Source organism: Candidatus Firestonebacteria bacterium RIFOXYD2_FULL_39_29, assembly GCA_001778375.1.
Classification (GTDB): Bacteria; Oederibacteriota; D2-FULL-39-29; order D2-FULL-39-29; family D2-FULL-39-29; genus D2-FULL-39-29.
In genome coordinates, this window is sequence record MFGV01000084.1 from 1 (window position 1) to 57671 (window position 57671).

Annotated in this window: 52 protein-coding genes, 1 tRNA gene and 1 other annotated feature (1 of these 54 running past the window's edge); of the genes, 4 read left to right on the top strand and 49 right to left on the bottom strand. The window is 39.9% G+C overall.

What is annotated here, in order from left to right; genetic code table 11:
* Positions 1–156: 156 nt before the first annotated feature.
* The 46 genes from A2536_07940 to A2536_08165 all read right to left on the bottom strand — a co-directional run bounded on the left by A2536_07940 (position 157) and on the right by A2536_08165 (position 51301).
* Positions 157–786 (bottom strand): dephospho-CoA kinase, encoded by a 630-nt coding sequence (locus tag A2536_07940; GenBank protein OGF44635.1) that lies wholly within the window; start codon positions 784–786, stop codon positions 157–159.
* Positions 749–3310 carry a DNA polymerase I gene (locus A2536_07945; protein ID OGF44636.1) on the bottom strand — a complete coding sequence of 854 codons (2562 nt, stop codon included), beginning with the start codon at positions 3308–3310 and terminating at the stop codon, positions 749–751. The genes A2536_07940 and A2536_07945 overlap by 38 nt, the downstream gene beginning before the upstream one ends.
* 22 nt (positions 3311–3332) lie before the next feature.
* A complete protein-coding gene (locus A2536_07950; protein OGF44637.1) occupies positions 3333–3785 on the bottom strand; it encodes a hypothetical protein in 453 nt (150 codons plus the stop codon).
* A gap of 201 nt (positions 3786–3986) precedes the next feature.
* Complete coding sequence (locus A2536_07955; protein OGF44638.1) at positions 3987–5522, bottom strand: hypothetical protein; 1536 nt, start codon at positions 5520–5522, stop codon at positions 3987–3989.
* Positions 5523–5739: 217 nt separating this feature from the next.
* On the bottom strand, positions 5740–6363 hold the full coding sequence (locus tag A2536_07960; GenBank protein ID OGF44639.1) for a hypothetical protein: 624 nt from the start codon (positions 6361–6363) through the stop codon (positions 5740–5742).
* 71 nt (positions 6364–6434) lie between these two features.
* Positions 6435–8261, bottom strand: a complete 1827-nt coding sequence (locus A2536_07965) for a hypothetical protein (GenBank protein ID OGF44640.1) — start codon at positions 8259–8261, stop codon at positions 6435–6437.
* Between the two features lie 123 nt (positions 8262–8384).
* Positions 8385–9119, bottom strand: a complete 735-nt coding sequence (locus A2536_07970) for a cobalamin 5'-phosphate synthase (GenBank protein ID OGF44641.1) — start codon at positions 9117–9119, stop codon at positions 8385–8387.
* Positions 9116–9661, bottom strand: a complete 546-nt coding sequence (locus tag A2536_07975) for a bifunctional adenosylcobinamide kinase/adenosylcobinamide-phosphate guanylyltransferase (protein ID OGF44642.1) — start codon at positions 9659–9661, stop codon at positions 9116–9118. Before A2536_07975 ends, A2536_07970 begins: the two co-directional genes overlap by 4 nt.
* 169 nt (positions 9662–9830) lie before the next feature.
* Positions 9831–10874, bottom strand: a complete 1044-nt coding sequence (locus A2536_07980; GenBank protein OGF44643.1) for a nicotinate-nucleotide--dimethylbenzimidazole phosphoribosyltransferase — start codon at positions 10872–10874, stop codon at positions 9831–9833.
* Between the two features lie 140 nt (positions 10875–11014).
* A complete protein-coding gene (locus tag A2536_07985; GenBank protein OGF44644.1) occupies positions 11015–11548 on the bottom strand; it encodes a hypothetical protein in 534 nt (177 codons plus the stop codon).
* Positions 11545–12297, bottom strand: coding sequence for a hypothetical protein (locus tag A2536_07990; GenBank protein ID OGF44645.1), 753 nt, complete (start codon positions 12295–12297; stop codon positions 11545–11547). Before A2536_07990 ends, A2536_07985 begins: the two co-directional genes overlap by 4 nt.
* Positions 12294–13316 (bottom strand): hypothetical protein, encoded by a 1023-nt coding sequence (locus A2536_07995; GenBank protein ID OGF44693.1) that lies wholly within the window; start codon positions 13314–13316, stop codon positions 12294–12296. Before A2536_07995 ends, A2536_07990 begins: the two co-directional genes overlap by 4 nt.
* A 76-nt stretch (positions 13317–13392) precedes the next feature.
* Positions 13393–14223 (bottom strand): hypothetical protein, encoded by an 831-nt coding sequence (locus tag A2536_08000; GenBank protein OGF44646.1) that lies wholly within the window; start codon positions 14221–14223, stop codon positions 13393–13395.
* 248 nt (positions 14224–14471) lie between these two features.
* Positions 14472–14598, bottom strand: a binding site (cobalamin riboswitch).
* A 206-nt stretch (positions 14599–14804) separates the two neighbouring features.
* Positions 14805–15566 (bottom strand): hypothetical protein, encoded by a 762-nt coding sequence (locus tag A2536_08005; GenBank protein ID OGF44647.1) that lies wholly within the window; start codon positions 15564–15566, stop codon positions 14805–14807.
* A gap of 227 nt (positions 15567–15793) precedes the next feature.
* On the bottom strand, positions 15794–17230 hold the full coding sequence (locus A2536_08010; protein OGF44648.1) for a glutamate--tRNA ligase: 1437 nt from the start codon (positions 17228–17230) through the stop codon (positions 15794–15796).
* A 4-nt stretch (positions 17231–17234) separates the two neighbouring features.
* A complete protein-coding gene (locus tag A2536_08015) occupies positions 17235–17669 on the bottom strand; it encodes a hypothetical protein (protein OGF44649.1) in 435 nt (144 codons plus the stop codon).
* Positions 17666–18166 (bottom strand): 2-C-methyl-D-erythritol 2,4-cyclodiphosphate synthase, encoded by a 501-nt coding sequence (locus tag A2536_08020; GenBank protein ID OGF44650.1) that lies wholly within the window; start codon positions 18164–18166, stop codon positions 17666–17668. The genes A2536_08015 and A2536_08020 overlap by 4 nt, the downstream gene beginning before the upstream one ends.
* Positions 18167–18315: 149 nt before the next feature.
* Complete coding sequence (locus A2536_08025) at positions 18316–18996, bottom strand: hypothetical protein (GenBank protein OGF44651.1); 681 nt, start codon at positions 18994–18996, stop codon at positions 18316–18318.
* A gap of 6 nt (positions 18997–19002) precedes the next feature.
* A complete protein-coding gene (locus A2536_08030; GenBank protein OGF44652.1) occupies positions 19003–19890 on the bottom strand; it encodes a hypothetical protein in 888 nt (295 codons plus the stop codon).
* Between the two features lie 163 nt (positions 19891–20053).
* A complete protein-coding gene (locus tag A2536_08035; protein OGF44653.1) occupies positions 20054–21244 on the bottom strand; it encodes an aspartate aminotransferase in 1191 nt (396 codons plus the stop codon).
* Positions 21245–21389: 145 nt separating this feature from the next.
* Positions 21390–22670, bottom strand: coding sequence for a hypothetical protein (locus tag A2536_08040; protein ID OGF44654.1), 1281 nt, complete (start codon positions 22668–22670; stop codon positions 21390–21392).
* Between the two features lie 197 nt (positions 22671–22867).
* Complete coding sequence (locus A2536_08045) at positions 22868–23347, bottom strand: hypothetical protein (protein ID OGF44655.1); 480 nt, start codon at positions 23345–23347, stop codon at positions 22868–22870.
* A 465-nt stretch (positions 23348–23812) separates the two neighbouring features.
* The gene (locus A2536_08050; GenBank protein OGF44656.1) at positions 23813–25696 is read right to left on the bottom strand and encodes a molecular chaperone DnaK; all 1884 of its coding nucleotides are present in this window, start codon (positions 25694–25696) and stop codon (positions 23813–23815) included.
* 66 nt (positions 25697–25762) lie between these two features.
* Positions 25763–27412, bottom strand: a complete 1650-nt coding sequence (locus A2536_08055) for a chaperonin GroL (protein OGF44657.1) — start codon at positions 27410–27412, stop codon at positions 25763–25765.
* Positions 27413–27516: 104 nt separating this feature from the next.
* Positions 27517–27807 (bottom strand): co-chaperone GroES, encoded by a 291-nt coding sequence (locus A2536_08060; GenBank protein ID OGF44658.1) that lies wholly within the window; start codon positions 27805–27807, stop codon positions 27517–27519.
* 559 nt (positions 27808–28366) lie between these two features.
* Entirely contained in the window at positions 28367–28930 is a 564-nt protein-coding gene (locus tag A2536_08065; GenBank protein OGF44659.1) for a hypothetical protein, read from the bottom strand.
* Positions 28899–29420: a hypothetical protein gene (locus tag A2536_08070; GenBank protein OGF44660.1), complete on the bottom strand. Its 522-nt coding sequence runs from the start codon at positions 29418–29420 to the stop codon at positions 28899–28901. The genes A2536_08065 and A2536_08070 overlap by 32 nt, the downstream gene beginning before the upstream one ends.
* Positions 29383–29577, bottom strand: a complete 195-nt coding sequence (locus tag A2536_08075; protein ID OGF44661.1) for a hypothetical protein — start codon at positions 29575–29577, stop codon at positions 29383–29385. The genes A2536_08070 and A2536_08075 overlap by 38 nt, the downstream gene beginning before the upstream one ends.
* 601 nt (positions 29578–30178) lie before the next feature.
* A complete protein-coding gene (locus A2536_08080) occupies positions 30179–31801 on the bottom strand; it encodes a hypothetical protein (GenBank protein ID OGF44662.1) in 1623 nt (540 codons plus the stop codon).
* A gap of 28 nt (positions 31802–31829) precedes the next feature.
* Positions 31830–32531 carry a hypothetical protein gene (locus A2536_08085; GenBank protein OGF44663.1) on the bottom strand — a complete coding sequence of 234 codons (702 nt, stop codon included), beginning with the start codon at positions 32529–32531 and terminating at the stop codon, positions 31830–31832.
* Entirely contained in the window at positions 32528–33688 is a 1161-nt protein-coding gene (locus A2536_08090) for an oxidoreductase (GenBank protein ID OGF44664.1), read from the bottom strand. Before A2536_08090 ends, A2536_08085 begins: the two co-directional genes overlap by 4 nt.
* A gap of 192 nt (positions 33689–33880) precedes the next feature.
* Complete coding sequence (locus A2536_08095; protein ID OGF44665.1) at positions 33881–35581, bottom strand: hypothetical protein; 1701 nt, start codon at positions 35579–35581, stop codon at positions 33881–33883.
* 61 nt (positions 35582–35642) lie between these two features.
* Complete coding sequence (locus A2536_08100; protein OGF44666.1) at positions 35643–36881, bottom strand: hypothetical protein; 1239 nt, start codon at positions 36879–36881, stop codon at positions 35643–35645.
* The gene (locus A2536_08105; GenBank protein ID OGF44667.1) at positions 36881–38107 is read right to left on the bottom strand and encodes a hypothetical protein; all 1227 of its coding nucleotides are present in this window, start codon (positions 38105–38107) and stop codon (positions 36881–36883) included. Before A2536_08105 ends, A2536_08100 begins: the two co-directional genes overlap by 1 nt.
* Before the next feature lie 250 nt (positions 38108–38357).
* Positions 38358–38708, bottom strand: coding sequence for a hypothetical protein (locus tag A2536_08110; GenBank protein ID OGF44668.1), 351 nt, complete (start codon positions 38706–38708; stop codon positions 38358–38360).
* 137 nt (positions 38709–38845) lie between these two features.
* The gene (locus A2536_08115) at positions 38846–40261 is read right to left on the bottom strand and encodes a glutamate synthase (NADPH), homotetrameric (protein OGF44669.1); all 1416 of its coding nucleotides are present in this window, start codon (positions 40259–40261) and stop codon (positions 38846–38848) included.
* Position 40262: 1 nt separating this feature from the next.
* Positions 40263–41102 carry a ferredoxin-NADP reductase gene (locus A2536_08120; protein OGF44670.1) on the bottom strand — a complete coding sequence of 280 codons (840 nt, stop codon included), beginning with the start codon at positions 41100–41102 and terminating at the stop codon, positions 40263–40265.
* Positions 41103–41336: 234 nt separating this feature from the next.
* On the bottom strand, positions 41337–42329 hold the full coding sequence (locus A2536_08125; GenBank protein OGF44671.1) for a hypothetical protein: 993 nt from the start codon (positions 42327–42329) through the stop codon (positions 41337–41339).
* Positions 42326–43207 (bottom strand): hypothetical protein, encoded by an 882-nt coding sequence (locus A2536_08130; GenBank protein ID OGF44672.1) that lies wholly within the window; start codon positions 43205–43207, stop codon positions 42326–42328. The genes A2536_08125 and A2536_08130 overlap by 4 nt, the downstream gene beginning before the upstream one ends.
* Positions 43208–43226: 19 nt before the next feature.
* A complete protein-coding gene (locus tag A2536_08135) occupies positions 43227–45281 on the bottom strand; it encodes a hypothetical protein (protein OGF44673.1) in 2055 nt (684 codons plus the stop codon).
* A gap of 58 nt (positions 45282–45339) precedes the next feature.
* Positions 45340–46086, bottom strand: coding sequence for a hypothetical protein (locus A2536_08140; protein ID OGF44674.1), 747 nt, complete (start codon positions 46084–46086; stop codon positions 45340–45342).
* 214 nt (positions 46087–46300) lie between these two features.
* Positions 46301–46376, bottom strand: a tRNA-Ala gene (locus A2536_08145).
* A gap of 434 nt (positions 46377–46810) precedes the next feature.
* Positions 46811–48664 (bottom strand): hypothetical protein, encoded by a 1854-nt coding sequence (locus A2536_08150; protein ID OGF44675.1) that lies wholly within the window; start codon positions 48662–48664, stop codon positions 46811–46813.
* Positions 48646–49440 (bottom strand): hypothetical protein, encoded by a 795-nt coding sequence (locus A2536_08155; GenBank protein ID OGF44676.1) that lies wholly within the window; start codon positions 49438–49440, stop codon positions 48646–48648. The genes A2536_08150 and A2536_08155 overlap by 19 nt, the downstream gene beginning before the upstream one ends.
* Positions 49434–50210 (bottom strand): acyl-[acyl-carrier-protein]--UDP-N-acetylglucosamine O-acyltransferase, encoded by a 777-nt coding sequence (locus A2536_08160; protein ID OGF44677.1) that lies wholly within the window; start codon positions 50208–50210, stop codon positions 49434–49436. The genes A2536_08155 and A2536_08160 overlap by 7 nt, the downstream gene beginning before the upstream one ends.
* Positions 50207–51301, bottom strand: a complete 1095-nt coding sequence (locus A2536_08165) for an alanine racemase (protein OGF44678.1) — start codon at positions 51299–51301, stop codon at positions 50207–50209. The genes A2536_08160 and A2536_08165 overlap by 4 nt, the downstream gene beginning before the upstream one ends.
* Positions 51302–51523: 222 nt before the next feature.
* Between A2536_08165 and A2536_08170 the strand changes: the two genes are divergently transcribed.
* Entirely contained in the window at positions 51524–52693 is a 1170-nt protein-coding gene (locus A2536_08170) for an AAA family ATPase (protein ID OGF44679.1), read from the top strand.
* Between the two features lie 7 nt (positions 52694–52700).
* Here A2536_08170 and A2536_08175 read toward each other — a convergent pair whose 3' ends face one another.
* The 3 genes from A2536_08175 to A2536_08185 all read right to left on the bottom strand — a co-directional run bounded on the left by A2536_08175 (position 52701) and on the right by A2536_08185 (position 55355).
* Positions 52701–54017: a hypothetical protein gene (locus A2536_08175; GenBank protein ID OGF44680.1), complete on the bottom strand. Its 1317-nt coding sequence runs from the start codon at positions 54015–54017 to the stop codon at positions 52701–52703.
* Positions 54017–54538, bottom strand: coding sequence for a hypothetical protein (locus A2536_08180; GenBank protein ID OGF44681.1), 522 nt, complete (start codon positions 54536–54538; stop codon positions 54017–54019). The genes A2536_08175 and A2536_08180 overlap by 1 nt, the downstream gene beginning before the upstream one ends.
* 112 nt (positions 54539–54650) lie before the next feature.
* Positions 54651–55355: a hypothetical protein gene (locus tag A2536_08185; GenBank protein OGF44682.1), complete on the bottom strand. Its 705-nt coding sequence runs from the start codon at positions 55353–55355 to the stop codon at positions 54651–54653.
* Positions 55356–55480: 125 nt separating this feature from the next.
* On the opposite strand from A2536_08185, the gene A2536_08190 reads away from it, so the two are divergent.
* The 3 genes in view from A2536_08190 to A2536_08200 are tightly spaced (at most 24 nt apart) and all read left to right on the top strand, a layout consistent with a single transcriptional unit that may run on beyond the window.
* The gene (locus A2536_08190) at positions 55481–56485 is read left to right on the top strand and encodes a hypothetical protein (protein OGF44683.1); all 1005 of its coding nucleotides are present in this window, start codon (positions 55481–55483) and stop codon (positions 56483–56485) included.
* A complete protein-coding gene (locus A2536_08195) occupies positions 56478–56945 on the top strand; it encodes a hypothetical protein (protein OGF44684.1) in 468 nt (155 codons plus the stop codon). The genes A2536_08190 and A2536_08195 overlap by 8 nt, the downstream gene beginning before the upstream one ends.
* Before the next feature lie 24 nt (positions 56946–56969).
* Positions 56970–57671 carry the 5' portion of a hypothetical protein gene (locus A2536_08200; GenBank protein OGF44685.1) on the top strand. It continues 6 nt past the right edge of the window, so the window shows 702 of its 708 coding nt (coding positions 1–702); the start codon lies at positions 56970–56972; its stop codon lies beyond the right edge, outside the window.

Here is a 57671-nt window from a genome sequence, read left to right on the forward strand (position 1 = left end):
AAATGTTTAAGTTCGGTTAAAAAACCGCTTCTTGGTTCCAGTTGTCAAAGAACGGTGTTTCTAGAAATAATTGCGACACAGTCTGAATTACGAATGACAAAGGACAATACAAAGAGGTATATTAAATATTTTTACTACATTATATTGTAATTTACCTTATAGTTCTTTTATCACGGCAGCTAATTCTTTAACTGACTTTTTTAACTCTTTTAAGCTGCCGTCATTATAGATAACAATATCGGCTTTTTTTATTTTTGTTTTTAAAGGGAGTTGGCTTTTTATTCTTCGAAGAGTGTCAGCCCTGGTGTGCCCGCTGTTTACAAATCTTTTTATCTGATTTTTTTTTGATGAGACAACCGCGACAATAACATCCGCCATTTTCTGCATTCCGGCTTCAAATAATAAAGGCGCTTCAAAAAGAACAATCCGGGATTTTTTCTTAAACGTTTCAACATTTTTTTTCATCGCAGAAATGATCTCCGGATGTGTTATATTTTGCAGCTGTTTTCGCCTTAAGGGATTATTAAATATTATCGCTGCCAGAATTTTTCTGTCTATTGTGCCGTTTTTTGAAAGAATGCGATTACCAAACTTCTTTATAATATTTTTATATGCAGGCATTCCGGGTTTAACTATGCGGCGAGCTATTTCATCCGCACTGGTAAAATATTTAAAATCTTTTCTCAGGAGTGAAACCACAGTGCTTTTTCCGGTTGCAACTCCTCCGGTTATACCGATAACTATATTTTTACTTGCACTCACACCAGTTATCCCCCGAGCTAACATCAACTTTGACAGGTACTTTTAGCTTAACAACATTTTCCATAGTTTCTTTTACAAGTATTTTCAGGCTTTCCACATCTTTTTCAGGACATTCAAGAATAAGCTCATCATGTACCTGAAGCAAAAGGCGTCCTTTGAAATCTTCTTTCTTCATTATACAATATAGTTTAACCATTGCAAGTTTAATAATGTCTGAAGCCGAACCTTGTATCGGGGCGTTTATAGCGACTCTTTCCGCAAATTCCCTCGTGTTCTTATTACTACTATCAATATCAGGAATATACCTTTTTCTTCCAAGCAGGGTCTCAACAAAACCGGATTTTCGGGCTTTTTCCTTGGAATCCTTAATAAACTTCTCAACCCCCGTATAATTTTTGAGATAGCTGTCTATATATTTCTGCGCTTCCGTCCGGCTTATTTTTAATTGTTTTGCAAGACCAAACGCCGAGATTCCGTATATTATGCCAAAATTAACGGTTTTAGCAATGCGCCTTTCGTCGCCTGTCACCGCTGCTTTTTCCATATTAAATATTTCGGAGGCAGTCCGGCTGTGAACGTCCTCATCTTTTTTAAAAGCATCTAAGAGGTTCGCATCCCCGGAGAAATGCGCGAGAATTCTTAGTTCAATCTGCGAGTAATCCGCAGAGATTATTTTCCATCCTTTTTCTGAAGCTATAAACGCTCTTCTGATTTCTTTCCCGATTTCCGTTCTGACCGGAATATTTTGTATATTTGGATTTAAACTTGACAATCTTCCGGTTGCCGTACCTGTCTGATCAAAAGAAGTATGAATTTTATTTTCTTTATCCGCCAGCAGCGGCAGAGCATCAATATAGGTGTTTTTAAGTTTTGTTAATTGCCGGTATTCCAGTAAAAACGCAGGCAGGGGGGATTTTCCTGAAAGTTCTTCCAGTACTTCAACATCCGTAGAAGCCCCGGTCTTTGTCTTTTTTATAACCGGAAGTTTAAGTTTTTCAAACAATATTTTTCCAAGCTGCTGCGGCGAATTGATATTAAACTCCCCGCCTGCCAGCTCGTAGATATTTTTAACCAGACCTTCCAGTTTTTTTTCTATTTCAACGGACAGTTTTTTTAAGTAGGGAAGATCCAGCTTAATACCGGCTTTTTCCATAGAAGCAAGGACCGGAACCAGGGGCATTTCTATATTTTCAAATAAGGGGAGAAGATTTTGCCCGGCCAGCTCTTTTTTAAGTATTTCTTGCAGAGCAAGAAGAAAACAGATCTCCTCGTTTTCAGCGGGATTCTTGGACAAATATCTGAATATTATTTCCGCGGGAGTATAGCTTCCCCGGTCGGGATTCAAAAGATACGCAGCCAGCAGGCAGTCAAAAACCTCTTTTACCGGTATTTCACCGTTATACTCTCTAAGAAAATTCTTATAATCAAAGAAGGTCAACGATATATTATTATCCGAAAAAATCCCTTCTGTTGACGTTTTATCAAAATCCAGTACGGACCCGCTTTTGTCGGCATAAGAAAAATATATTTTTCCGGCCTTCAGTCTTACGGCTGCTTTTTTGTGAGTTATTATATTATTAAAAAGCTCTTTTATCTCTTCTTTGTTTTTCAACTCTGAAATATTTGATTTTTCTTTTACTTCTTCTGAAAAAAGATCTATTTCCACGGCCGGGGCAGAGACATATTTGAGTTTTCTGAATTCTTCCCTTAACGAGGTAAATTCCAGCTCCCCCAGTTTAGAAATAACCGCGTTAACATCCGGATCTTTCACTAAAAGATCTTCTATTTTTATCTCAAGCGGCGGCTCTATAAGCGTCGCCAGCTGCCGGCTAAAATAAGCTGATTCCCTGCCTTTTAGCAGTTTTTCCCTTAATTTATCACTCTTTACTTTTTCAATATTGGCATAAATATCATCGAGACCTTTAAATTCTTTAAGCAGTTCTGAAGCCGTCTTTTCTCCAATACCGTCAACTCCGGGTATATTGTCGCTTGCATCCCCAAGAAGCGCCAGAAAATCAATCATTTGGAGCGGTGTTATTCCGTATTTTTCTTTTACTTTTTCAGAATCATATATATAATCATCTTTATGGGCGCTCATTATTTGAATATTATCGTTAACAAGCTGGAGAAGGTCTTTATCTCCGGTTAAAATTGTAACGCTAAGCCCCGACTTTTCCCCTTTTTTTGCAAGATAAGTTATTATATCATCAGCCTCATAACCTTGAAGTTCAAAAGACGGCATATTAAAACTCTTTATCAAATCTTTTGTTACGGGCATCTGAATAATTAATTCTTCCGGAGGCGGCTCTCTGTGTGCTTTATAATCCTTAAAAGCCAGGTGCCTGAAGGTAGGGCCTTTGGTATCAAAAGCAAAGGCAAGGTAATCCGGTTTATATACTTTAATTATTCTAAATAAAAGACGCGCAAACCCGAACACTGCATTGGTTGGCGCGCCTTTTCTGGTTCTTAAATTTTTTATAGCATAGTAACTGCGATACAGGTACGAATTACCGTCTATTAAAAACAGCTTTTTCTTTTTCTCTGTCATCTGACAATCCCGCTTTTAGGGTTCAACCGCCGCTTTTTGTTTGACAGGTAAAACAATATTTTGCCTGAGGCAATACTCCCAGACGGTCCTTGTTAATCTTTTTATTGCAGGATTCGCAGGCTCCAAATTTTCCAAGACTTATTTTCTCGAGGGCATAGTCAATTTCTTCAATCTGTCTCTTTTCGGTATCGCTCAAATTATGTAAAAATTCCGTATCATAGGTGTCGCTGGCCAGGTCCACAGAATCTTTAACCTCATTAAAATCTATTTTTTTACTGTCATCAAGATTTTTATTAAGCTCCTCTATAAATTCTTTTTTCTGAGAAAGGAGGAGATTTTTATATATTTTCAGATCTTTTGCCGGAATTTTTACAATTTTTACTGCTTTTGCAGGTTTTACCGCGGCAATTTTTTTTAATTTTACAGCTTTTACTTTCTTCGGCTTTAATGCCGTTTTATTCTTCTTCTTCTTCATTTGATATCTCCTCAAAATGACAATCTTCGAAATAAATACACTTTTTGCAGCAGCCATCAAGCAATGTTCCGGCTTCGCTGCAGTTTTCATAGTACGGACATTCATCGCAGCAAAATAGCAAGTTTGTGATCCTCCCTTCTTGATAAATATTTCAGCTCGTTTCAGCCAAATTAAATCCAAGACCTCTGACTTACAAAATGACTATCCTTTGTACCCTATTATCTTGCTAACTTCAAGTATATTATTCATTAATTCCGGCTCATGTTTGGTCTCGTGAACAACCTTAATAAAATTGAGATTTTTATCATCCTGTCCGTTAATGATGGTCCCCATTTCTTTTAAAAACATAAGGTAGTCGTAAACTTCTTTTGTAATTCTTTCGCCGGGAGCCAGGAGAGGAATCCCCGGAGGATAAGGACAAACAACTTCAGCGCTTATCATGCCGATAGACTCTTTAAAATGCACCTTTTTTGTAATAGAGAAGGAAGCTTCACGAGGTGTTAAGACTACCTCGGAGACAATATTCGGAAACTGTACACTTCTGATGGCATCTACAACTTTTTCATTTTTAACATAATTCTTTTTAATATCTTTAAGGGCATAGTTAAGCTTGTATATATCATTTTTAGTGTTTCCCAGGGTAATTATCGCAAGCAAACTTGTCGGGGTGGCAAACTCCACCTGAATATTGAATTTCTTATTAAGGAGTTTTTGTACCTGATAGCCTGTATCCCCCACTCCGGTTGCGTCAATATTTAGTTTTGTGACATCAATACCAAAAATGCCTTCACGGCCTATAGCCTCGCGGCCAAAACACCCTATTCCCTGAGCTTTTATCCCTTTTCTTGCTTCTTCCGCCAGCGCAATGACTTTTGAAAGAATCTCCCTTCCCTGTGTCGCCATCTGCATCCTTGCAACATCGAGCGATGCCATCAAAATATATGAAGGTGAAGTAGTGTGTAAGAGCTGGAGTATTCTTTTTAATTTCATAAGGTCGACACTTTTTCGCGCAAAAAGCATTGAAGCCTGCGTCATTCCTGAAATAATTTTATGACTGCTCTGGACACAGATATCAGCACCCGCTTCCATAGCAGAAGTCGGAAGGTCAGGGTGAAATTTAAGATGCGGACCGTGAGCCTCATCCACCATAATAATTTTTTTGTGATTATGCGCAATTCTTACAATCTCTCTTATATCTGTTGTTATACCGTTGTAAGTAGGATTTGTTACCAGTATTGCTTTTACATCAGGGTGCAGGTGTACTTTTTCCATAACTTCTTCGGGAGTAATATTGGTAATAACGCCCAGTTCCTTATCAAACTTGGGATAAATATAAATCGGAATGGCACCGCTTAGTATTACCCCGGCTATTACGGATTTGTGGGCGTTCCTCGGGATTATTATTTTATCTCCCGGCATACAGGCAGAAAGGATCATCGCTTGATTCCCTATGGTCGTGCCGTTTACCAGTAAAAAAGAGAAGTCCGCACCGTAAGCTTCCGCCGCAAGTTTCTGAGCTTCCTTGATTACAGTCTTAGGATCCTGCAGAGAATCCACTTCTTCAAGAAGGGTAAGGTCAATATCGAATATCTTTGCTCCGACAAAATCTCTGAATTTTTTTGGTATACCGTCCCCATGCTTATGCCCCGGCGTATGAAAAGATATTTTCTTTTGCTTTGCATAGTTAACAACAGCGTCAAACAACGGTGTCTTTAACTGCCTCTCATAAAAGTCCATTCCTGCTCCCGCCCCGGATAGAGGCAACAAAAACTATTTTCTTAAGAATTCAAACCGCCTGATTTCATATCAGCAATTCATTATATTTTTCACGTCAAGCATTAACTTTGTAGTAAAGTATATCACTTTTCAGAAGAATGTCAATACTTTTTGAAGACAGGAAAATTACTGCAGTTACAGGAGGCGCATGTCTTTAGTCCGTATTAGACAGATAATATTATTTTCTTACTTCGAATTTTAGAGGAAGACGGAAGGTTACTGCTTTTCCCATTTTTCCGGGCAATGGCCTGAAAGGTGACGCAGCTTTTACGGTACGAACTGCTTCATTATCCAGGGCATCGTCGCCCGACGAATAAAGTACATTTATTTTATTTAATATTCCATTATCTTCTATGGTTATCTCAAGCAGGGTTTTTCCCTCGCTGCCTTCTTCCAGGGCTTTCTTCGGATATCTTTTTAATCTTTCTATTCTCTCCTTAAAAGCAGAGAACCAAGCAGCAGTCTCCGGATCCGTATCGGAGAACCCGCTGCCGTCTCCTGTTTCGGCAGTTCCGGTCTGTGAAGGGCCTGAACTTTCTCTTTTTTCAAAAGCAGTATTGCCAACCGTTTCTACGGGGGCTTTTAATTCCTCATTTACAGTTTGTATCTCCGCTTTAATAATGGGGACTGTTTCCAATGCCTTTGTTTTCACTTTATTAACAGGGATATAGATTTTTCCCTGATAATAGCTGACTTCAATAATACGGCCAGTACTCTCCTTCTCTTTTTTTGAGGGAGAAAGCGAAAGCGCCGCAAACAGAAGCGCATGCAAACCTATGGAAATCGCTAAAAATATTTTCATTTACTAGAAAAAGACTCCTCAAATGTAAACCTAGAACCAAGGACCCAGGGCCCAGAACCTGCTCTTTACCGTTAGAACGTCAGTTTCACCCCCGCATTTAACGTTCTTCCCGGAAGCGGGTAGCTTTCTCTAAGTTCATAAACAGTATTCAAAATATTTTTCGCCGAGAAAATAAGCGTCACCTCTTTTATAATCATAAGGTCTAATTTCGCATTTAAGGTAATAAAACTCGGGAGTGTTGTGACGGTACTTGCCTGTCTGACATCATAATATTCCGCATCTATTTTTAATTTCTGGCCAAGTAATTCATAGGCAACTCCAAGATTAGCTTTATTTTTTGGCCTGTATAAAAGTTCCAGATTTGTAATTTTATTTAAAGCCACCAGCCAGGTATGTCCGGCAAACACATTGAGATTTTCAGCACATTTAATTTTAAGTTCTGATTCCACACCGTAGGTCTCTGCTTCTCCTACATTCGAGGGGGTCCAATCAAAAGAAGTCATATAGGTAGGATCTATAGGCGCCCAGTCTATAAGATCCTTTATCTGATTATTAAAATATGTAGTAGTTAAAATAGCAGACCTTCCGAACTCAAGATTTAAACCCGCTTCAAAAGAATTAGTTTTCTGCGGCAGTAACAAAGGATTCCCCGGCCCGCCCATAGCAGAAGTCGAATACAGTTCGGAAAAAGTCGGAGCTCTGAAAGAAGTGCCATAGGAGGTTCTTATCTGCACCCCGTCTTCAATATTATATACAAGCGCAAGCATTGGATTAAATGAATCACCATAAATAGAATGACTGTCATAGCGCGCAGAAGCAGTAAATATCCAGGAACCGAGAAGATCGATTATATCCTGCGCAAAGCATGATTTTGTTGTGGCATTGTGGTCTCCCATCCAATTTTGTTCATTCACACTATAATTGCCGCTTAAACCGATCGTAAATATATTAATTCCGCCAAAATCGTAAGTATAGGTTGTTTCGGTAAAAAAGTTTCTTTCTTCGCTCAAGGTAAAAATACCCGGCTGGAAAAAATTCAAAATACTTTTGCTCCCGTTTATTTTTACCCTAATATCGGAATCTTCGGTTAGAGGCAGGCGATAATCCACCCCGGCATTCAACCTTTCCATTTGCTGGCGGTCTAAGGGGGTCAACCAGAGCAAGGAACCGGGAGCACCGCTGTCGCTCTTGTAAGCCGTAAGGAGGGTTTTTAACGTATGATTTTTTGCAAAATCATATGAAAGTGAAAGACTCAGGTCATTGCTTAAAACATCACTATTCACCCTCTGACCGTTGGTAGCAAGATGCGAGCCTGAAAGATTCAAAGAAAGACCGCCCAGGTTATCTGAATATGAAGCCCTGAGGTCTTTAGTTGCAAACGAACCGTAAAAAGTTGAGATCTCCAGTGACCGTTTTTCTACACGGCTTTTAGTTATAATATTTATAACTCCGCCCGCCGCGTCCGCTCCGTAAAGCGAAGAGGCCGGACCCTTCAACACTTCAATTCTTTCTATGTTATCAAGAGGCAGCGAGGAAAAATCAACAAGGCCCTGATATGAAGAGTTTAACCTTACACCGTTTATAAGCACCAGAGTTCCTTCAGAGCCGATTCCACGGATCATAACGCTTTGCGTCTGTCCAATTGCTCCGACTTTTCCCGAGTCAACACCGGGAATCTCAGAAACTGCCAGACCTGCATTCTTATCCCCGCCGTTTGCAACTTTTGAATCATCAACTATAGCAAGCGAGCCGGGAGATTCCCTAAGCGCTTTTTCCACTCTGGAACCGGTAACAACAATATCATCCAGCTGGAAAAACTCTTTTTCAGGTTTAACCGTGCCACTATCTTCCGCAAAAGCAGATACAGCAAGTACCAGTACGAGCAATAACTTTTTCATATTAAAATCCTCCTATTTAATTACAATGACTATTGACTAATTACTAATGACTATTTAATGAGGATTATTATATATGCTGTTTACAGCTTCCTTAAATAGTCATTAGTCACTAGTACTTAGTCATTAATATTTTAATTTTATTGCAAAAATTAACAAGGCTGCAACTTCCGTCACTTCCACCGTGAAACCGAAAATATCTCCTGTAACGCCGCCAAGCTTATTTTTAAAGTATTTCATGATAATCAGCGCCGCTGCTGCCGCGCAGACAAAAGCAACAAGACCCCGCAGGCCGAAAAACACTGAAAGAAGCAGGGCAAATGCAGTTATTATTATGAACTGCGTGTTTGTAATGTTTTGACAGTATACCTTCCCCATTCCGTACTTTTTAGCATAGGGAGAATATTTCATTAATATTGTCATGGAATATCTTCCCAAAACAGGGAAAAGTAATAATGCTGGATAAACATTGTAAAAGGAAAGTTTTATTATAATAATTACTTTTAGAAGTAAAATAAAGGCTGCCCAGGCTGCCCCTTTTGCGCCGGTTGCGCTGTCTTCCATTATCCTGAAAATATCTTTTTTTGTTCTTCCGCCGTATAAACCGTCTACCGTATCCGTAAACCCGTCAAGGTGCAGGGCTCCGGTTAAAAGCAGATATACACCGATAACAAGGACCGAAGGAAGCAAAAATACAAATATTTTGCTGAAAACAAAATATGATAAGGCCAGCAAAGCTCCTATTATAAGTCCGACAAGAGGATAATAGGTAACCGATCCCGGGAGTTCATTTTGTTTTATATTTTTTATTTTAAACGGAATATTTGTCAGGAACTGTAAAGCAATAAGAAAACTTTTCACTTCTTTACCTCCAGAGGGATCCCTGATACCAGAAAAAACACCTTTGCTGCACGTTCTGCAAAAATACGGTTAACCCGGCCCTGAATATCCCTGAAATCCCGGCCCAGCTTATTATCCGGGACCAGTCCCATACCTACTTCATTTGAGACTGCGATAACTTCCGCTTTTGCACCGGCGCAATACTTTGCAATTTCTTCCGCCGACGTCAATATCTCTTTTTCTTTTTCCCCTTTCATCATCCTATTCGACACCCAGAGAGTCAGACAATCAATAAGAATAACCCTGTTTTTTTTATCCCCGCTTTTTACAGACTTTAAAAGATCAAGAGGTTCTTCCACAGTGCACCAGCCTTCCCCCCGCTGTTTTTTATGCCTCTTTATCCTTTTTTTCATCTCCTCATCCAACCCTTGCATGGTAGCAATATACACCCTGTCTTTTGCACTCTTTACAGCCAATTCCTCCGCAAAAGAAGATTTCCCGCTCCGCGCACCACCGGTGATGAAGGTTAAGCTACTTACTTGGGGCATACTCTTTGTTTCCATGCAAAAGCTCCTGTACTGCCATGAAATTACTAATGACTATTGACTAATGACAATTTAATGAATACGGCAAAGTACCGCCGTAGCATTTAATAAAACAATATATTTATGTAGGCGGAAAGCTTTTTTCCGCCATCCTAAAATAGTCACTAGTCATTAGTACTTAGTCATTCTATTTATTACTCACTCCTGCACTTTCAAACGTTGCCATTTCATTCAGGATCTTCACCGCCGCTTCAATAATACTCATAGAAAGCGCCGCGCCGGTACCTTCTCCGAGCCGGAGCTCAAGGTTTAATATCGGCTTAAGCTTTAAATGCTCCAGAGCAAATTTATGTCCGTTTTCTACGGAATTATGAGAGGCAATTATATATTCACCGGCTTTCGGTTCTATACCCACTGCGATAAGTGCGGCCGCTGTTGAAATAAAGCCGTCAATCACCACCGGTACTTTTCTCATGGCTCCGCCGAGTATCACTCCTGCAAGCCCGCCTATTTCAAATCCCCCGACCTTAGAAAGAACATCTATCGCATCCCTACGGTCCGGCTTATTAACCGCTATTCCCTTTTCGATCAGCGCTATCTTATTTGCCAAACCTTTATCATCAATTCCTGTTCCCCGGCCTGTCACTTCTTTCACTGCTTTCCCCGTATATATGGAAGTAATCGCCGCGCTAGGGGAGGTATTTCCAATTCCCATATCCCCAGTACCGATAATATCCAATTCTTTCTCTATAAAGACAACATCAATACCTGCTTCTATACTTTTAAGAGCGTCTTCCCTAGTCATCGCAGGACCTGACGTAAAACTTTTTGTTCCCATACCGATTTTCTTATCAACCAACCCTTTTATTCCTTTAAAATCATAATTAACACCCATATCTACAATGATAACCTTCGCTCCAACATGCCTGGCAATAACATTTATTCCCGCCCCGCCGTTTAAAAAGTTAAGCACCATTTGCGGGGTTACTTCCATAGGATAGGCTGACACTCCTTCCCTCGCAATCCCATGATCTCCTGCCATAGTAAATATAACTTTATTATTTAATACCGGATTCTTCTTTCCGCTTATAGCTACAACTGTTTTCGCAATCTCCTCAAGCCGCCCCAGACTACTGAGAGGTTTTGTAAGAAAATCCAACCGTTTTTGCGTAGCTGACAGCAGGTTCTTGTCTGTACCGGATATCTTTAGTTCATGTTTACCTATTTTCATTTATACTCCTTTAAAATAATTACAAAGTACGAATTACAAACTACAATATATGGTGTTATATACATATTTATTAAATATTGCGGGAGCTTTTCCCGCATTCATAAAATTGTCAATTGTCATTCGTCAATCGTAATTTTTTTTTAGTACTCTATTCCTTTCCTTGCCGACACCCCTTTATCATACGGGTGCTTTATTGCTTTCATTTCTGTTACCATATCGGCGGTTTTTATTATTATTTTTGAGGCATTTCTTCCGGTCAAAACCAGTTCCGTTGTTTTTGATTTGTTTTTTATTAAATTCAACAGCTCTTTTTCGCTTATTAATCCTCCAAAAACACAATTACTTATTTCATCCAGGATAACCAGATCGTATTTCCCGTTCTGACTTGCATCTATTGCTGCATCGAACAGAAGTTCCGCATTCATTTTAAGTTCTGTCAAAGAAATATTTTTATCGAACATCGGATGCGTTTGGTCATTTCTGAATATTTTAACATTCTTAAATTTCTTAGAAAGCACAAGCTCTCCGGTTTTATTTCCGTTTGCTTTTAAGAATTGAAAGATTGCGATCTTAAAACCATTCCCGGCCGCCCTAAGCGCCAGACCGAAAGCCGCAGTGGTTTTTCCTTTCCCTTCCCCAGTATATATTTGAACCAGCCCCTTTTTTAATTTCATAGCAACACATTCCCCTTTATCAGATTTACGTTAACGCCATAGACATCTTTTATTATTTTTCTCGTAACTACTTTTTTTGCCGTTCCTTCCGTATAGATCCTCCCCTTTTTTAAAAGTACCAGCTTTTTGCAGTATTTCGAAGCAAGATTAATATCATGAGAAATCATAATTACCGTTATTTTTACATTTTCATTCAACTTTTTTACAAGTTCAAGAATATCATACTGATGATTGATATCCAGATGACTTGTCGGTTCATCCAGTAAAAGGACTTTCGGCATTTGCGCTAAGGCGCGGGCAATAAAAACCCTCTGCCTTTCCCCGCTGCTTAATTCATCAATGTTCCTGTCTTTAAAGCGTGAAATATCCGCAAGCTTCATCGCGGAATTAACAATATCAACATCCTCTTTCCCTTCCCAGGAAAACCTTTTAATGTACGGAGAGCGCCCCATCATCACAATTTCAAATACCGTAAACGGAAATATAATTGTTTCATCCTGCGGGACCATAGCAATATTTTTGGCAACAAACCCGGTATCCAGTTTAAATATATCCTGACCTTTGAAAAACACATTCCCTGCTCCGGGTTTTAACCCTCTGCAAAGCATTTTAAGAAGTGTTGTTTTACCCGAACCGTTAGGCCCTATTATCCCGATAAAATCAGCTTCTTCAACAGAGAGATTGATATTATTCAACACCTGCTTTTCCCCGTAGCCGAACGTTATGTTTTTTGCTTCAAGTATTTTCACTTTTTCCTCTTTAAAAGATACAAAAATAACGGACCGCCTAAGATCGCGGTAACCACTCCTGTAGGTATTTCTGACGGTGCTATTACGCTCCTGCAAAGCGTATCCGAGAGAATTAAAAATATTCCACCGAGGAGTGCAGAGACCGGTATAAGAATACGGTGATCCGGCCCGACGATCATCCTTGCTATATGAGGAATTATCAGACCTACAAAACCAATCAGGCCGCTTACGGATACGGCAAGAGCCGTGAGCATAGAAGTCAGAACAAAGAGCATTTTTTTTACTTTTTCGGTTTTTACTCCAAGAAAAACCGCAGTTTCTTCTCCAACAGCAATAATATTCAGATCATTGCTGAACATGTAGATGACAAACATTAAAAGCAAGGCGACCGGGGTAATATAAGGAAGCAGATCATAGTTCGTATTATTTAAAGTACCCATCATCCAAACCACCACTTCTGCAAGTCCTTTATTTGAAACTGTGATAATAAGCATTATAAGAGCAGAAAAAGAAAAGTTAATAATAACCCCTGAAAGAAGTAATGTGTGTAAAGAGATCTTCCCTTTATTCCGGGCCAGACCATACACTAAGAACATTGATAAAAGCGCACCTGCAAACGCGGCAAAAGGGACTACAGGAACTCCAAAGAAGAAAAACGGCAAACTTGAAAGTATTATAATAGCAGCTCCAAGCGCCGCACCGCTTGAAACCCCTAGAAGATAAGGATCCGCAAGCGGATTTTTAAGAAGACCCTGAAATACCGCGCCTGAGACCGAAAGTGAAGCACCGACTAAAAGAGCCAGCAAAACCCTGGGTATCCTGACTTTAAAAAGTATATCAGAGATAGTTTCATCCCAGGTAACAGGAATATACCCGCTGACTGCCGGTATTTTAGAAAGCATTATCTTAATTGCCGCACCCGGCTCAATAAAAACACCGCCTATAAATATCCCAAGGAAAACACTCGAAATTAAAAGTATTATTCCAAGCAGTATGTAAGTTTTAAATCTATTTTTCATTTTACCTTTTGAAAACGATTCCACTTCCGCCAGTTATATAGGGCGGATCTCTCGAAGAGATTGCAACTACAAATCATCAAATATATTGCTCCAATAGTTTTTTTGTTATCTCTCGTGTTTTCTGCACTTCTCTCCGTCTTTGTTTTTCCGTTATTGCGATATCCTTCATGTGCGGTTTAAGTTCAAGTGTGGCCACGCAGCCTTTCGCAAGCTTCTTTGAATCTTTCAATATTTTAAAAACCTCAGCATAATCCATATTTCCTCTCCCTAAAGGGAGGTGCGAATCTTCTTCGCCGTTGTTGTCATGGACATGCAGCTCGACAACGGAAAGCGGCAGCGAGTTGATATACTCGGAAATATTTTCTTTATCAATAAGTCCTTTTTTTACCGCAATATTCATATGCCCGAGGTCTAAAAGAATCCCGAGCCGCTTTGACTTTATCGCTTTACTTATTTTTTGAAAATCAGAGATCTTTGAATTAACTGTCCAGTTTTCAATACCTACTTTAACTCTTGAGATATTCTTTAGAGTAAATTTGAGCGCCTTTATCGTATTATTCGCATTATAAACCACATCATGCCTTTCCCCAACTTCATCAAAAGCAGGGTCAAAACAGATATTTAAAACATGTTTTTCCATTTTGTTTCTTTTTATAAAACCTTTAATGTTATCCAGTCTGGTTTTCAGATCTTTTAAAAACCTTTTTTTTTTCATGGAGAAGAACGCCAGATGAAAAGTAACAACTAATTTATTTTTCTTTATCGCCTCCGCAACGGCTTTTTCACTTGCATCTTCAAAGGAACTACCTAAAAAACTAATGGACGTAAATCCCATTCCGGCTAAATGGTCAATTGTATTAATAATGGACTTTTTTCGTATGTTCCAGATAGCGATACCAATCTTCATTGAGTCAATTTTCCTTTCTTAAAATAATTTTGTCATTGCGAAACCTGCCTTTTGGTTGAAGCAATCTCGTTTTTTTATAGATTGCTTCGTCGTAAAAACTCCTCCTCGCAATGACAGAGCCCCAAATAAAAATGCACCTGCTTGTATTTTCACATACAAGCGAGGTGCACCCGTTCTAACTTGGCCCGCTAATTAAAAAACCGTTTATCCTTTGTTCCTCGAAGGAGACGGTGATTCATTTTACGGTAAGGTTTTCTGGCTCGAAGGTCCAACCTACTCTTCCGCCTTCCCGTCCGCCGGAGGCGAGACAGTGGCTCTGGAATTTCGTTCCTTCTTACAGCACCGGGAGTGCGCCGGATTCACACCGGCTTCCCTACACCGCAAAACAACTACGCTTGTATTCTAGCCAACATAATATTTTTTGTCAATACAATTTTATAATTTTATAAATAAAGCAAGCGCAAACTGTAGTTGCCTGATTTATCAGGCGCTCGATTAATCGAGCAACTACAATATATATTGTTACTATAAATATTTTCGGCTTTTGGCACATCCACATAAGCCTGAGGGATGTTCATATTTTATAGAACCATCAATACAATAGTTCCCATTATAAGCAAATATATGGAAAAATAATGGAGTTTTTGTTTTTGGATGATATTTACGAGGAGCTTTGTGCAGAAGAAGCCGGTTATCGCGGCAACTAAAAGGCCTGTCAGGTAGACGGATATATCAATATTGACCATATCTGCTTTTGTTAGATGCCTTGTTTCTATTACTGCGGCTCCCAAAACAGCAGGAATGGAAAGGAGAAAGGAGAACTCAGCCGCAAACTTCCTGTCAAGCTTTGCAAATAGACCTGCTGATATAGTGGAACCGGATCTGGAAATTCCCGGGATTATCGCGATACCCTGGATAAGCCCGACAAATAAAGCATTAAGCCAGGTCATTTCTTTTTCTGTTTTATTGCCGGTTTTTACCCTTCCTGCAAATAATAATATTATTGCAGTGCCAATAAGCGCCGCTCCGACTAGTTTTACATCGGTGAACATTTTTTCAAAAACATCTTTAAATGCAACACCTATGACACCGGTTACCGCTGTGGCAGTAAGGACCAGCATCAGCAGTTTTATATTTTTAAATATCTCAACTATCCGTTTTCTAAAATATATCACAACCGCAAGGGCCGTACCCAGGTGAAGCGTCACATCAAACAGTATTCCCGGCTGGGAGAAGTTCTTAAATAAACTTTGTATCACAACAAGATGCCCCGAGGAGCTCACAGGGAGAAACTCTGTGAGACCCTGAACTATTCCGAGAATGATGGATTCAAGCAGTGTCATATTAACTCCAATAACTAAGATTTAAGCACTAAATTCTAAACAATCACTAAGACTTAAATTCTAATCACTAAACTAAACCGTTGTAAGATATTTATTTTTTTGTTGACAATATGTTTCAATGATTTTGTTTATCTCGCTATGGAAACGAATGTTTTCATCTATATATATTTCTAATCGAGAAAAGCTCTGCTTAAAATTTAGTGCTTAAATCTTAGTAATTCACAATCTTAAAATATTTTAAGATTGGCCTCCATTCTCTTAATGCATTCTGCTGAGCCCAGGGCGGGGAGGACATTTGCAAGCTCTTCACCGTGTTCTGCGCCGGTAATGGCGATACGGATGGGCATAAACAGGTCTTTGCCTTTTACTCCTGCTTTTTTTCCGGCTTCGGCAATGAGCGCTTTACAGTTTTCCTTGGTTATCTCCGTTGCTTTCAAAACTTCAATGAAGGCATTAATAGTCGCAGCGGCATTATTTATTCCGCTCCAAACGTTTACGGCAACCTGATCAACGGCTTTTGCTTCAGTAAAAACGGAAGCAAGCTCGGGGATCATATTAAAGGATTTAACACCCGTCTTTATTTTAAGGAGAACATCTTTCTTCCACTCTTCGCTCTTCTCGATCTTTGCAAGATACGGGAGAGCATGTTTCAGGTAAACTTCTTCCGGCAGTTTCATAATATATTCGTGGTTCATCCAGACAAGTTTCTTCTCGTCAAAAATAGAACCGGAATGTCCGACATCTTTAATATCAAAACTCTTAAATATCTCTTCTTTTGTTTTTATCTCCACGCCGTCTTTCGGATACCAACCAAGAAGGGACATGTAGTTAAACATTGCTTCAGGCAAAAATCCTTTGTCGCGGTAAGCAAGAAGAGATGTTTCCCCGTGCCTTTTTGAAAGCTTGCTCCTGTCAGCGCCGAGGATCATGGAAAGATGCGCAAACTCCGGCAACGGAAATCCAAAAGCCTCATAGAGCAATACCTGGCGGGGTGTATTTGAAAGATGGTCTTCACCTCTGATAACATGCGTGATTTTCATAAGATTATCATCAATAACGACAGCAAAGTTATATATAGGTACTCCGTCCGAACGGGCAATAACAAAATCCCCTATCTCTTTCGTGTTAAACTCCACAGGCCCTCTTACCAGGTCATCAAACTTTACGATAACATTTTCAGCTACTTTAAACCTTACAACAAACCTTTCTTTCTTCGCAAGTTTTGCCTGTATTTCCTGTTCTGAAAGTTTTGTACATTTCCCGCTGTATTTATAAGGCATACCCGCCTTAACGGACTTTTGTCTCTCAACTTCCACTTCTTCAGGAGAACAGAAGCAATAATAAGCCTTTTTCTCCTTTAAAAGCTTGTCTAAATACTCATTATATATAGAAAGCCGCTTCATCTGGGTATACGGCCCAAACTCCCCTTTTTCGTTATCAATTCCAAAATATCCTTCATCCCAATCCAACCCCAGCCACTTGAGCGACTCGACTATGACTTTCACCGCTTCAGGCGTAGACCTCTCCTGATCAGTATCCTCTATCCTGAGAATAAACACCCCTTCGGTCTTTTTAGCAAAAAGATAATTAAAAAGCGCCGTCCTGGCATTCCCTATATGCATGTACCCCGTCGGAGACGGAGCAAAACGTACTCTGTTTGTCATTGGTTTATCCTTTTAAAATCTTCTTTAGTTTCTTCTTTATATCTTCAACTTGTTTCTCCGTCAGCTTTCCTTTTCTTACTTTTTCCGGAATCTGCCAAATGGGGAGTTTTTTGTATTTATCATTCTTATATCTCGGTATTACGTGCCAGTGGATATGATGCGTGATGTTGCCGAGGTTCTCATAGTTAAACCTTTCAGGTTTGAAGGCTTTGTCTATTGCAGCCGTCACCCGCATCATATCTTCGTACAAACATTTTTGAACCTTCATCGGGAGTTTATGTGTATGTTCTTTGTGACTTTTTGTAAAGAGAATACAATATCCTTTAAAATACTGCCCTTCTGCCAAAATTACGTAGGACTCTTTTAATTCTGCAATTATCGGACAGGGTACTTTCTTCTTATATTTTACGATAGCTTTGCAAAAAAAGCATTTCTTCATTTCTTAAACATCCATTTTCTTTTTCTGGTTAGATTTACTATTGCGTGGGCTTGCATCGCTTTTTGGGTGCCGATATCTCCGAGCCCTTTGGCAGTGGTGGCTTTTATAGAGACTTGTTCCGGTTCAATAGAAAGCATTTTAGCTATATTTTCTTTCATTTCCCCAATGTACTGGGAAAGCTTTGGCTGCTCTGTCATTATTACAGTATCAATATTTATAATTTTATAATCTTTTTTTAATTTGTTTCCGACATGCTGTAATAGAATCAAACTGGAAGCGTCTTTATTTTCCGGCCGGTCCACGCCGAATATGAGACCAATATCACCTTCATCCGCCGCGCCAAGCAAAGCATCAATTATTGCGTGACATAAAATATCCGCATCGGAATGCCCGTCCAGTCCGAGATGAAACGGAATATGCACTCCGCCGAGAATAAGATTTCTACCGTGTTTTAGTTTGTGAATATCAATGCCAAGACCTACGAGATTTGTGGACATAATAACTCCTTATAAATAATGACTATTGACTATTTATTGTTGGCGGAGAGAAAACTTCCGCCTTCATAATATTGATATTTTTAAAATATTGCGGCGGCACTTTGCCGCATTCATTAAATAGTCATTAGTCACTAGTCATTAGTACTTTCTTAGAAATAGCCCCTTAAAAGCAGCAGTATTATTTCCCCGTTAAATCCCGCAATTACCGGGACTAAAAGATTATCATCCAGCTTTTTCACTGCCGTTTCTACAACCGTGGCGGTGACTGCCATGACAGCAATAATAAGCCACATAGGGTCTCCCGCGGGAAGCCACCAACAAGTGTCCCACCACATTCTCCCGTTAACCGGCAGACGTAGAACCATAAAACCTATCAAAAAATCAACGGCTAATTCCGCTAAAAATCCTTCCCATGCTTTTCCTTTTATATAAGGAAGGGGAGTCTTTCCAAATTTGGTCCCTACTAACGCAGCTGTCAAGTCTCCAAAAGTGACCATAAGAATACCGGCTGCAGCAATACGAAGATCAAAAATAGCCAGGGAAATAATAGACCCGAGCAAAAAGTATATTTCCGCGCCCATATGATGTTTTTCTTTGTCTCTTCTGTACTCCCAGAGTTTTCTAAGGAACGGAATTTTTGCGCCCACCTCTACTCTTGCATACTCAAGCTCGAAAAGAATTATCAACATGAAGGAAAGAAAGAGCAGGGCAACTTTATGATTGACCTCTTTTGAGACAAGGACATAGGCAATGAGGAAAATTACCGAAAAAAGGTGGATGGACTTTCTTATTACTTCCTTCTTAAAACTCCATTTTTTTTCTTTTTTCATGACCAATCAGGCAACACTTACCGCATTTCTGCCGGCATGTTTAGACTTATACAGCGCTTTATCCGCTTTTACAATAAGGCCCCTGCCGTCAATAATGGATTTATCCCAGCCGGCCACGCCGATAGAGAGCGTAACCCTGATGATCTGTCCCTGATAATGGAACTTAGTCTGCGCAACAAACTGCCTCAGGCGGTCTCCCAGCCTCTTTGCGCTTTCAACATCGGAAATGGGGGCTATTATGGAAAACTCATCCCCGCCGTAACGTCCGATAACATTGATCTTTCTTGTGTTTTTCCTGATAAGTTCAGAAACTTTTACCAGGATATAATCCCCTGCATCGTGGCCGAAAGTATCGTTAATTTTTTTAAAGTGATCCACGTCCACCATTAAAAGCGCAAGAAGTCCGCTGTACTTTTTAACTCTTTCCACTTCACGGTCCAGGAAGGTTTTAAAATACTTTTGCGTAAAAACATGAGTAAGCCCGTCTCTGGAAACTTCCAGCTTAAGCTGCTGTGTTTTTAACTGGGCTTCCGCCAGGTCTTTTTGTACTTCCCTTATTATATCTCCATAAGTAATAATGCCGACCAGCCGTTTATTTTCTATTATCGGAAGGCGCCTTATCCGCTTTGCCGCCATAAACTGCATCGCATCGCGGGTTTCCATCTTGGGAGACATGGTAAAAACAGGCGCAATCATTATATCCGCCGCTTTTTTTTGCCCAAGCAAATTACACCCGTACTGGCCGATGAAACTCACGATATCTCTTTCCGTGATGATCCCGAGCACCGTTTTATCTTTAACAATAACAACGGAGCCGATCTTATTCTTTTCCATAAGACGGCAGATCTCTTGTATTGATATATTTACCGGCGCAGTAATAACCGACCGGGACATGATGTTAAGTATTTTCAAATTAACCCTCACAAAATAATAATTTATCCGTCCGCTGTAAGCGAGACGAGATCTCTCCAAAACTTTATTTTGGAGGACAGTGTACAGTTTACAGTTTAAATATATTACGTGAGCAACGTGATAACGTGTAACGTTCTAACGTATTCTATTTTTGTTCTATCGCTTTCTTCATCCTTGCAACGCCATTATTAATATTGTCAAGACTGCTGACATAAGAAAGGCGGATATACTCGTCGGTTTCACCTTCATTCTTCGGGCCAAAATATGTACGCGCAAGCACGGCAACTCCGGCTTTATCCAGAAGGAACGCCTGAAGAGCTTTTGAGTCCTTCAAACCGAGATTTTTACAGGCCTCGGTAACATTCGGGAATGCGTAGAAAGCTCCTTTGGGCATCTGGCATTTAAAACCTTTTATATCGTTCAGAAGTTTTACGATAAGATCGCGTCTCTTTTTGAATTCCACCACCATTTTAGCCGCTTCGCCCTGGTCACCAAGAAGCGCTTCCACACCGGCATGCTGTACAAAGGCGTTGGTGCAGGAGTTAGCATTGGTCTCCAGCTTTGCTATAAGCGGGGCGAGTTCTTTAGGCATAAGGCCATAACCAAGACGCCAGCCGGTCATAGCGTAGGTTTTGGAGAAACCATCCACCACTATGGTCCTTTCTTTCATTCCCGGAAGAGAGGCTATGGAGACAAATTTGTCATCATACAGGATCTTGCCGTAGACTTCATCGGTGAGTATCCAAATGTTATATTCTCTAGCAAGCTTCGCTATTTCCTCAAGATCATTTTTGGAAAGCACTCCGCCTGTCGGATTCTGCGGTGAGTTAAGCACTATCATTTTTGTTTTTTTATTTACCAATTTCTTTAAAACATTCACATCAAAGGAAAACCCGTTCTTCTCCCATAGCGGAAGAGCAATTGATTTTGCCCCTACAAAGTTAGCCACTGATTCATATATAGGATAACCCGGATTCGGATATATAACCTCATCTCCTTCGTCAACAAGCGCCATTATAGCGTTAAAAAGTATAGGTTTTGCGCCCGGGGAGACTACTACTTCATCAGCATCGTATTCCATACCGCGAAACTCCCCGGAAATCTTAGCTATCGCCTGCCGGAGAGGCAGTATACCGTTGCTCGTCGTATAATGTGTCTGATTATTGTTAAGAGCCTTAATACAAGCCTGCTTAATATTCATAGGTGTATCAAAATCCGGTTCCCCAAGTCCAAAGGTAATGATATCCTTACCTTCTAATCTTAATTTCCCGACTAATGCCGCAACTTCAAATGCTGTCTCTGTCCCAAGCCTGCTCATTCTTTTTGCTAACTGCATATTATCCTCCAATTTGCCCGCTATATACGGGTTTTTTGTAATTTTAACAATTTAGCCCTATTTTACAGTAAAAATAGCTGTATTTCAAGACCCGATATTCACTAAGGAAGGCAGAGATTCTGAATCAGAAAAGGGAAATGAAAAATCAGTTAACCTCTTCCCCTTCAACAAATACTTTCTTTACCGTACATTTAAAATCTACACCGGGTTTTTTGATGTCCATGACAACGATATCCGCGCTTTTTCCTTTTTCTAAAGTACCCAGCTCTTTATCAAAACCGTACAATCTGGCGGGATTTAAAGACAAAAGCTTACTAACTTCCAATATTGATTTTTCGAGTGAAGCAGGCTTTTCAAAAAGCGAGCCCGTCAAATAGCCGGAAATATTTTTCATATAAATATTAAGAAAATTCTGAAAAGCTTTATCCGTTGTCAACACGCTTCCAAAGAGCGTGCTAATGGATCCTTTTAGCCTGAGAACATCTTTTCCGACTTCGCAGATTTTTCCGCCCATTTCAAATTCTTTAATACCGCAGGCACTGCCGGCCGGAAACATCGCATCCGTAACCCCTATTACCCCGGAATTAAAGTTTTTAAGAAAGGCTACGATCCACCTCGGGTTTACATGGTAATAATCACAGATAATTTCTATATAAATTTTATTCCTCAGGAAAAAAGCGGCATCAAGGATACCGCCGCCCTTAAAATTTTGGCTCATCGGACCGTTTCCAAAATGAATGAGAACTTTTACACCGGCCTCATAAGCGAGCATGAACTCTTCATAGGAAGCCCCGCTGTGTCCGACACCGGCAACAACATTGTTCTTTACAAGATGCTTTATTAGTTTTATTGCAGAAGATCCCCATTCCGGAGCTACAAGCACCCGTTTAATTGTTCCTCCGGAGATTTTCATGAGACGGTCAAAAAGTCTAACATCAGGTTCTTTTAAATATTTCAAGCTTTGTGCGCCGGCATACAGAGGATCTTTAATAAATACACCTTCTATATCAGCACCAAGAAGCTTTGCCCCTCCGGCATAAGTATTAACGTAAAGACCGGCATATTTCAAATATTTACTGATGTTTTCTTCGCTGTTTGTTCCGGTGCTTAATATCATGGAAGTTGTTCCATGTTTTGCATGTGTTTTTAATATTGTTTCTATCCCTTTCGCATAATTCTCTTCATTTCTTATAAATGCCTTTTTCTTAATATCAAACCGCCCGCTAGAAGAATCATACCCCCCTCCCCCGTGAATATGCGTATCAAAAAACCCCGGGAGTACATAAGCTCCTTTTGCATCTTCTATGTAGTCAGCTTTCAGCTTACCCGAAACTATTTTAGATATTTTCCCGTTATCAATAAGTAAAGAACCTTTCTTAATCCCGGCTGGAGTTACTATTTTTCCGTTAATTATTGCAGTTTGCATTTTAACACTCCGTGTAGTTAGTTCATAAAGTTTATAAGGTTTTTAAAGTTTGTAAAGTTATTTTTAAAGGTAGCATTATATACTTTTTTACTCTCTGAGCCTCAGCTTCTTCGGCCTTTTGTCATCCGGCTTCTGGCCTCAGTCCTCAATTCTCTTTCGCTCTTACCGAGCCTCTGCGCATCTGAGCATCCGCGCCTCTAACGGTCTTTATTCTCCAGCTCCATTACCAGATGAACCTGTTTGGCGGCTTCGTCAAATCCGAGTTTTTTATAAAGTTGATAGGCATTAGGATTATCTTCAAGTACTTCTATTCGGGCAAGTTTCATACCGTTCGTTTTAAAAACTTTAAGCGCATGTTTTAATAACCGGGTGCCAAATCCGGCTCCCTGATGCTCAGGGTGAATTGCCAGAGCATGAACCTTTCCCACTGAAAATCTTTTTTCCATGGAGGTAATTATAAACCCGGTTATTTTTCCTTCAAGGTCCATTACATACGCACCTGAAGGATAATTTTCAACATCTCTCATAATATCAACCGCTTTCCGTTCCCACCAGTCAAACCCGATAATTTTCCCGAATTTATCTTCTATACGTTTATCAATGGACCCTATAGCGAAAGAATCGCGGAGAATCTCGACAAGTGTAACATATTCTTCTTTTTTACAAACACGTATCATAAAAGGATTTTACCAGAACTTGACATTTGATTCAATTACTTACTTTGACCCGAAATCCGAAGAGAAAGCATGTCGTTATTGACTTACATAATATTAAAGTTCAGAAGGATTTCGGGTTCGATTCCGCTTCCGCCAATGATATAGGGCGGATCTTTCGAAGAGACTACAAAACTACTGGATTTCACTGATTATACAATAAACTAGAGGCTTTATTAAGTTCTAATTCGAATCGTTCTACTTCGTTTTTGGGATTTGATTTTTTAGTTAAACAAATTGCAGCGCCGCTTCAATTGCATTATTTTATAAGCACTTATCAGCAGTCAAATCACTTAAAACAAAAGCGCTTTGAGATTTTACCCCCAAAGCGCTCTTTTTGATCTACAATCTTACAATCTGTGTCATCTCTTTTAAATCTCTTCTAAAGATCCGCCCTATATTATTGGCGGATGTGTCATCAGAAGAAGTTTACTTCTTCTCGTCTTCGACCTTAAAGTCGGCATCCACTACGTTGTCGCCTTCTTTCTTTTTTCCGGCGTCGGCTCCCGCTCCTGCATTTGGATCCTGCGGTCCCGCACCGGGCGCTCCCTGCTGTTGCTGTTGCTGCGCCTGCTGGTAGATGGCTTCACCAAGTTTCTGGGAGACCTTCTTTAAATTTTCCAGCCCGGCTTTTATGCCTTCCGTATCATTCGCTTCCACTTTTTTCTTAAGCTCAGCGATCGCGTCGGTAATAGCGGTTTTCGTGGCTTCATCCACTTTTGCCGCATGTTCCGCAAACGTTTTCTCCGTCTGATAAATCAAAGAGTCAGCTTCATTCTTTACCTGTATCTCTTCCGCCTTCTTCTTATCATCCGTTGCGAACTGTTCCGCCTGCTTTACCATTTTTTCTATTTCTTCTTTTGAAAGTTTGGTCGGCGCGGTTATCTTCATAGACTGCTCTTTGCCGGTACCAAGATCTTTTGCCGAGACATGAATGATGCCGTTTGCATCTATATCAAACGCCACCTCAATCTGAGGCATACCTCTCGGAGCCGGAGCAATACCTACAAGCTGAAAACGCCCGAGCGTTGTATTATCCGCCGACATTGCTCGTTCACCCTGAAGTACATGTATCTCTACACTCGGCTGATTGTCCGCCGCAGTAGAAAATATCTGACTCTTTTTCGTGGGTATCGTTGTATTCCTTTCTATAAGCTTTGTAAATACTCCGCCCAGAGTTTCAATACCGAGAGATAACGGAGTTACATCCAGAAGAAGCACATCTTTAATGTCTCCGGTAAGGACTGCACCCTGAACTCCGGCGCCCATAGCTACACACTCCATCGGATCCACTCCGCGCTCAACCACTTTACCTATTACTTCTTCCACAAACTTCTGAACGATCGGCATTCTGGTAGGACCGCCGACCATAATTACTTTATTTATATCTTTAGCAGTCAGCTTTCCGTCTGAAAGCGCCTGCTCTACCGGCTTTCTGCAGCGATCGATAGTCGGACGCACCAGGTCTTCAAGCTTTGCCCTGGTCATTTTCATGACCAGATGTTTCGGACCTGAAGCATTCGCAGAAATAAACGGCAGATTAACATCCGTCTCAAGGGTTGTGGAGAGCTCTATCTTTGCTTTCTCCGCCGCCTCGCGAAGGCGCTGTACTGCCATCTTGTCTTTCTTTAAATCAATACCTTCTACTCTCTGAAATTCACCGGCTATATAGTCGATGATAGAATTGTCCATGTCGGTACCGCCAAGCAGCGTGTCGCCGCTAGTGGAAATTACTTCAAAGACGCCTTCCGCCATATGCATAATCGTGACATCTAATGTTCCGCCGCCAAGGTCAAACACCAGGATCTTTTGTTCTTTTCCTGCTTTGTCAAGCCCGTAGGAAAGACAAGCCGCCGTCGGCTCATTTATTATCCTGACCACTTCCAGACCTGCGATAGTACCCGCGTCTTTTGTTGCCTGTCTCTGGTTGTCGTTAAAATACGCCGGAACGGTAATGACTGCTTTTTCTACTTTCTCGCCTAAAAACGCTTCTGCATCTGCTTTAATTTTTTGAAGAATATAAGCCGAAATTTGCTGGGGCGTATATTCCTTGCCGTAAATTTTTACTTTGTAATCTGAACCCATCTTTCTTTTGATGGCAATCACAGTACCTTCAGTATTGGAGACCGCCTGACGTCTTGCCGGTTCTCCTACGAGTTTCTGCCCGTCTTTCGTAAAAGCCACATAAGAAGGGAATGCTTTTCCTCCTATGGAAGTGCCTTCCGCAGAAGGAATAATCGTAGGTTTTCCGCCTATCATTGCGGCTGCTGCCGAGTTACTCGTACCTAAATCTATTCCTATTATTTTAGCCATATTTTTATCCGCCTCTAGAACTTTAGGGCAAGCTTTGAATTAAAACTTGCCCCAAGCCTAATTATTTTAGTACATTCCTCCGCCCATGCCACCCATTCCGCCCATACCACCGCCGCCCGGCATCGGTGCTTCACTTTTTTCTTCCGGAATATCGGTAATGAGTGTTTCAGTCGTCAGAAGAAGTCCCACAACGCTTGCTGCGTTCTGAAGAGCAGTCCTTGTGACTTTTGTCGGATCAATAATCCCGCCCTTGACCAGATCTTCATATTCACCGGTCAAAGCATTAAAACCGTAATTGACATCTTTTTCTTTCTTGATCTTGTCTACTACTACAGACGGTTCTTCTCCGGCATTGTATACGATCTGTCTTACCGGTTCTTCAAGCGCCCTTCTTAATATATTAACGCCCACCATTTCATCTTCTTTAAGCTTTATGGAATCCAGAGCTTTAAGAGCACGAAGGAGCGCAACACCGCCGCCGGGAACAATACCTTCTTCCACCGCCGCGCGAGTCGCATGAAGAGCATCTTCAAATATCGATTTTCTTGCTTTCATTTCAGGTTCAGTCGCAGCGCCCACATTGATTACCGCAACACCACCCGCAATCTTGGCAAGACGTTCCTGAAGTTTTTCTTTGTCATAATCGCTCTTGGTTTCACCTATCTGATTTCTTATCTGGCTGATCCTGCCTTGAATATCTTTCTTATTTCCGGCACCTTCAATTATCGTAGTGTTATCTTTATCAATCGAGACTCTTTTTGCTCTGCCAAGATCGGCAATATCAATACTTTCCAGCTTTACACCGAGCTCTTCGGCAATCATTTTGCCGCCGGTAAGTATCGCTATATCCTCAAGCATTGCTTTTCTTCTGTCTCCAAAGCCCGGGGCTTTTACAGCGCATATTGCTAAAGTGCCTCTGATCTTATTGACTACTATAGTCGCAAGCGCTTCGCCTTCAACTTCTTCGGCGATTATGATAAGCGGTTTGCCTTTCTGCACGACCTTTTCAAGTATAGGAAGAAGATCTTTCATTGCGGATATTTTTTTCTCATGAATTAAAATATACGGATCTTCGAGAACGGCTTCCATTCTGTCCGCATTGGTTACAAAGTAAGGAGAGAGGTAGCCTTGATCAAACTGCATACCTTCGACCAGGTCTACTGTGGTCTCCGTGCCTTTTGCTTCTTCAATCGTTATGACACCGTCTTTTCCGACTTTGTCCATTGCGTCTGCTATAAGATCGCCGACTTTCTGGTCATTGTGAGCGGAAACCGCGCCAACCTGCGCTATTTCTTTTTTATCTTTTACGTCTTTGCTGAATTTTTTAAGTTCGGCAACAACTGCTTCGACGCCCCTGTCAAGCCCTCTTTTAATTGCTATCGGGTTTGCGCCTGCGGTTACATTCTTTAAACCTTCCCTGAAAATTGCGTAGGCAAGTACTGTCGCTGTAGTTGTGCCGTCACCCGCTACATCGGAAGTTTTTGATGCAACTTCTTTTAGTAACTGCGCGCCCATATTTTCAAAGGGTTCAGGAAGTTCAATTTCCTTCGCCACCGTTACACCGTCGTTAGTAACAGTCGGAGCTCCAAATTTTTTGTCTATTACAACATTTCTTCCCCTCGGTCCCATCGTTACCTTTACCGCATTGGCAACCGCTTCCACGCCCTTAAGAAGGGACTTTCTTGCGTCTTCTGAAAAACTTAACTGCTTAGCCATATTACATTTCCTCCATTGTCAATTTTGACTTATTTTTGTTATTTTGTTTTTCTCTTTCAGATTTCTTCGAATTTCGAGTTTAGAATTTCGAATTTGCACTTCTGTTATTTTTCGATTATTGCGAGAACATCTTCTTCTCTCATAATGAGATGCTTGTCCCCGTCAATGGTGATTTCGTTGCCTGCGTATTTCGCAAACATTACAGTATCACCTTTTTTCACGGAAAGAGGTTTCTTCGTTCCGTTTTCCAGAATCTTACCGGCTCCGACTGCTATTACTTTTCCTTCTTCCGGTTTTTCCTTCGCTGAATCAGGGATTATTATCCCGCCTTTCTTTGTCTCTCCGCCTTCAAGCGGCTTTACCAAAATCCTGTCTTCCAATGGCTTTATATTCATACTACCTTGCACCTCCTATAGAATTTATGCCCTTTTAAAGGCATTTTTTTGTATTTTTCAGAGATTTTACAACTAGCTACACCCCTAATATAAGCAATTTTCGTGCCAACCTTTAATAACAAACAAAAAAGCATTGAAATACCTTGATTTTTATGAGTTATTACCTTTTAGAAGGAAGTTATCAACACCTTTATCAACAGCTAAAAATGTTTCATATTGGTACATGCGCAGAGGATAAGGGAAATACAGTAAATCAATGTGTCCCATAATAGAGCATGTCAATTAGCGGTGACTGTCACCCCAAATACTTTGTTATATAAAGGCATTTGAGTGTGTCAGCTGTGAATTGGTAACCAGTCATCTAAAAAATTATAATTGTATTACACCTTACTCGGTTGTATAATTATATTTATGAAACCAATTAAATTTTTCCTGATTCTGGTTTTTCTTTCTTTTTCTTCTTCCCTCTTTTCCGGGTTTTCTATGGATTGAGTGGAGACGACTGTTTTGCACCAAAAGGGACAGTCCCTAAGGGACTGTCCCTTTTATGGACAGGTACTTACTTTTTTCTCATTATATTTAGTTCATTGTTATATTCTGTTCTTGTCAAATACTCCTTCCATTGTCTTTTAGAAATTTCCGTATATTTAAAGAAGTCATCAGATATTATTATATTATTTTCCTGTTTTAAATGTCCCCTGGCGCTTGACCATTTCCAATCATCAGATTTTTTGACTAACCCGGCTCTAACAGGATTTCGCTCAACATATCTAACTGCAATTGCAAGATGTTTACTGTCTAATGATTTAGAAAAATATCTATCGCCCCAGACATGCCCGCTCTTCCCATACTTTCTATTAAAATAAAAGCCATATGTGCCATTGACACCTCGAAACGACATAGAAAGTGATCTGTCATTTCTTGGAATAACTATAAGATGCACGTGATTTTTCATCAAACAATAAGCAAGGATGCTCATCTCATATCTTAACGCCATATCTTTAAGCAACTCAAGATAATATTCCCTATCATTATTATCATTAAATATTGTTTGTTTGCAGTTACCCCTTTGACAGATATGATACGGCATATTAACATCGACTAAACGTGCTGTTCTTGGCATAGTTTTCACCCCTTAAGTGAATTTTAAGAATAATAACATTTATTTTCATAGTTGTCAACTGCAGAAAAAAGGGACAGTCCCTAAGGGACTGTCCCTTTCTTTTAAATTTGGTTAGTTCTTCGCGGGCGATGTTTACCCAGCGGGTGATTCTTGTGAGGTCGTTTTGAATGGTATGCAGGTCTTTCATTATTATTTCCAAAGGGAGTTTGCCGGCGGTGTTAAGAGTGGTTTTAATATCTTCCCTTACGGCTTTTTCATTGAATTGCACGGCAATCTGGGAGGGATTTGGTTTTCTTGAAAAAACATATTTATTTCCGAGCGTAGCCGCCATCAGTTCCTGATCCGCCCAGGGAGAAACGGAAACTCTTCTGATATTCGGCATCACTTTCAATATATTATCTATCCCTAAATGAAGACCCTCACAGCAGCCGTAACAAACCAGTCCGAACTTTTCAGCTATGGGAGCCTGATACTTCAGGATAAAATTCATTGAACATATCCGGCCCGCCTGAGCCGACATAATCATCTTCATTCGCGAGAGAAAGAAGCCCTTCCTTTTCAAACCAGCTCTGGAAATGCAGATGCTCTTCCATGAAGAATTTCATTATGCGGTGGACATTTTCCGGCTGGTCGTACATATATAGCATAAGATTTTCCAGCCCGATCAGTTTAATAACTTCCTGGGTCAGCCCCGAAGACCACCAGTACTTTCCGCGTATCCGTACGGGAAGAAGGTCTCCGAATATGGATTTAGCTCTCTCGATTTTTTTAAATGTACCGTCACGGTCAACTGAAAGAGTGCGGAATTTTAATTTTGGAATATCTTTATCAAGGTCCTTGATCGGCGGTACCTAGACAAAACTCCCCCGTTTTTAACTTTCCACGGGATATTAAAATACGGTTCAAAAGGCAGGTCATCCTTAATATTTTCCATCTGAAAGATACTCATCCTTAGATCCGACTCCCAATTACGAAGCTCGCTGTCTTCGCACTGCAGAGATGATTCCGGAACAAGTTCGCTCCAGGAGCCCTCAGGATACACAAGTACAACAGGTCTTATAGGCTTTAAGGCTTTTGCAGAGTTTCTTTTTCTCAATATTTTCCGGCTTCTCGCAGAGTTCTCTTTTCATTGCCGCAAGTGTTCTTAATATTTCTTTTTCTTTGTTTGTCATAATTACTCCAATCATTTAAATATTATCTTTGTAATACCTCTTTATTTTGACACTTAAAAAGGATAATCGCAACTGTTTATTTACTTTTTTCTGCCGGGTAATCCTGCTGAAGTATTTTATTAATTATATCAGGTTTATAATAAATATCTCTATATTTTTCGGGACCAAAAAGGTCCATTCCTACCCGCCAAGCAATCAATTTTTCTCCATTCTCCGAGCAATTGTAATAACCTTCAGGAGTAAATGATACCCATTCAAAGCCTTTGCCAAATGTCGTTAATAGTAATTTATCTGTTACCAGATCGCGTATTTCACTTGTATCTCCACCTGTATATAATGAAAGGTATTTTGGGGCAAAACCTAATATTTTGGCTAATGTAAGATTATATTTATCTTCCGGCTGTATTAGCTTTCTTGAATTTATTTCCCAAATCAAACTAAAACGATGTGGACCTGAACCCTGTCCAGGATGGTGTGAACCTACGCCAAAATATTTATTATCAGAGCTGAAGAATTGCGTATAACCATCACACATCTCATCACTTTTAAGATTACAAATTATTTTATCATTTGCAAATTCATATATAGAAATAGACACACCAGACGAATGATTCCCTATGGCATAATACTTACCATTTGAACTAAAGCTTAGATCATAATCATAATGGATAATTTCTAGAGGTATTTTAATGGCGCGAACCAACACTCCGGTATCTATTTCTCGCACTTCTGTTGTATTGTTGCCAATATACAAGGCAACATACATCTCATTATTACTAATATCAGCATAATAACCATTAAATGTTTGAATTATTTTTCCGGTACTTATTTCAAAAACCTTAGCTTTTCCGCCTTCGTTTTCTAAAATCAAATACTTTCCGCTTGGACTTAACTCTGTCCTTAAAATATTACTTTCCTTCTCGGTAAATTCAAACATTTTTTTGCTATTGTCAGTTCTCCAAATATTTACCTTTCTTGAACTATTCATCACAATAAATTTGCCATCCGAACTATAAGTTGAATTACACATGTATTCGTACTTTTCGATATTTTTACATAATTCTCCGCTATCTATATCCCAAATTTCAACTGCTTCTCTCACACTTCCGGTAGCAAGATATTTACCATCCGGGCTGATGCTCATAGAGTATATCTCGCTTCTTTTGTCATATCCTTTTAAACTTTTAATTACTTTGCCACTATCTACATTTAATATATTTACTTCATTAACATTTGCTACAGCAATGTACTTATTGTCCTTTCCAATTTTAAGTGACGAAGTACTTCCCCCAGGTAAATAATCAACTGTTGCATAATTTTGACTGATTGACTCAATGACTCTTTTGCATTCTTCGTTTTCTCTTAATTGCTTTTTACTTTTTAGATCCCAAATACCACCCCCAACAATATACTTCATATCCGGAGTAAATCTTACTGAATAAACAAGACTGAACGGTTCAAGATCAGCCTTGAAAGAATGCCACAATCGGCCCGTCTTGACTTCCCATATTTCTACCTCTCCCTGACTATTACTAGAAGCAAGAAATTTTCCATCCGGACTGAAATTAACCGAGAAAATAAGATGGGAAGGCTGTCGCTGCGGAATCAACTCAGGTTTTTCTTCTGCTGAAGTTAAAGTTACCAGTATGAGTAGAAATACAAGTAGAGAAAGGAATCTTATTTTGGTTATTATTTTCATTTCCTATCCACCCCTCTGCTTTGATTTATTACTCTTTTGGAATAGAATATTCCGTTTCCAGTACATTTATTATCTCTTTTAAATCTTCCGGGAACGGGGCACGTAGGTGCAGGGACCTGTGGGTTTTCCAGTACATGAACATCGCATCGGAGGAGTGCAGGGTCAGGCGCTCTGAAACGAGCGGGGCTCTTCCTTTTCTCGGTAAACTCAGGGCTTTTCTGTCACCGTAAACGTGGTCATACGCTAAAGGCCTGCCTATAGATGCCATGTGAATCCTTATCTGATGGGTACGGCCTGTTTTTGGCTCCACCTCTAAAAGTGTATATCCTTTAAATCTTTTTCTTATACGATAAAAGGTCAGGGACTTTTTCCCGGTACTTGAGATCTTTACTTTGCCTGAAGAACCCTTAAGAATAGGGAGAGTTACCTGACCTTCTTTCATAACTTCCCCTTTTACAAGAGCAAGATAAAGTTTCCGCATTTTCAGATCCATTATTATCTCTGTCATCTTTGACTGCGCTTCGCGGGTTTTTGCAATTATCAAAACACCGCTCGTGTCTTTATCTATTCTGTGCACCGGAAAGACCTGCGCGCCTGCAAGATGCTCCATCGCCGCATCAATCGCCGATTTTTCTTTCGGATGCTTGTTGTCCCTGATTGATAAAAGCCCCGACGGTTTATTAAAAACCAGCAGGTTATTATCTTCAAATATTATCTCCGGTATATTCACTTGAATCCTTTTGGAGCTTTTTTGATTTTTAACATCTTTCCGCCGCTTCTTATAGAATCCGTAGCCGTGCAGCCCACAGCCACGCTCATTCTTCCGGCAAGCGCCGTGGAAACGGGCTTTTTGCCTTTCAAAAGATAATCCAGAAAATCCTCCACGATTATGGAATCAGCGCCGAAATGATTACCTTTTCCTGTTTTTACTTTATATTTTATTTCTTTAACCTTGTCCATAAACCTGTAATTCTGTCTAAGCTTTACGATAACTGTATCCCCGTCGTTTAAATTCTCGATCCTGCCTTTTGTACCGATCAAGGTGTAATTTCTAAAATACTCCGGGGCAAAATGGCATTGCAGATACGTAGCCTTGATCCCGTTTTCCAGCTCCATTATAACCTCACTGTTATCCTCGACATCCACTTCTTTCCGGAAACAACACTTGTTTATCCTGGAATAATCCGCTTCCAGGCAGGTTTTTCTGATCTTGCAATCCGGGCACCGGAGGTTGTTGGACTTGTTACCGCCGAAAAAATCCAGAGAACCAAAAGCGGAAACTTTCTTCGCGTACGAACCGGTCAGATAATGTATCATATCAATATCATGCGAGCCCTTCTGAAGGAGCAGAGAATAAGTATTTTTTCTTGTACCATGCCAGTCATGAAAATAGAAATGACCCCCAAAGCCCACAAAATGCCTTACCCAGGCTGCCTTAATATCTCCGATCTTTCCTGAGTCTATTATTTTCTTCATAAGTTTAAAGAGAGCCATGTGGCGCATGTTAAACCCAACCATTAACTTTACTCCGGAAGCTTTCCATGCTTTTAAAACCCGGTCGCATCCTTCAGTAGTGATCGCCATCGGTTTTTCCAGATAAACATGTTTTTTTGCCTTAAGCGCCGCTATAGTATACTCTTCATGCGTAAAATCAGGGGAAGTAATGACAATAGCGTCTATATCTTTTCTTTTAAGAAGCTCTTTGTAATTGGTTGTAATAAAAACATCCGGCCCCATTATCTTCTTAAATTCTTCCAGTGCCTTTAAACTGATATCCGCCCCACCGGCAACAACAGCCCTCTTTTTCGGCTGGTGGAACCACCTTCGAAGATCCTCCCCTCGCCCGGTGACGCCGATTATTCCTATGCGAAGTATTTTATTGCTCATAATCTTCTCCTTGTTGTTGTTTGAAAACCGTTAGAACGTTCCACGTTATCACGTTACTCACGTTCCAAATTAATGTGTTATTATTAAATTAAAAACTTTTATTCTTAATATTTCTAAATTAATATTGCGGAGTGTTTTATTCCGCTTCATTAAATTGTCAATTGTAAATCGTAATTCGTAAATTTCTTTTTACTACTTTTTCCTCTTCATTACATAAACAAAATCCCTTGTATGAGGTTTCAAATAGCGTCCGGGTACTCCGTATAATCTGTCGTTTAAATGTGAGGCTTTTAAAATGAGCTCTCCGTTCTTTCCTTTTTTATACTCGCCTTTTTCATCTTTTTCAGGGGTGTAAACTTCACAGGCGACATTAACAAGGTTCATGTCCAGATGCATTGCTTCCTCCACCCCGGCAGCAAGCATGGCTTTTGCAAGCGTGTAAGCGGAAACTGAGTTACCTATCGCAAAAACTGCTTTCTTATCTTTAGTGATCCCCAGTCCGGTACGCCAGACATAAATGCTTTTATTTTTATCCGCAGAAAGACCCCAGTACCTGTTCTTATCGTTAAATAGCCCTTTTCTGATAAGAGATTTCAAGTTCTGTCTATAGGAGACCAGCGAAGCTGTTTCTTTTATATCCTCGCCCCAAACCCCTATGTTTATAGAGCCGTCGGCATACATTGCAAGTGTTTCAATATCTTTAACAGCGGGTAAAAGAACATCGCCGTCTATCATCATGCCGTAAGAGCCGTGAACAGCCTGGAACCCTCCGGAAAAAGCAAAGAGCAATCTTTTCCTGATCTCCTCATCCTCCGGTATTATTCCCTTTCCTTTTATTCCTGTTGTAGAAACAGGATGGATCGTACCGGCAACAGGAGTGAATTCCACCTGGCCGGCGTCAATATATAGAAGGTCCACAAGAGCGTAAGGCCTCTCGGAATCCGGCCTGAAAATAGTCCTTGCCAAAAGCGGATGATTTTTCTCGTCCCCCTCCGGCAGGGAAGTCGTAGTCCAGATACCTTCCCCTTTTAAAATATCATTTTTAATCACAGGTTCAATATTTTTTAACGCCGAAGTTGCCTCGCCCTCTTTAAACTCACTCTTAGTACTGCTAAAATACCTTGTGGCCGAATAGATAAGACTGTCAAACCAATCCTTTACGGAAAAGAAAAACGCTTCCATATTTCCCACAGCTTCCGGCCCGATTATCCCCCTGCCAAAATTAACGCAGGAAGCAATCCAACTTTCTTCACCTTTAACCTCCGGAAAGTATTTTAATTCTCCGGCTTCCGGGGAAATACTCCCTTTTATAGGATCCAGGGAAGTTTCCTTTTTCAGCTCTTTAAGGAGATAATTTACCGAAAGTTTAAAACCTTTTTCTTCCCAGGTAAGCTGTATTTTTTTTACACCGGGCTTGAAGACAAATACTTTTTTATAACTTCCCGACGTTCTTATTGTGGTTATAGATTGAAAATTCGCGCCCATGGAAGTCGCGAAAGCCACCCAGCCGCTCTTCACATCATAAACACCCTCTTCGGCGTCGGGAGTTTTAGAGAGGTTGATAATATTTTTAACTTTTCTTATAACGCCTTTCGCATTTACTTTTAAATTTGCCGAATATATTTCGGCCGGAGTGCTCTCATCTTCGGAAAGGGAGAACACAACTGTTTTTGAAAAGCCCCTGTCCAAAGAGTAAAGATCTATCTTCTCGCCGGCTTCATCATATACGCTTTTTATCAGATGCTTTTCCGCCAGCTCGTTAAGTTTAACGCAAAACTCTTTTTCCTGTTTTGTAGGAAACGCATTCTTTACGGCAAAGGAAATAACTGCAATAACTGCCGCTGCTATAATTCCTAAAAAAACAGGACTTTTTATAATTTTATTAAAATTCACAGCATTCCTTTCGTTATAGAATATTCACCCCTGAACCATTCGTCAAAACTCAGGTACAGGGTCATAAAAACACCATACGTCCTTCTTTTCTGCTTTTTTCTGCCGCAAAACCTATCAGATGACTGTCCAGGGACGATTCAAGCGACGAGGAGAGAAGTTTGGGATTATTTTGCCGCACGGCTTTAATAAATTCTTCCGTAAGGCCAAAATCCCCGCCTCCATGCCCGCTTTCCGCGCCCAGTCCCGGCACAATAGTATCGTAAGTTTTATTATAACCCGTAAAATCCGCAACCTTAATATACCTGGAATCCCCGATAAGTTCGCCTTTTGTGCCCATTATCCTTATCCTTCTTCCTGTAAGGCCCGTGCCAAATCCGGCAAGAGTAAAAGAAGCCGTGGCATTCCCTTCAAACTCCATAGAAACCACCTGGTGATCAACAACATTATTATCGCAACGATAAACACACCTGCCGTAGGGCCCTTCTCTGAGAGCTTTTAATCTCCCCTCTTTTGAAAGGTCTGTAGAGATCATGCTTATAGGCCATCCTGTCTGCTTCGGGTTCATATAGATCTTCAGGGCCGAATGCGGGCATTTCTTTTCCACCTTACAGCCGCCGGTGCACTTTGCTGTACTTCCCTTTGGCGCATTTTCTTTGCGATAGTACGTTAACGACCCGAAAGATGAGACCTTTTTGCATTTTTTTCCCATAAGCCAGCGGATAATATCCAGATCATGGGAGGACTTTGAAAAGATCATCGGCGACGAAACTTTTGTACTTCTCCAGTTACCCCGGACAAAACTATGGTCCATATGCCAGTACGATGCAGGTTCAATATGCTCTATGGTAATGATCCCGCCTATCTTACCGGAATCAACTATCTCTTTTATAGTTTTGAAAAATTTAGTATAGCGCAATACATAGCAAAGACCGAAAACTTTTTTATATTTTTTTGAAAGCGCCGTCATTTTTTTGCACTCGCTTTCTTTGGGCGACATAGGCTTTTCCATAAGGATATGATACCCTTTTTTAAAAGCCGCCATGAACGGGGCAAAATGCATATCATCTTTTGTGCAAATAATAACTACATCGGCAAATTTCTTGGCTTTAAAAACATCTTTCCAGTCATTAAAGGCATATTTCTTGTCAATATTATGTTTTTTCAGAAAAAGTTCCAGAAAGTCAGGCCTGGGTTCCGCTACGCCGACAATTTCCATTTCATCGGGACGGGAAAGACTGAAGCTCGAATATACGCCGCCTCTGGCTCCCGCTCCAATTATTATTGCTTTTACCGGTTTCATTATCTCTCCTGCTTTAGTAAAGTTTTAAGATCTATAGTTTTTATATTTAAAAAATTATCATAATCACTTTCTTTATCGGAAAACTCTTCTCTTATTTCCGCAATCTTTTTCATGTTTTCCAGAAGCAACTCTATAAGTACGGGATCAAAATGCGTGCCCTTGCCTTCTTTCAGAATAGAAATAACTTTTTCTTCCGGCATCGGCGGTTTGTAAACTCTTTTACTGGAAAGGGCGTCGTAAACATCGGCCAGCGCTACAATCCTGCCTTCCAACGGAATATCTTCGCCTTTTATTTTTTGCGGATAACCGGTGCCGTCATATTTTTCATGATGAGTAAGCGCGACTATCCTGGATTTTGCAATTACGGGAATGGAGGAGTCTTTAAGTACTAAAGCACCTATAACAGTATGCTGTTCCATTACTGCTCTTTCTTCCGGTGTTAAAGGCCCCGGTTTTTGTAAAATAGCATCAGGAATGCCAAGTTTTCCTATATCATGCATGGGAGAGGACCAGAATATTAGTTCACACGCCTCCGGGCTCCATCCGAGTTTTTCGGAAAGAAGACGAGAATAATGGCTCACCCTTTTAATATGGTTTGCTGTTTCCTTATCTCTGCACTCTGCCGCTTCTGAAAGGCGGAATATTGTGTCAAAATGGGCATTTTTAAGATCTTCATTCAGTTCCGCATTTGCAATAGAGATTGCCGCCTGGGAAGAGAAAGATGAAATAATCTTCTCGTGAGAAGTTTTAAAAGCAACGGGGTGACCGTTTTCCATTGAATTAATAAGCTGTAACACCCCGGTAACCTCACCGTCCCTATTAATCATAGGAATAACAAGCATGGATACCGTATCGTACCCGTATTTTTTGTCAAAAGCAGGGTCATAGCTGTAATCTGCGGAAGAAGGAATATTTTTCACATCCGAAATATTAAGAAGCTTACCGGTAACCACCGTATACCCCGCCATGCTTTTCTTGGTGACCGGTATTACAAAAGTCTTTACTATTTCTTTCATTTTTTCTGGACCAAATTTCTCAAGGAGGGTTTTATTACGGCTGGCCTTAAATATCATTTTATCTTTCTTTACAAGGTAAATAGAGCCCCCATCAGCTCCCGTGACCTCCTGCGCCTTTGAAAGTATCTTATCCAAAAGCTTGGAAAGGTCATGCTCACTGGAAAGCGCTATCCCTATATCTAGTATTTCCTGAAAATCCTTTTCATTCATATAAATGTATAATACAATAAAGAGGTAAATAATACAATGTCAAAAGGCTCAAAGGCTCAAATCTTTGAGCCTGATGACACATCCGCCAATCATTTAGGGCGGATCCTTCGAAGAGATTTAAATGAGATGACACAGATGAAAATACAGAGATAAAGTAATTTGTTTATAACGTTATGCTAAAGAAAATCTTGAGAGACTCACTTAAACTTTGTCAATAGGCAGGTACTGTTTCCTTAAAAGTATTTACGATTTAGCGGACTGCTTTATCATTTTTCTTCTTATTGTGATTATCTCTAATTATTAAGATTATAGCTGCTATAGAATATATAGATCCCATGACCACTATTAACAATATATTATTTTTGGGATGTTTCCAATCTACCATTGATAAGGTCATGACAGCAAAAATTCCCCATACAACAATATTTTTAATAATTATTGGTATATTTTGAGGTTTTTTTCTTCCAAATAAAAATGCAATAGCTATAACCAATAGTATAAAAATATTATAAATTCCAAAAGCCCACCACATAAACCAAACAAATAGACCAACTATAAGAAGAGAAAATATAATACCTATTGTTTTCCATATTAAATTCAAATTATTTTTCCTTATTTAATATAATTTACGGTAATTCCGCCACCTTGTTCCAATCCATTCCGCCGGGCCAATAAACCGCTACTTACTTTATTTAGCAAAATTTTATTATAGCTTTAATCTCCAGAGACAGCACCTGCTTAATTCTTTAAGCTCAGTTTTGCTTTGATATACTGGTCCATGCTTTTGGCGGCTTTTTTGCCGGCGCCCATGGCGGCGATTACTGTGGCGGCACCTGTGGCGATGTCTCCGCCGGCGTAAACTCCGGGGACTGAGGTTTCTCCGGTCTCTTCGTTGGTTATGATATTTCCGTGCCTGCCTAATTTTAATTCGGGCATGGATTGAGGGATCAAAGGATTCGGGGATTGGCCGATGGCTGAAACTACCGTGTCCATCTCCATGATATATTCAGAGCCCGGTATCGGGACGGGGCGCCTTCTGCCGGAAGCATCAGGTTCGCCCAATTGGCATTTTATTACTTTAAGACCTGTAACCCTGCCGGTTTTTTCATCGCCCAGCACTTCCACCGGGGCTGTTAGTAAATGAAGTTTTACCCCTTCTTCAACGGCGTTCTCTATCTCTTCCTTCCTTGCGGGCATTTCTTCTTCGCTTCTTCTATATACTATATATACTTCTTTTGCGCCGAGGCGGAGAGAGCATCTCGCGGCATCCATTGCTACATTTCCCGCGCCTACCACCGCTACTTTACTGCCTATTCTGACGGGTGTATCCGTCTCGGGAAATTTATATGCTTGCATAAGGTTAATTCTCGTTAAATATTCATTTGCGGAGTAAACTCCTGCCAGGTTTTCCCCCGGAACTCCGAGGAAAGAAGGAAGGCCTGCGCCTGCTCCAATAAAAACAGCGGAAAACCCCTGTTTGAAAAGTTCGGTTACCGGAATAGTTTTACCCACAAGCACGTTGGTGATTATTTTTACCCCGAGCTTTTTAAGGTAATCTATCTCTATATCCAGTATTTCTTTCGGCAGTCTGAACTGCGGAATGCCGTAACGGAGCACGCCGCCTGTCGCGTGAAGGGATTCATATATAGTAACATCATATCCGAGCATTGCCAGATCTCCCGCGCACGTAAGACCTGCAGGGCCGGAGCCGGCAATTACCACCTTTGCGATCTTTTTTTCAGGAAGTTTTACTACATTCTTCTCAATACTTCCGGACTGCCGTTCTACATCGGCAACAAACCGTTCCAGACGGCCTATTCCCACCGGCTCATTTTTTTTACCCACTATACATTTCAGCTCGCACTGCTCTTCCTGCGGGCAAACCCGGCCGCAGACCGCCGGCAGGGAGTTTGTTCCTTTTATTTTTTTCGCAGCTTCATTATATTTTTTTTCACTTACAAGTTTTATGAACGCAGGAATATCAACATTTACCGGGCACCCTTCCACGCAAAAAGGTTTTTTGCACTGCAGGCACCGGGCGGCTTCTTTTAACGCGTCTGCTTCATTGTAGCCAAGCGCCACTTCATCAAAATTTTTCACCCGTTTTTCCGGGGCTTGCTTTAGCATATCTGTTTTTTTAGGATTAATAGGCATATTATCTGCACTCCCGGCATTTTAATTTATAAATTTCTGCGGAATTCTTTTCTTCATCTTTGAACTGATTCAAACGTTTCATCAGACCGTCAAAATCCACCTGATGCCCGTCAAAGGAGGGACCGTCCACACAGCCAAACAAGGTCTTACCGCCCACCGTTACCCTGCAGGCGCCGCACATTCCGGTAGCATCCAGCATGATAGGGTTTAAACTCACAATAGTCCTGACATTATAATTTTTCGTAAGCCCGGAGATCACTTTCATCATTATTACCGGACCTACCGCCACAACCAGATCAATGGACTTATCTTTTTCCAGAAGTTCTTTAAGCACATCGGAAACAAAACCTTTTCTGCCGTAAGAACCGTCGTCTGTTGTCACATATACGGCGTCGCTTACTTTTTTTAACTCCTCTTCAAAAAATAAAAGGGACTTATTTCTTGCCCCTATTATTGTGCTTACTTTTTTCCCGTCTTCATGCAGTTCTTTCACTTCCGGATAGATCTCGGCAATTCCCACCCCGCCGGCGACACAAACAATATTTTTAGCCCCCGAAAAATCCGTAGCCTTTCCAAGAGGCCCGAGAAGGTCTTTTAAAGAGTCACCTACTTTGAAATAAGCAAGCTCCATAGTAGATTTTCCCACTACCTGAAATACGATAGTAACCGTTCCCTTGCTTTTGTCTTTATCCGCAATAGTGAGCGGTATCCTCTCCCCGCCCTCTTTCAAGCGAAGCACAACAAACTGCCCGCTCTTTGCCGAACCCGCAATAAGCGGAGCCTCGACTTCGATAAGCTTGACGGTTTCCGATACGTCGCTGCGTTTAACGATCTTAAACATGCTGGCTCCTTTAAAATACCACACAAAATAATTACTAAGATCTAAATTCTAAGCACTAAACAAACTTAAAATAAAGAACAAAATTATAAATTCTAAACAAAATCATTGAGCCAATATTAAATACTTTCCTTTTTAGTGCTTGGTGCTTAATTCTTAGTTATTGTTTAGTTATTAGTGCTTTGACCTTAGTTATTGAAGCTTGCTCATACACAGACGCTAAAATCATTGCTTATGTTAAAACTTCTCGAAGTAAATTTTATGCTTTTCCGTCATATTCACAATCCCGGGGTAACCACTGGTGTGAATGAATAAAATGTTCTCATTTTTACTGATTTTACCGCATTTTATGTAATCTATCAATCCCCCAAATGCTTTGCCGGTATAAACGGGATCCAATATGATACCTTCCGATCTACCGACTAAACCAATGGTTTCTATCACTCTTTCATCAGGAATAGCATAACCTTCCCCCAAATACGAATCATCTATAATAATACCGTTTAATTCCGGAGTATTTTTCCCTAGCACCTTATAACCCTCGGCTATTTCTTTTTTGACATATTCCAAAGCTTTTGCTTTTTTGAACAGTACGCTCATAGCCAAAATTTCTTTCTTTGATCTGTTTTCCATCTTGCCTATCTCAAGACCGGCCTGGGTCCCTCCGGAGCCGTTGGCTACGACAATCCTGTCGAACTCCAGGTTTAACTCCTTTTCCTGCGCCAGTATTTCCGAAAAACATTCTGCGTAACCCATAGTTCCAAGCCCCGAAGCGCCGCCCACGGGAACAGGATAAGCTTTATGCCCTTTTTCAGTTAGATGTTTTGCCAGCTCTTCCATCATCTTTTGGATCTTATCAAAATCCCAGGAGTCCGCAAACCTCACATCTGCTCCAAAGATTTTATCAAGCAGGAGATTTCCTTCTAAAACGTTTTTTTTTCCGGAAAGTAAAAGCACGCACCGGAGTCCGAGTTTTGCGCACACCCCCGCAGTGATCCTCGCATGATTTGACTGCGGACCTCCGGTAGTAATAATAGTATCGCAGCCTGTTTCCAGGGCATCTGCCAGAATATACTCCAGTTTTCTTACTTTATTACCGCCAAGAGCTGCGTCCGTCAGGTCATCTCTTTTTATAAATATCTTTGGACCTTCCAGTTGTTTGCTCAGGCTCTCCAGGTGTTCTATCGGGGTAACACGGTTAAAGAGAGAGATCTTTTTTATCTTTTTCATTTTAAATACTCCCCAAAAAATGCCAAAACTTCCTTTGAATACCCGGCTTGATCGGCGCTTAAGGATTCAACATGATCCGCGCCTTTGACAAGTACCAGTTTTTTTGGCCCTCCTGCTGCTTCAAATATTTTTCTGGAATTATCCGGAGAAATATTCCCGTCCTCCAACCCGTGAATGAGGAGTAAAGGTGTTTTCATTTTTGCCGCGCTTTCGACGGGATTTACGGTTTCATATTTAAACCCGCTTCTTAGTTCTGAAATATATACGGTAACCGGAACCATAGGAAAGTACGGAAGATGATAAAGCCTCCTCGCATAACTTTTTATCATATCAGGCAGGCAGGCAAAAGAAGAATCGGCAACTACCGCTTTAATTTCCGGAGATAACTCCGCGGTACGGATCGAAACAGCGGCGCCCATAGAACGGCCGATAACTCCTATATGCTTTGCTCCTTTTGCTTTTGCAAAATCAACCGCAGCAATCAGGTCTTTTGTTTCGTTATAGCCAAGCGAAGTGTATTTTTCTTTGCTTTCGCCGTGACCGCGAAAATCAAAAGCTAAAAGCGAATAACCTTTTTTGTATAAGAACGGCATATAATTAAGCATATCACTCTTGTCGGCGCCAAGCCCGTGGCAGAGGATAATGCATTTTTCTTTTGTCTTGCCGGTAGTCCACCAGCCGTACACTAAAACATTGTCTTTTGTCGTAAAAGTTATTTTTTCGAAAGGAATTTTGAAAACTGCGGGGATTCCGGAATATTTAGGACGGTACGCATGCAGAAGAACTCCGGAGAAGATCCACACAAATACAAGAAAAAGGATTGCCCCGTAAAGAACAACCCTTATTGCTATTCTTTTTATAAAAACAGCCGTTTTCATTATTACCTTTCGTTCTTCACTATTTTCCGCTGGCTTTGTATTTTCTTAGAGCCTCGTAAGCATCAGAAGTGCCTATCTTCTGGAGCGCATCTGAAGCATAAGACCTGACAACAGAATCATCATCTTTTAACGCTTCGTTAAGATACGGTACAGCATCGTTTCCAAATTTTATAATAGAATCCCTGGAATGAACTGCTATTTTATTATTTTTATCTTTAAGAGTTTGAGCCAAAAAAGGCGCTGCGGACTTTGCGCCGGAACCTATCAGGCCCAAAGCATCCACCGATGCAAGTCTTACGTTATCATCTGTATCACGAAGAGCTTCAGTGAGCGCCATTATGGATTCCTTGTATTCTATGCCGATATTTCCTAAAGCAATCGCGGCGGCAGCTCTGACTTCTGCATCTTCATTTTTGATAACAGCTATTAACGCAAGGGCGGCTTCTTTCATCATGGGAGAACCTTTTTCAATACCTATTTTTCCCAGAACGTAAGCAACTTTAGTTTTAACTTTATTATTACTTTCTTTTAATGTTTCTATTAACGGCTGAATGGCTTTCTGTCCTATTTTAATAAGCGAGTTTTGAACAGCGGTACTGATATGAAGATTTTCATCATCAATAAACAGAATCAGTGATTTTGAAGCCGGTTTTGAAAGCATTCCGATTTTTTCAATAGTATTTTTTGCAGCAAATTGCACACCCAGCTCGTTGTCGGCAAGCAGTTTTACCAATTCAGGCATTGCTTTTGCCGAACGCATTCCAAGATCACCCAGGGATTCTACGGCAGCTATCCGTACAATTTTTTCTTTATCCTTAAGCAGAGCTGTTAATTCCAAAACGTAGTCTTTTTGAGCAGAAGAAAAAAGAAAACCGGCAACTTTGGCGGCTGACTCTCTTATATATTTATTTTCACTGTTTAAAAATCCTCCGATAGCGTCTCCGGAATCCTTGCTCAAATAGGCTACTTTAATATATGATTTAACAGCAGCATCCCTAACCAGTACAATATTATCTCCAAAAGCATTTATCAGACACTCTGAAATATCTTTATAATTTACACGCATTTTCCCGAGGCAATTAAGCGCTGTTATCTTTCTTTCTAAATCAGAAGACGCGGCCAGAGTTATAATATTTTTTAATATCCCTTCAGATGAGGAATTTATTTTACACAAGCTTTCTGCAGCCGCAATTACCAGCCTGTTATTATTTCCTTTTAAGGCATTTGAAAGTTCTACTATTGTTTCCGAAGCAGGAATTCCTATATTCCCAAATATTACAGTAAGACATTCTTTCATAAAATCATCATCGGTTCTGTATTTTTCAAGCATGATCTCAACAGCCTCTCGAGAAGCTGTTCCTATTTCTACCAGAGCATTTTCGGCACCATTTTTTACTACTATATTGGAAAATTTAAGATTATTCAAAAGCGCTTCTAAAACACGCTTATCTGCTATTTTCTTCTTTCCTGCGATAAAAGCTGCGCCAAAACAGGAACTGCCGTTTTCGCTCTTTAATGCTTTTAGCAGATCTTCTATATCAATAATCCCTGTTTTTATTATCGCGTCTCTTGCTGCACCGGAAACGTACTTGTCATCTTCGCCCATGGAGATAAAGAGCCTCCTGGTCACTTCGAGCAATGATGGTCTGATCTCACCAAGAGCATACGCCGCATGAGCACGTTGAAACTTATCCGGACTATCCAGTGTTTTTAAAAGAGGAAGAAGGGCCTTACTTCCAAATTTTGCCACATACTCTTCTGCCATAATTCTAATTTCCTGGTTTTTGTCGGCTAAAATGGAAATAAATACCGGAATCCCGGCTTCAGGGCCAAGCTTAAGTAAAGCTTCTGCAGCGCGGCTTCGAACCGACGAATTAGAGTTGTTCAAGTATTCTTTCAGGTCATTCGCAGTCTGAGCTTTCCCCTTATCATCAAGATATTTTATCTCTTCAAGCGCCGAAAGCCTTGCATTTTCATCGTCTCCCGCCGCAAGCCTGTAGCTTAAAGAGGCACAGCCGCTTAGAATAACAGATACAAATACAATTCCCACTATCGCAATAAATTTATTTTTCATTTATTTTCTTTCCTCCAATAAATATTTCCGCTCCTATTTCTCAAACTTCAAACCGGACTTATTCCAAAATTACCATTAAGGCCATTATCCCTACACCCAGAGCTATAAAGAATATCTGGAGTAAAGATCTTATGGGCCTTTCATCATGATGTAACTCCGGAATAAGGTCTGAACCTGCCATATAAATAAATCCTCCGGCGGTTACAGGGATTAATGCCATTCTAAAATTACCCAAAAAATCTCCAACCAGGAAGAATAGGACAGCTCCAATTATCGAGGTCAGCGCGGAAAGGAAATTAAAAAAGAGTGCCTTTTTAACAGAGAGTCCCCCGTGTATCAGAACTCCAAAATCCCCTATTTCCTGAGGAATCTCATGAAGTATAACAGCAATGGTGGTGGCAATTCCAAGATGAATAGATACTGAATAACTGGCAGCAATAACAAGACCGTCTATAAAATTATGAACTGCATCCCCGAACAAGTTCATATATACAACCGGCTTTAAATGTTCATCACAATGTCCGTCATGACAATGGCGCCACCTGATGAACTTTTCAAGAACAAAGAAGATAAAAATCCCGAGAATTACCATTAAAGCCGTAGGCAATCCCTTCCCAAAAGTTTCATACGCCTCAGGCATAAGATGAATTATAGCATCCCCAAAAAGCGCACCCACAGCAAAGCTGACAAGATAAAGTATTATTTTTTGAAGAATATCCCGATTAAGAGCAAGAGTGAAAATCCCCACAAGGGAGATAAGACTGACTATTGTCACACTTATTAAAGCATATCCCCAGGTTTGCATATTTCCTCAAGTAAGTTCGTTTAAAAATAGAAAATCGAGAGTTGACCGAATCGATTTTTCTATTTATTTTCAAATCTCGACTATCAATTCTCGACCAATTTTACAGCTTATTTCTTCAAAAACTAAAAGCCTTTTGAAAATAGAAAATCGAGAATAGAACGCAATCGAGTAACTTTTATCGATTGCTCTACCATTTTTAAGAGTAGCTTAAAAATGGTGGAGCTGAGGGGGATCGGACCCCTGACCTCCTCGCTGCCAGCGAGGCGCTCTCCCAGCTGAGCTACAGCCCCATTTAAAACAAATTCTAAGTACTAAATTCGTCCGCTTAAAGCGAGATCTCGTCCGCAGCAATAGTTTGCTGCGAGACCTCGTTTTTGGGCGGGCCAAAGGCGGAAAATTCTAAACAAGAGCTTTTTCCTGTTCAGGATGCTTATTTTAGCATTAAAACACTGGTAATTCAAACCAATAATAAGGAAGTGAAACTCCACGCCCTTACGAGGCTGTGCCAAAAGGTAGTTGCCTGATTTTAATCAGGCGCAATTGGCAGGCTCGATGAATCGAGCAACTACAATATGTTGTGGTATCTGTAAAATATTTCAGACTTTTGGCACAACCTCTTGCGTCCGAGGTTTCGGCGAGTGGAATTCAATTTTATCCCGCTTCATGATATATTTCCTATCGGGAAAAGCTTTGCTTATTATACATGCCGCCTTTTTGCGGATGTTTAGAATCCTTTATCTTTATATTCCACCTGAATATTTTCATACCTGGAAATATCCTTCCAGTTAATTGTAACCCGTTTTATCCATTTAGAATTTTTGGTAATATTGATTATCGCTTTAAAATCTTCAAGCAGAGGGGACTCCATTTCTATATTAAATATCCCTGTTTTATCATCATAAGAACACCTTAACACCCTGTACCAGCTGTTTGTCTTTATCGAATTTAAAATAGGATTTCCCGGCCAGCTGGAAAGCTGTATTTCTATTTTGTATTGTAAACTGCCTTCCGGAATATAGACTATCCGGGAACAGACCGACTGCCCGTTTACCAATATTTTATCTATAAATTTCCCTTCATGGGAATAAATAATATCCAAGAGATTGCCTTTATATTTAAAGTTATATATATATCTGAGCTTATACATATCAAGCGGCTGTATATAAAGATTCCCCCTTGTAAAGTCAATACCGCAGCTCTTAAAATACATATCCATAAAGGAAAAAACCTCGGAAACAGGCCGGTCATCATCATATTGCGTAAAGGGTAACTGCTTTTCATACAAAGCAGGAACACTTCCTTTAATATCATACTTTACGAGATTATCCAGAATAAAATATATTTCCGGGTATTTTAATTCGGGGAAAAGGAGCAGCCGCTTTGCTTCTTTTTCTATTATATTTTTATCTTCCCCTTGAAGAATAAGAGCCAGTACCTTTTGTTCGTCTTTTATATCCTCAGGTACTTTTACCGGAGTATAGACCGCTTTTTTTCCGATTATCGCTCCGGCCCATTCAAGTGTTCTTTGATTATAAAGTTCGAGCGCTTCATTTTCCATCTTCCGGTAATTTTCCCCGTTTGCCACGGCAACTTCAAGATATCCGGGATCTCCGGTATACTCATAAGCTTTCCAATAAACCCAGGGCGCAAGTTTTTTCTCCAATATTGTATTTAATTTTTCTTCAAAGACGAACCTCAGGGCAAAATTAGAAATATCTTCGCGGCGGTATCCGTTTAAAAGAAGATATGTCGCCTGATACATTTTTCTCGTTGAAATATCAGTGGAATAAACTCTCACAATATTGGACAGAAGTTTGTTATAAAAAACCTCTTTCTCGCTTCCCATTTCCACTACATTTTTTCCGGCTGCAGTAAAAGATAAAATTGAAGCGGCCCGGGCATCATTTCCAAAACCCACACCGACTGCAAAGGTCACCGCAGACTCCGCCGGAATGCTTAGTTTTGCAATAATCCTGTATCTGCCGTTCTCCTGAAAAACAAAAACATCCTCTACCGTGGTTTTATCAAAAAACAATCCCATTGCGCTTACGCCGGTTTTAAATTGATTTGTAACGGTAATTGCTTTTCTTGTAATGTAATCTTCCTGCAGCACCGAAGTTCCCCTGGAATAAAAGACCAGCTCCTGTATCCAGGGCTGCTTTCCCGAATTTGAAAGAACAACGGAAGATACAGAAGATTCCTGATTTATAAAAGCTGTTACCATCTTTACTTTTTTATCCTCTTTGTAATTATTTTCGCTCAATATTTCATTAGGCCGCCAAACTATTTTTTTAAACGGATTTATCTCCTCAAAGCCTTCGGTCCTGAACCGGATAGAACATAGAGGATCCAAATCTGTTTCATTATGAAGTATGGCAAGAGGAGAGTAACCAAACACCGGACTGTAACCTTTTATGTGAAACTTAGAATCTGGAAGACCCATAGGATAGGAGACATACGGAAGTTCTTTATAAGAAAGCCACCAATGATAAGTAACAAGATTACGGTCGCTCTCCGCGGCCGCCAGAGGGAGCAGTAAACTTCCGATTAAAATCAGTATTAACAGACTACGACGCATATTTTATTTTTATCCGCTTCTTTTTTAATTTTATTTTTATCTATCAAAAACACCTTCCCCGACTGAAGAGCAAGGCATTTAATATTTGCTTTTGCAAGCTGTTTTATTGTTTCAACTCCGGCTCCGGGAATATCAATCCGCATATCCTGCACCGTTCTTGCTACTTTTACGCATACCGCGCCATCTCCGGCAAGATGACCTCCGCGTTTTATGGTCTCATCCGTCCCCTCTGCACCTTCTACGGTAATAACTTTTTTGTCTTTAACAATAACTGTCTGTCCGATATCAGCGTCGGCCAGCTTTTTTGCCTCTTTAAAACCGTATTTTATATCTTCAATCTCCTGCCTGCATGGCTTTCTTTTTGTCAAAACACCTTTTTTTGCCAGCAGGGGTTTCAAATACACCGTCATAGGAAGAATTTTTATGCCTTCCTTTTCAAATTCCTTTATTACAGCTTGTATCAAGGTAGAATCTTTTTTATTTCGCAGGGACATAAACAGCTTAAAAAGCCTCATATCCGGTTTAAGTGCAGAAAATAGCCTGACTTTTCTTACTTTTCCCACAATAAAAACTTTTCTAATACCTAGCTTTTTAAAGGTGTTTATCGCTTTTCCAAAATCTCCGATATCGTACCAGTATATTTCCTTTGAATGTTTCCAAAGTGATTTGTCTGCTTCATTTTTTATAGCAACAGTAATTATTTTTTTTCCGTCTTTTTTTGCATTCCTGCAAAAATATACAGGTAGGAGCCCTCCGCCTGCGACCAGACCTAGCATTTATAGATGCCCCTTTTAGATTTTTCCACGAAAGAGACAAAATGCGAGACGTAAGGGTCGGAGATCAGATCTTCTTTTAATCTGGTTACAGCCTGGGACGTATTTAGTCCGGATTTAAACACCAGTTTGAACATTTTTTTAAGCGCTTCTTTTGATTTTTCCGGCACGTTGTTTCTTTCCAGCCCCACTTTATTCAAGCCAAATACCGTAAAAGGGTTACCGGTGCCGAGCACAAAAGGCGGGACATCTTTTTCAATGGGAGAGCATAAGCCGATCATGGACATGGAACCTGCTTTACAAAACTGATGCAAGACACAATAAGCCGAAACAAAAGCCATATCTTCAACTTCCACAAAACCTGCAAGTCCCGCTCCGTTTACCAGAGTAACTTTATTTCCGATTTTTACATTATGCCCGACATGCGAGAGCGCGAAGAAAAAGCAATCATTTTCTACAACGGTCTTTGCCCCTTCCCCGGTCGCGGAATTTATGGTAACCGACTCGCGGATAATATTATTATCCCCTATCTCGACAAAGGAAATTTCATTTTTATAATTTCTGTCCTGCCCCGGGTTACCTATTACCGCAAAACTGAATATTTCATTATTTTTTCCGAGGGTAGTATGGCCGTTTATAATTACATTCGGATGGAGTTTGGTTTTATCTCCGAGCGTAACATTTTCCCCGATCACGCAATAAGGACCTATAGTTACATCCTTTCCTATTTTAGCTTTTTTATGAACTATCGCAGTTTCATGAATATTTGTCATACATACACCCTTTTTATATCTTTATTAATAGCGCAGACAATTTCGTAAGGTATTGTTTTACATTTCTCCGCAACTTCTTCCGCACTTATAACTTTATTTTTACTCCGGCCGATAAGGAACGCCGTATCTCCGGCTTTTACTTTTGAATTATTGCCGAGCTCCACCATAGTAAGATCCATACAAACCCTGCCGGTAACCGGATATTTATTCCCGTTTATCAGAACCTCTCCGTTATTAGAAAGTAAACGATTGTAGCCGGAACCATAACCGATCCCGAGAACCGCAATTTTAGTATCCCGTTTTGTTTTGTAGGTGTTACCGTAACTGATATTGCTCCCTTTTTTATAACACTTTACCAAAAGTACTTTTGTCTTCCAGGAGAGCGCAGGTTTAAGATTAACTGTTTTATTTTCTTCTTTATTGTTATGCAAGCCGTAGATCATAAGACCCGGGCGCGCCATATCAAAGCCGGCTCCGGAAAAATAAATAACGCCTGAACTATTAAGCACATGCTTTAAGACCCCTCCGGACACAAAAAATGAGGAGTATTCAAAATCACTGATCTGTTTCCAGGTGTATCCGGGATTAACATCTGAAGATGCAAGATGTGTAAAAACTCCCTCAACCTTGACGTTCTTAAACTCACTTACTTTTTTATAGAAATTTTCAAAATCCCCGGAAGGTATGCCAAGACGCCCCATCCCCGTATCTATTTCAATATGAATTTTTGCAGTCGTTCTTTGTTTTTTTGCTTCTTTATCCAGCGCTTTGACAATATCAAGACCGGAAACACTCTGACTTATTCTACCGCTTACAATATCTCTTGCCTGAAAAGGAAAAGCAGAAACAATATTTAAAATAGGAAGATCAATACCGCTTGATCTTAAAGCAACCGCTTCCGAAATATCCCCTATCCCCAAGCATTCAACTCCGCCCTTTTCAAGGGCCCTGGCAACCGGAATAAGACCGTGCCCATAAGCATTATCCTTGATAATGGCGCATATTTTAACGCCCCGAGAAAGCTTTCTCCTTGCTTCCTTTATATTATGGAGAATAGCCTTTCTATCTATTTCAACCCAGCTCATATCCATAGAGGTTTATTATAGCAGAAATATATGATTTATAGAAGTTCATCTTTTTTATCCAAAATCTAAGCAAAACGCATATATTTGAAACATATAAGGTTATACATTTGAATAGGATTTCATATAATACAACAAATATTGACGGATACACAATAATGTTGTATACTATGCCATAGTACATATTATAGGTATTATATACTTTACTATCGTATAATCAAGGAGAGCAATATGCAGGAAGTACTAAACAGATATAATCCCTGGTGGGACAAAGAGTACATTTTCAAAGATATTATCGACAGGCCCTTTGCTTCACAAAAGATCATAAACCACATCGACAGTAAACATATTGTTTTTTTAACGGGGTTACGAAGGGTAGGTAAGACTACTTTACTAAAATTAACAATAAAGCATTTAATTAAAAGAGGCGTCAAGCCTGAAGAGATATTGTATGTTAGTCTTGATGACTATATGTTATTAAAGTACAGTATCCAGGAGATTATTGAGGATTTCAGAAAAATACACAAATTAAGCAGGTCAAAAAAAGTATATTTATTTTTTGACGAGATTACTTATAAAAAAGATTATGAACTTCAACTTAAAAACACCTATGATTCGGAAAATGCAAAAGTTTTTGCTTCCTCCTCCAGCGCATCCTTAATACGGCAGAATAAATCACTATTAACAGGCCGCCATTACACCCTTGAGATATTACCGCTTGATTTTAGTGAATATCTGTCCTTTAAAAACATTTCTATCAAAACAACTGATTCGCATCTCGAAGCAGGATACTTTGAAGATTTTATGAAGATTGGCGGACTGCCCGAGTATGTTCTTGAAGGCAATATTGAATATCTTAAAGAGTTGGTCGATGATATCATATTAAAAGATATTGCTGCTTTTCATAATATTAGAAACACCGGTGTTTTAAAAGATTTCTTTCTCCTGTTAATGGAGAGAGCCGGCAAACAAGTAAGTTTGAATAAAATGGCGCATATTATTAAAATACCTGTGGATAGCGCAAAAAGATATTTTGAAATGTTCTTGTCTACATACCTTATACATGCAATACCAAGATTTGGCAAGACTAATGAAACAATTCTGGCTCCGAAGAAGATATACGCGGCTGATCTTGGAATGCGCAACTTATTTACCGGTTTTAGAGACAAAGGAAGTTTATTTGAAAACTATGTATTTCTAAAAATAAAAGGACAGTCGCCGGCATATATCTACAAAGACAAAACAGAACTTGATTTTATGACCGCAGGCAAAACCTTGATCGAGGTAAAATATAACGAAGAAATGAACGAAAAGCAAAAACTTCTATTTGAACAAACAAAAGCAAAAAAGAAATTTCTAGTCAACAGTTTTAAACTTGTTAATGAAATCGCCGACAGGTAATTTTCTATTATCTCCCGTTTTTTGGGAGGTAAATGCCTTTTTCTATAGATTCCTTGAGTTGTTTTTCCGCAGAAGCAGGGTTGTCATGTAACCTGTAAAGACCGGTTCCGTCTTTTTGCCAGCTTGTTATTCCAATTACCAGATTCTCTCTGCAAGACTTAATTGCCGGAATGTTAGTTATATATGAAAAAGCAGAGAACAATACGGTTAAAACTATCAAGTACCTGAAATATTTTCCTGCTGTTTTTTCTTTACTTATTTCTACAAATGACAAATATGTCAGAGCAAACATAAATACGGGAATTATTCTATACCTGGAGGCAAAAGCCTGCAATCCAATCCCGCTTCTGGTTATCGCCGCGGCAATTGCCGTTAGAAAGAAGAAGATAAACATTGTAAAAATTACGGTATTTACTTTGTAATACTTCTTTTTGACCAGAAATATAAAATAGAGGCATAGAGCTGCTCCGGCTACTGCAGAAATAAAACGTATTATTACTTCTGCGTTATTTCCAAGGAGATTCTTCATATAAAAAACATTGAATATAACCGGAGAACCTATAAAGGAAAAAAAGAATTCTACAATAGCAGGGAGGGTTCCCGTGTAATAATATTTATAATGATGTATTGGCGTGGTATAGCCGTAAAGATAGCTTAAAAATATAAACAGTGCTCCGACTGACCACCACACGGCCAGTTTCTTTTTCTTTGTAATTAAAAGAAAAACTATAATAGAAGGAAAAACCAGCAGGCCGTTCACAGAAGAAAAGACAGAAAGAACGGCAAAGACAAAAGCCATTAATGCTCTAAAAACACCTTCTTTTTTTAGCAATGCAAGAGCAAGCAAAGAAAAGGCCAAACATGAGATATTTTGAACCACAGAGGTCGCCCAAAACATAGAGCCGCTAAACTGAGGAACTGCTATTATAAAAACAGCCGGAAGAAAATATTTAAACTTATCTGTTTTCTTTTTAAAAGAGATGTAAAAGGCATAAATAGCCGGGAGCAGCATAATATTCCCTATAAAGATGAGTATTTTGAAATCTATCACCCCGTTTATTTTGAATACTGCCAGAGAACATAACCTGTTGACCGCTACTCTGTGTTCATTAAGCTGGGAAAATATGAGAGATACTTTATCATAAACTTTTTCCAGAGAAATAAATGAGTTAAGAAAGCCAAGCACGCCGGAGAAATCATCCGCCAAAGGTATGTTTTCCGCAAATAAGTATACAGTAAAATAATACATCGCTATCGGCAGAAGCATTATGAAGCCGATCAAATATTTTGGAGTCGTCTTTGCTGTAAAAGATTTTTTTCTCACTAAGCCGTCCAGAGCCAGATAATATCATTTAATTGCCATTTATTATTCTCTTTTTTAAAAATATATAGATTGCCTTCCGCACATAAGTAGTCATGCATCCCAAAAAGACAAACCATCGCTGCTGTTTTTGTTTTGTCAAAACCCGCTCTGGAAACAAGCGTTTCACCTGTAGAATCCGGATACTTTTTATAGAAAGCTTCCCAGCCCGTGGCAGAACTCCCGTCCCCGTCAAAAGCCTTTTCTAAATCTAAAGCAGTTACCGGTTTTACAGGTTTTTCCGTCTTAACATTTTTGGCTTCTACATTATAAACCTTTTTATTTTTTGAAAGAAAATCCAAAAGCATCGCCGGGTCAAGCCCTTCCAGATCACCTTCCGGTTCTTTAAAAAACTCTTCATTCTCCAATATAAAATCATTTTCCGTCTCTTGCTGTAATACAATATAATCCGAATCCCCATCATCCGTATAATCAAGCAAAAACCCGAGAAGTTCGTACTCTTCAGCAGTTATAAAATCATCCATGCTCAGCCTTCCTTTCCAAATTTTCGTTAAAACGTTACACGTTACTCACGTACCTTGCTAATGTGATATTATTATTTTAGCTGCGCCTCCGCTCATCCGCGCGTCTGAGCCTCTATCGCTTTTCTCCTCTTTTCTTCTCACTTGCTATTATTCTTCTTTTGGCTGTCTCTCCCTTTAATTCTCTTATAGCGTCTCTTGCTATCCAATTTGCTGACTTTGAATTTAGTTTTAGCAGATCTTCTGAAAGTTTTATGGCAGATTTATTAAGTTTAAAACTCCTTTTTCCGATGTTTCTTAACGCCCAATTTACGGCCTTTCTGACAAAATTCCTTTCATCCGCAGCGCCTTTAATTATATACGGATATAGCTCTTCAAACTTTTTATCAGGAGAAATAAGATCATGTACCGCAAGTCCCGCCATTATGGTAAATCCCGCCCGCTTTTCATATTCCGGTTTTCTTTTTGTCCATTCCCCGGCTTTTTTCCAGGCGAACCGGGTTTGGTCGAAAAGAATCGTTGTCGCCGCGTCAGTCACGGCCCAGGAGTCAAAATCCTTTATCCAGCTCTCCATCTGTTTTTCTGTTACCTGCAGGGGATCATCTATTATAGAAGCAAGTATTTTACCCTCATGACTGCCGGTCTTGTAGAGCTTTAGCGCAAGGAGGTGGTCTGTTCCTATTTTTTTCGTAAGCGTGCGTAAATCTGGCATTGAAAGACCGTAGGCGTTTTTTACCGTAATACCGAAATACACCATGCCTTTAATGTTGGCTATATTCCTCTTTTTTTTAAAATATGAAACCACTTCCTTTAGCGTCATGCCTAAGTATACTATAATTAGGCCAAAAGTGGAAGAAAACAGGTTGAACCAGCTGAATCATCTGAATCATCTGTGATATCTCTTTTTTATCTTTACTAAAAATCCGCCCTATATAATTGGCGGATGTGTCATCAGCCGGTATTTTTGGCTTTTTTTGGTGTTTTTTTTACGCCTTAATGCTAAAATCTGGTATGACTATACTGGATTATTTACTTATAGCGCTTTTCTTGCTCTCCGCTATTCAAGTATATATTTTCTTTAGAAATATTAAAGCTCTTTCTATCAAAAAATCCTGGCAGGCAGAATTGAACGGTTTAATTGACGGCGGGAAATTCATTGAAGCCGAACATCTCGGAATCTCCCTGCTAAAAAACAACGCTAAAGACCCTGATTTGCAATATGCACTTGGCTACTCTGCCTATAAACTTAATCGCATGGAGGAGGCCTTGACTTATTTCAATAAAGCAGTCTCCTTAAATAAATATTTGGCAACAGCATGGCACTTCCTCGGCTATATATGGTTTTATGACAAGAAAGACCCCGCTAAAGCAATAATATTTCTTAAAAAAGCGGTTAAATATGCTCCTTCCCTTTCCCGGACTTACAACACTCTTGCTATTGTTTTTGATTCTCTGGGAGAAACAAAAAAAGCTTTCTCCATATTAAAAAAATCCGTGAAAAAGCATGGTGAGGATGCAAATTCACTTAACACACTGGGATTACTCGCTTTTAAACAAAAAGATTTTTTGCTTGCAGAAGAATACTTTAAGCGCAAAATAGAATTAGACCCGTCTTTTGATACCTTCTCTAATCTGGGAAATCTCTACTCCATGCAGCTGGAATACTCTGCAGCCGTTTCTGCCTTTAGAAAAGCAGAAGAATTAGAGGGCACTGACAAACAGATAAAATACTGGCTCGGATCCGCGTTGTATTTAAACCAGGAATTAAAAGAAGCAGGGGTAAAACTTACCGAGGCAATTGCTTTGGACCAAAACTTTGCAAAAGCCTATATGCAAAGAGCTTTCGTAAATAAAAAACTAAAAAATGACGAAGCCTTTATCTCGGATTACAACAAAGCAATTTCTCTGGATCCTTCTCTTAAAGAAAAAGGAGATGACAAAAATGAATAAAGAGTTTGTATGTAAAGTTAAAATATTTGATACATTGGATGAGGCAGAAACAGCAGCTATCATTTCACTTATAAAAACAAAAACGTATAAAAAGGGCGAGACCGTCTTTAAGGAGGGAGACACAAACACCTCTCTATATATAATAGAAGAAGGCAAGGTAAAAATTATCAACGAAATAACCCGGACAGAATTTAAAACACTCGCAACGCTTACAAAATACGATGCTTTTGGAGAACTTGCGCTTTTTGACAAAGCTCCCCGTTCCGCTTCTGTTATCGCTTCAGAAACTACAGTTATAGGAATAATAGAAGGTCAGACTTTCGAAAAGTTACTAAGCAGCAACAGTAAGATGGCATCTAAAATCTACAAAGAAATAATAATAGAAATTGCAGTAAGACTTAGAGCCGGGAATGAAAAACTTCAGGATAATATTACCTGGGGAATGATTGCAAAGTTATGAACTGACGAAGGAACCAAGAAAACCATGTTTGAAGATGTATATTGCACAACACATAATGATGTAAAATCCTCAGGTATTTGCTCCGGCTGCGGCAAGCAGTTATGCGCAAATTGTTCAAGATTTTTTTCCGGAAGGACACTTTGCGAGGTTTGCTTTATAAAAGAAAAAGCCAGAAGCAGGGGTTTTACGAACAATTTACGGTATACTCCGACGGTAATCAAGAAAAAAGACTATACAGGAGCTATACTAAAATACTCCGTAAGAATATTATTTCTTGGAGCTATCGCTTATATTGCAATAAACTTTAGCGCTATCGTCTCCACTACTGTCAAATACGTTCCGGGAGTTAAATTGGAGGCTGTAACAAAAAATATAGCACAAAAGATAAACCCTTCCGGTAATCCCGACGCAGTCAAAAAGTTAACCGCTCAAATCGCTGGTTCATTAGTGATTATGCAGATGAATCAATTCATAGGTCCTTTGGAACTCAGCTATCAAACCGAAGGCGGATATCCCTCTGATTTTGAAGCCTTTTTAAAACATGGCTTTGAAACTCAGGACAAATCAAAAGACCCGGAAAAAGATATCTGGGGAACTCCATACAGACTGGATATAAGAGAAAACGGTTTCGCCATCATCTCCGCAGGCATTGATAGACAATTTGGAACAGAAGATGATTTAGAAGCCCCCTACAAAAGAAAAGCCCATACTCCTACCCAAAACATA

Bases quoted from the DNA above. Each gene is read 5' to 3' on its own strand.
- A2536_08010 (OGF44648.1), bottom strand. From the start codon at position 17,230: ATGACAAACAGAGTACGTTTTGCTCCGTCTCCGACGGGGTACATGCAT.
- A2536_08105 (OGF44667.1), bottom strand. From the start codon at position 38,107: ATGAATGAAAAGGATTTTCAGGAAATACTAGATATAGGGATAGCGCTT.
- A2536_08115 (OGF44669.1), bottom strand. From the start codon at position 40,261: ATGCCTATTAATCCTAAAAAAACAGATATGCTAAAGCAAGCCCCGGAA.
- A2536_08195 (OGF44684.1), top strand. From the start codon at position 56,478: ATGAATAAAGAGTTTGTATGTAAAGTTAAAATATTTGATACATTGGAT.
- A2536_07955 (OGF44638.1), bottom strand. From the start codon at position 5,522: ATGGACTTTTATGAGAGGCAGTTAAAGACACCGTTGTTTGACGCTGTT.
- A2536_08160 (OGF44677.1), bottom strand. From the start codon at position 50,210: ATGACAAATATTCATGAAACTGCGATAGTTCATAAAAAAGCTAAAATA.
- A2536_08040 (OGF44654.1), bottom strand. From the start codon at position 22,670: ATGCAAACTGCAATAATTAACGGAAAAATAGTAACTCCAGCCGGGATT.
- A2536_08080 (OGF44662.1), bottom strand. From the start codon at position 31,801: ATGAAAATAATAACCAAAATAAGATTCCTTTCTCTACTTGTATTTCTA.
- A2536_07985 (OGF44644.1), bottom strand. From the start codon at position 11,548: ATGAAATTAAAAAAGGGGCTGGTTCAAATATATACTGGGGAAGGGAAA.
- A2536_07960 (OGF44639.1), bottom strand. From the start codon at position 6,363: ATGAAAATATTTTTAGCGATTTCCATAGGTTTGCATGCGCTTCTGTTT.
- A2536_08155 (OGF44676.1), bottom strand. From the start codon at position 49,440: ATGCTAGGTCTGGTCGCAGGCGGAGGGCTCCTACCTGTATATTTTTGC.
- A2536_08150 (OGF44675.1), bottom strand. From the start codon at position 48,664: ATGCGTCGTAGTCTGTTAATACTGATTTTAATCGGAAGTTTACTGCTC.
- A2536_08180 (OGF44681.1), bottom strand. From the start codon at position 54,538: ATGGATGATTTTATAACTGCTGAAGAGTACGAACTTCTCGGGTTTTTG.
- A2536_07940 (OGF44635.1), bottom strand. From the start codon at position 786: ATGTTAGCTCGGGGGATAACTGGTGTGAGTGCAAGTAAAAATATAGTT.
- A2536_08065 (OGF44659.1), bottom strand. From the start codon at position 28,930: ATGCCAAGAACAGCACGTTTAGTCGATGTTAATATGCCGTATCATATC.
- A2536_08075 (OGF44661.1), bottom strand. From the start codon at position 29,577: ATGCTATATATGTACGACCAGCCGGAAAATGTCCACCGCATAATGAAA.
- A2536_08100 (OGF44666.1), bottom strand. From the start codon at position 36,881: ATGAAACCGGTAAAAGCAATAATAATTGGAGCGGGAGCCAGAGGCGGC.
- A2536_08135 (OGF44673.1), bottom strand. From the start codon at position 45,281: ATGAAAAATAAATTTATTGCGATAGTGGGAATTGTATTTGTATCTGTT.
- A2536_07950 (OGF44637.1), bottom strand. From the start codon at position 3,785: ATGAAGAAGAAGAAGAATAAAACGGCATTAAAGCCGAAGAAAGTAAAA.
- A2536_07995 (OGF44693.1), bottom strand. From the start codon at position 13,316: ATGAAAAATAGATTTAAAACTTACATACTGCTTGGAATAATACTTTTA.
- A2536_08060 (OGF44658.1), bottom strand. From the start codon at position 27,807: ATGAATATAAAGCCATTGGAAGACAGGATTTTGGTAAAGCCGCTTGAA.
- A2536_08090 (OGF44664.1), bottom strand. From the start codon at position 33,688: ATGAGCAATAAAATACTTCGCATAGGAATAATCGGCGTCACCGGGCGA.
- A2536_08140 (OGF44674.1), bottom strand. From the start codon at position 46,086: ATGCAAACCTGGGGATATGCTTTAATAAGTGTGACAATAGTCAGTCTT.
- A2536_08170 (OGF44679.1), top strand. From the start codon at position 51,524: ATGCAGGAAGTACTAAACAGATATAATCCCTGGTGGGACAAAGAGTAC.
- A2536_08165 (OGF44678.1), bottom strand. From the start codon at position 51,301: ATGGATATGAGCTGGGTTGAAATAGATAGAAAGGCTATTCTCCATAAT.
- A2536_08020 (OGF44650.1), bottom strand. From the start codon at position 18,166: ATGTCCACAAATCTCGTAGGTCTTGGCATTGATATTCACAAACTAAAA.
- A2536_08185 (OGF44682.1), bottom strand. From the start codon at position 55,355: ATGACGCTAAAGGAAGTGGTTTCATATTTTAAAAAAAAGAGGAATATA.
- A2536_08025 (OGF44651.1), bottom strand. From the start codon at position 18,996: ATGAAAAAAGAAAAAAAATGGAGTTTTAAGAAGGAAGTAATAAGAAAG.
- A2536_08070 (OGF44660.1), bottom strand. From the start codon at position 29,420: ATGAATTTTATCCTGAAGTATCAGGCTCCCATAGCTGAAAAGTTCGGA.
- A2536_08120 (OGF44670.1), bottom strand. From the start codon at position 41,102: ATGTTTAAGATCGTTAAACGCAGCGACGTATCGGAAACCGTCAAGCTT.
- A2536_08130 (OGF44672.1), bottom strand. From the start codon at position 43,207: ATGAAAACGGCTGTTTTTATAAAAAGAATAGCAATAAGGGTTGTTCTT.
- A2536_07980 (OGF44643.1), bottom strand. From the start codon at position 10,874: ATGAAAATAGGTAAACATGAACTAAAGATATCCGGTACAGACAAGAAC.
- A2536_07945 (OGF44636.1), bottom strand. From the start codon at position 3,310: ATGACAGAGAAAAAGAAAAAGCTGTTTTTAATAGACGGTAATTCGTAC.
- A2536_08035 (OGF44653.1), bottom strand. From the start codon at position 21,244: ATGCAGTTAGCAAAAAGAATGAGCAGGCTTGGGACAGAGACAGCATTT.
- A2536_08030 (OGF44652.1), bottom strand. From the start codon at position 19,890: ATGTCCCGGTCGGTTATTACTGCGCCGGTAAATATATCAATACAAGAG.
- A2536_08005 (OGF44647.1), bottom strand. From the start codon at position 15,566: ATGACACTGCTTGAATCCATCATTCTCGGAATAGTTCAGGGTCTCACA.
- A2536_08015 (OGF44649.1), bottom strand. From the start codon at position 17,669: ATGAAGAAATGCTTTTTTTGCAAAGCTATCGTAAAATATAAGAAGAAA.
- A2536_08125 (OGF44671.1), bottom strand. From the start codon at position 42,329: ATGAAAAAGATAAAAAAGATCTCTCTCTTTAACCGTGTTACCCCGATA.
- A2536_08055 (OGF44657.1), bottom strand. From the start codon at position 27,412: ATGGCTAAGCAGTTAAGTTTTTCAGAAGACGCAAGAAAGTCCCTTCTT.
- A2536_08000 (OGF44646.1), bottom strand. From the start codon at position 14,223: ATGAAGATTGGTATCGCTATCTGGAACATACGAAAAAAGTCCATTATT.
- A2536_07965 (OGF44640.1), bottom strand. From the start codon at position 8,261: ATGAAAAAGTTATTGCTCGTACTGGTACTTGCTGTATCTGCTTTTGCG.
- A2536_08050 (OGF44656.1), bottom strand. From the start codon at position 25,696: ATGGCTAAAATAATAGGAATAGATTTAGGTACGAGTAACTCGGCAGCA.
- A2536_07975 (OGF44642.1), bottom strand. From the start codon at position 9,661: ATGGAAACAAAGAGTATGCCCCAAGTAAGTAGCTTAACCTTCATCACC.
- A2536_08045 (OGF44655.1), bottom strand. From the start codon at position 23,347: ATGATACGTGTTTGTAAAAAAGAAGAATATGTTACACTTGTCGAGATT.